The 55388-nt window shown below is 63.5% G+C and carries 58 protein-coding genes and 1 pseudogene (1 of these 59 running past the window's edge); 34 read left to right on the top strand and 25 right to left on the bottom strand.

Features of this window, described 5'->3' with window-relative positions; all coding sequences use genetic code 11:
• The 3 genes in view from OJI97_RS17140 to OJI97_RS17130 are tightly spaced (at most 56 nt apart) and all read right to left on the bottom strand, a layout consistent with a single transcriptional unit that may run on beyond the window.
• A protein-coding gene (locus tag OJI97_RS17140; protein WP_297665500.1) for a protein ImuA crosses the window boundary here: on the bottom strand, positions 1–154 show its 5' end (the start). The gene continues 623 nt to the left of window position 1, outside the view; the window shows 154 of its 777 coding nt (coding positions 1–154); its start codon is at positions 152–154; its stop codon lies beyond the left edge, outside the window.
• 56 nt (positions 155–210) lie between these two features.
• Positions 211–669 (bottom strand): DUF1810 domain-containing protein, encoded by a 459-nt coding sequence (locus tag OJI97_RS17135; protein WP_297665498.1) that lies wholly within the window; start codon positions 667–669, stop codon positions 211–213.
• Positions 669–1286 (bottom strand): SOS response-associated peptidase, encoded by a 618-nt coding sequence (locus OJI97_RS17130; RefSeq protein WP_297665496.1) that lies wholly within the window; start codon positions 1284–1286, stop codon positions 669–671. Before OJI97_RS17130 ends, OJI97_RS17135 begins: the two co-directional genes overlap by 1 nt.
• 54 nt (positions 1287–1340) lie before the next feature.
• On the opposite strand from OJI97_RS17130, the gene OJI97_RS17125 reads away from it, so the two are divergent.
• The 3 genes from OJI97_RS17125 to OJI97_RS17115 are packed head-to-tail and all read left to right on the top strand — an operon-like array spanning position 1341 to position 2921.
• Positions 1341–1868, top strand: a complete 528-nt coding sequence (locus OJI97_RS17125; protein ID WP_297665495.1) for an SOS response-associated peptidase family protein — start codon at positions 1341–1343, stop codon at positions 1866–1868.
• A gap of 49 nt (positions 1869–1917) precedes the next feature.
• Entirely contained in the window at positions 1918–2307 is a 390-nt protein-coding gene (locus tag OJI97_RS17120; RefSeq protein WP_297665493.1) for a nuclease, read from the top strand.
• Positions 2295–2921 (top strand): alpha-ketoglutarate-dependent dioxygenase AlkB, encoded by a 627-nt coding sequence (locus OJI97_RS17115; protein WP_297665492.1) that lies wholly within the window; start codon positions 2295–2297, stop codon positions 2919–2921. The genes OJI97_RS17120 and OJI97_RS17115 overlap by 13 nt, the downstream gene beginning before the upstream one ends.
• A gap of 226 nt (positions 2922–3147) precedes the next feature.
• On the opposite strand, the gene OJI97_RS17110 is transcribed toward OJI97_RS17115, so the two are convergent.
• Positions 3148–3519: a PRC-barrel domain-containing protein gene (locus OJI97_RS17110; RefSeq protein ID WP_297665491.1), complete on the bottom strand. Its 372-nt coding sequence runs from the start codon at positions 3517–3519 to the stop codon at positions 3148–3150.
• Between the two features lie 403 nt (positions 3520–3922).
• On the opposite strand from OJI97_RS17110, the pseudogene OJI97_RS17105 reads away from it, so the two are divergent.
• The 13 genes and pseudogenes from OJI97_RS17105 (at position 3923) to OJI97_RS17045 (ending at position 15967) form a co-directional block, all read left to right on the top strand.
• Positions 3923–5933, top strand: a pseudogene (locus OJI97_RS17105) (conjugal transfer protein TraG).
• 2 nt (positions 5934–5935) lie between these two features.
• Positions 5936–6361: a CopG family transcriptional regulator gene (locus tag OJI97_RS17100; RefSeq protein ID WP_297665490.1), complete on the top strand. Its 426-nt coding sequence runs from the start codon at positions 5936–5938 to the stop codon at positions 6359–6361.
• Positions 6358–7356 (top strand): P-type conjugative transfer ATPase TrbB, encoded by a 999-nt coding sequence (gene trbB / locus OJI97_RS17095; protein WP_297665489.1) that lies wholly within the window; start codon positions 6358–6360, stop codon positions 7354–7356. Before OJI97_RS17100 ends, trbB begins: the two co-directional genes overlap by 4 nt.
• A 1-nt stretch (position 7357) precedes the next feature.
• Positions 7358–7693, top strand: coding sequence for a TrbC/VirB2 family protein (locus tag OJI97_RS17090; RefSeq protein WP_297665487.1), 336 nt, complete (start codon positions 7358–7360; stop codon positions 7691–7693).
• The gene (locus tag OJI97_RS17085; protein WP_297665486.1) at positions 7690–7962 is read left to right on the top strand and encodes a VirB3 family type IV secretion system protein; all 273 of its coding nucleotides are present in this window, start codon (positions 7690–7692) and stop codon (positions 7960–7962) included. Before OJI97_RS17090 ends, OJI97_RS17085 begins: the two co-directional genes overlap by 4 nt.
• Positions 7956–10427: a conjugal transfer protein TrbE gene (trbE, locus tag OJI97_RS17080; protein WP_297665485.1), complete on the top strand. Its 2472-nt coding sequence runs from the start codon at positions 7956–7958 to the stop codon at positions 10425–10427. Before OJI97_RS17085 ends, trbE begins: the two co-directional genes overlap by 7 nt.
• A complete protein-coding gene (gene trbJ / locus OJI97_RS17075) occupies positions 10424–11161 on the top strand; it encodes a P-type conjugative transfer protein TrbJ (protein ID WP_297665484.1) in 738 nt (245 codons plus the stop codon). The genes trbE and trbJ overlap by 4 nt, the downstream gene beginning before the upstream one ends.
• A 130-nt stretch (positions 11162–11291) precedes the next feature.
• Positions 11292–12629 (top strand): P-type conjugative transfer protein TrbL, encoded by a 1338-nt coding sequence (gene trbL, locus OJI97_RS17070; protein WP_297665483.1) that lies wholly within the window; start codon positions 11292–11294, stop codon positions 12627–12629.
• 3 nt (positions 12630–12632) lie between these two features.
• Positions 12633–13475, top strand: a complete 843-nt coding sequence (gene trbF / locus OJI97_RS17065; RefSeq protein WP_297665482.1) for a conjugal transfer protein TrbF — start codon at positions 12633–12635, stop codon at positions 13473–13475.
• Positions 13472–14293 carry a P-type conjugative transfer protein TrbG gene (gene trbG, locus OJI97_RS17060; RefSeq protein WP_297665481.1) on the top strand — a complete coding sequence of 274 codons (822 nt, stop codon included), beginning with the start codon at positions 13472–13474 and terminating at the stop codon, positions 14291–14293. Before trbF ends, trbG begins: the two co-directional genes overlap by 4 nt.
• Entirely contained in the window at positions 14286–15521 is a 1236-nt protein-coding gene (locus tag OJI97_RS17055) for a TrbI/VirB10 family protein (RefSeq protein ID WP_297665480.1), read from the top strand. The genes trbG and OJI97_RS17055 overlap by 8 nt, the downstream gene beginning before the upstream one ends.
• Entirely contained in the window at positions 15514–15741 is a 228-nt protein-coding gene (locus OJI97_RS17050) for a DUF2274 domain-containing protein (RefSeq protein WP_297665479.1), read from the top strand. The genes OJI97_RS17055 and OJI97_RS17050 overlap by 8 nt, the downstream gene beginning before the upstream one ends.
• Before the next feature lie 4 nt (positions 15742–15745).
• Positions 15746–15967, top strand: a complete 222-nt coding sequence (locus OJI97_RS17045) for an AlpA family transcriptional regulator (protein ID WP_297665477.1) — start codon at positions 15746–15748, stop codon at positions 15965–15967.
• A gap of 169 nt (positions 15968–16136) precedes the next feature.
• Here OJI97_RS17045 and OJI97_RS17040 read toward each other — a convergent pair whose 3' ends face one another.
• From OJI97_RS17040 to OJI97_RS17025, 4 genes are all read right to left on the bottom strand, one after another.
• The gene (locus OJI97_RS17040; RefSeq protein ID WP_297665475.1) at positions 16137–16997 is read right to left on the bottom strand and encodes an alpha/beta hydrolase; all 861 of its coding nucleotides are present in this window, start codon (positions 16995–16997) and stop codon (positions 16137–16139) included.
• A 35-nt stretch (positions 16998–17032) separates the two neighbouring features.
• The gene (locus OJI97_RS17035) at positions 17033–17644 is read right to left on the bottom strand and encodes an isochorismatase family protein (RefSeq protein WP_297665473.1); all 612 of its coding nucleotides are present in this window, start codon (positions 17642–17644) and stop codon (positions 17033–17035) included.
• A 66-nt stretch (positions 17645–17710) separates the two neighbouring features.
• Positions 17711–18181, bottom strand: coding sequence for a cupin domain-containing protein (locus tag OJI97_RS17030; RefSeq protein ID WP_297665471.1), 471 nt, complete (start codon positions 18179–18181; stop codon positions 17711–17713).
• A gap of 29 nt (positions 18182–18210) precedes the next feature.
• Positions 18211–19134, bottom strand: a complete 924-nt coding sequence (locus OJI97_RS17025) for an alpha/beta hydrolase (RefSeq protein ID WP_297665469.1) — start codon at positions 19132–19134, stop codon at positions 18211–18213.
• A 402-nt stretch (positions 19135–19536) separates the two neighbouring features.
• Here OJI97_RS17025 and OJI97_RS17020 point away from each other — a divergent pair, with 402 nt between their 5' ends.
• On the top strand, positions 19537–22293 hold the full coding sequence (locus OJI97_RS17020) for a winged helix-turn-helix domain-containing protein (RefSeq protein ID WP_297665467.1): 2757 nt from the start codon (positions 19537–19539) through the stop codon (positions 22291–22293).
• Between the two features lie 3 nt (positions 22294–22296).
• On the opposite strand, the gene OJI97_RS17015 is transcribed toward OJI97_RS17020, so the two are convergent.
• Entirely contained in the window at positions 22297–23001 is a 705-nt protein-coding gene (locus OJI97_RS17015; protein WP_297665466.1) for a helix-turn-helix domain-containing protein, read from the bottom strand.
• Between the two features lie 88 nt (positions 23002–23089).
• Here OJI97_RS17015 and bdcA point away from each other — a divergent pair, with 88 nt between their 5' ends.
• Together bdcA and OJI97_RS17005 are read left to right on the top strand one after the other, a co-directional pair.
• A complete protein-coding gene (gene bdcA / locus OJI97_RS17010) occupies positions 23090–23803 on the top strand; it encodes an SDR family oxidoreductase (RefSeq protein WP_297665464.1) in 714 nt (237 codons plus the stop codon).
• 151 nt (positions 23804–23954) lie between these two features.
• Positions 23955–24173: a hypothetical protein gene (locus OJI97_RS17005; RefSeq protein ID WP_297665462.1), complete on the top strand. Its 219-nt coding sequence runs from the start codon at positions 23955–23957 to the stop codon at positions 24171–24173.
• Between the two features lie 123 nt (positions 24174–24296).
• On the opposite strand, the gene OJI97_RS17000 is transcribed toward OJI97_RS17005, so the two are convergent.
• From OJI97_RS17000 to OJI97_RS16945, 12 genes are all read right to left on the bottom strand, one after another.
• Positions 24297–24752, bottom strand: coding sequence for a PA2169 family four-helix-bundle protein (locus tag OJI97_RS17000; RefSeq protein ID WP_297665460.1), 456 nt, complete (start codon positions 24750–24752; stop codon positions 24297–24299).
• Positions 24753–24879: 127 nt separating this feature from the next.
• Positions 24880–25137: a hypothetical protein gene (locus tag OJI97_RS16995; RefSeq protein WP_297665458.1), complete on the bottom strand. Its 258-nt coding sequence runs from the start codon at positions 25135–25137 to the stop codon at positions 24880–24882.
• A gap of 43 nt (positions 25138–25180) precedes the next feature.
• Positions 25181–25444, bottom strand: a complete 264-nt coding sequence (locus OJI97_RS16990; RefSeq protein ID WP_297665456.1) for a DksA/TraR family C4-type zinc finger protein — start codon at positions 25442–25444, stop codon at positions 25181–25183.
• A 30-nt stretch (positions 25445–25474) separates the two neighbouring features.
• A complete protein-coding gene (locus OJI97_RS16985; protein WP_297665454.1) occupies positions 25475–25744 on the bottom strand; it encodes a hypothetical protein in 270 nt (89 codons plus the stop codon).
• Positions 25745–25746: 2 nt separating this feature from the next.
• Complete coding sequence (locus tag OJI97_RS16980) at positions 25747–25926, bottom strand: DUF3606 domain-containing protein (RefSeq protein WP_297665452.1); 180 nt, start codon at positions 25924–25926, stop codon at positions 25747–25749.
• 54 nt (positions 25927–25980) lie between these two features.
• Positions 25981–26358: a nuclear transport factor 2 family protein gene (locus OJI97_RS16975; RefSeq protein WP_297665451.1), complete on the bottom strand. Its 378-nt coding sequence runs from the start codon at positions 26356–26358 to the stop codon at positions 25981–25983.
• Between the two features lie 22 nt (positions 26359–26380).
• On the bottom strand, positions 26381–26887 hold the full coding sequence (locus OJI97_RS16970) for a hypothetical protein (RefSeq protein WP_297665449.1): 507 nt from the start codon (positions 26885–26887) through the stop codon (positions 26381–26383).
• A 276-nt stretch (positions 26888–27163) separates the two neighbouring features.
• Positions 27164–27721, bottom strand: a complete 558-nt coding sequence (locus tag OJI97_RS16965) for a type 1 glutamine amidotransferase domain-containing protein (protein WP_297665447.1) — start codon at positions 27719–27721, stop codon at positions 27164–27166.
• Between the two features lie 322 nt (positions 27722–28043).
• Positions 28044–28319, bottom strand: coding sequence for an HU family DNA-binding protein (locus tag OJI97_RS16960; protein ID WP_297665445.1), 276 nt, complete (start codon positions 28317–28319; stop codon positions 28044–28046).
• 210 nt (positions 28320–28529) lie between these two features.
• Positions 28530–29363 carry a hypothetical protein gene (locus OJI97_RS16955; protein WP_297665443.1) on the bottom strand — a complete coding sequence of 278 codons (834 nt, stop codon included), beginning with the start codon at positions 29361–29363 and terminating at the stop codon, positions 28530–28532.
• Entirely contained in the window at positions 29363–29734 is a 372-nt protein-coding gene (locus tag OJI97_RS16950) for a hypothetical protein (RefSeq protein WP_297665441.1), read from the bottom strand. The genes OJI97_RS16955 and OJI97_RS16950 overlap by 1 nt, the downstream gene beginning before the upstream one ends.
• A gap of 11 nt (positions 29735–29745) precedes the next feature.
• Entirely contained in the window at positions 29746–30246 is a 501-nt protein-coding gene (locus OJI97_RS16945; protein ID WP_297665439.1) for a hemerythrin domain-containing protein, read from the bottom strand.
• A gap of 158 nt (positions 30247–30404) precedes the next feature.
• Here OJI97_RS16945 and ligD point away from each other — a divergent pair, with 158 nt between their 5' ends.
• From ligD to OJI97_RS16930, 4 genes are all read left to right on the top strand, one after another.
• Positions 30405–32300 carry a DNA ligase D gene (gene ligD / locus OJI97_RS16940; RefSeq protein ID WP_297665438.1) on the top strand — a complete coding sequence of 632 codons (1896 nt, stop codon included), beginning with the start codon at positions 30405–30407 and terminating at the stop codon, positions 32298–32300.
• A complete protein-coding gene (gene xth, locus OJI97_RS16935; RefSeq protein WP_297665436.1) occupies positions 32297–33127 on the top strand; it encodes an exodeoxyribonuclease III in 831 nt (276 codons plus the stop codon). The genes ligD and xth overlap by 4 nt, the downstream gene beginning before the upstream one ends.
• Positions 33128–33136: 9 nt before the next feature.
• The gene (locus tag OJI97_RS19040; RefSeq protein WP_367184783.1) at positions 33137–33373 is read left to right on the top strand and encodes a GFA family protein; all 237 of its coding nucleotides are present in this window, start codon (positions 33137–33139) and stop codon (positions 33371–33373) included.
• A gap of 305 nt (positions 33374–33678) precedes the next feature.
• Positions 33679–33870 carry a hypothetical protein gene (locus OJI97_RS16930; RefSeq protein ID WP_297665434.1) on the top strand — a complete coding sequence of 64 codons (192 nt, stop codon included), beginning with the start codon at positions 33679–33681 and terminating at the stop codon, positions 33868–33870.
• Between the two features lie 25 nt (positions 33871–33895).
• Here the strand turns inward: OJI97_RS16930 and OJI97_RS16925 are convergent, their stop codons facing one another.
• On the bottom strand, positions 33896–34204 hold the full coding sequence (locus tag OJI97_RS16925; RefSeq protein ID WP_297665432.1) for a plasmid stabilization protein: 309 nt from the start codon (positions 34202–34204) through the stop codon (positions 33896–33898).
• 470 nt (positions 34205–34674) lie between these two features.
• On the opposite strand from OJI97_RS16925, the gene OJI97_RS16920 reads away from it, so the two are divergent.
• Positions 34675–35550, top strand: coding sequence for a Ku protein (locus tag OJI97_RS16920; RefSeq protein ID WP_297665430.1), 876 nt, complete (start codon positions 34675–34677; stop codon positions 35548–35550).
• Between the two features lie 31 nt (positions 35551–35581).
• On the opposite strand, the gene OJI97_RS16915 is transcribed toward OJI97_RS16920, so the two are convergent.
• The gene (locus OJI97_RS16915; protein ID WP_297665428.1) at positions 35582–35824 is read right to left on the bottom strand and encodes a KTSC domain-containing protein; all 243 of its coding nucleotides are present in this window, start codon (positions 35822–35824) and stop codon (positions 35582–35584) included.
• Positions 35825–35850: 26 nt separating this feature from the next.
• Here OJI97_RS16915 and OJI97_RS16910 point away from each other — a divergent pair, with 26 nt between their 5' ends.
• A complete protein-coding gene (locus OJI97_RS16910; RefSeq protein ID WP_297665426.1) occupies positions 35851–36795 on the top strand; it encodes a GNAT family N-acetyltransferase in 945 nt (314 codons plus the stop codon).
• Between the two features lie 313 nt (positions 36796–37108).
• Here the strand turns inward: OJI97_RS16910 and OJI97_RS16905 are convergent, their stop codons facing one another.
• On the bottom strand, positions 37109–37651 hold the full coding sequence (locus tag OJI97_RS16905; RefSeq protein ID WP_297665422.1) for a DUF488 family protein: 543 nt from the start codon (positions 37649–37651) through the stop codon (positions 37109–37111).
• A complete protein-coding gene (locus OJI97_RS16900) occupies positions 37648–38247 on the bottom strand; it encodes a uracil-DNA glycosylase family protein (RefSeq protein WP_297665420.1) in 600 nt (199 codons plus the stop codon). The genes OJI97_RS16905 and OJI97_RS16900 overlap by 4 nt, the downstream gene beginning before the upstream one ends.
• 739 nt (positions 38248–38986) lie before the next feature.
• Here OJI97_RS16900 and OJI97_RS16895 point away from each other — a divergent pair.
• The 9 genes from OJI97_RS16895 (at position 38987) to OJI97_RS16855 (ending at position 55235) form a co-directional block, all read left to right on the top strand.
• Positions 38987–39781 carry a hypothetical protein gene (locus tag OJI97_RS16895; RefSeq protein WP_297665418.1) on the top strand — a complete coding sequence of 265 codons (795 nt, stop codon included), beginning with the start codon at positions 38987–38989 and terminating at the stop codon, positions 39779–39781.
• On the top strand, positions 39778–40332 hold the full coding sequence (locus OJI97_RS16890) for a hypothetical protein (protein ID WP_297665416.1): 555 nt from the start codon (positions 39778–39780) through the stop codon (positions 40330–40332). The genes OJI97_RS16895 and OJI97_RS16890 overlap by 4 nt, the downstream gene beginning before the upstream one ends.
• Positions 40333–43695 carry an ATP-dependent helicase gene (locus OJI97_RS16885; protein ID WP_297665414.1) on the top strand — a complete coding sequence of 1121 codons (3363 nt, stop codon included), beginning with the start codon at positions 40333–40335 and terminating at the stop codon, positions 43693–43695.
• Between the two features lie 102 nt (positions 43696–43797).
• Complete coding sequence (locus tag OJI97_RS16880) at positions 43798–44481, top strand: hypothetical protein (protein WP_297665413.1); 684 nt, start codon at positions 43798–43800, stop codon at positions 44479–44481.
• A 2-nt stretch (positions 44482–44483) separates the two neighbouring features.
• The gene (locus tag OJI97_RS16875; RefSeq protein ID WP_297665411.1) at positions 44484–44903 is read left to right on the top strand and encodes a hypothetical protein; all 420 of its coding nucleotides are present in this window, start codon (positions 44484–44486) and stop codon (positions 44901–44903) included.
• A 32-nt stretch (positions 44904–44935) separates the two neighbouring features.
• The gene (locus OJI97_RS16870) at positions 44936–46333 is read left to right on the top strand and encodes a ThiF family adenylyltransferase (RefSeq protein WP_297665409.1); all 1398 of its coding nucleotides are present in this window, start codon (positions 44936–44938) and stop codon (positions 46331–46333) included.
• A gap of 365 nt (positions 46334–46698) precedes the next feature.
• Positions 46699–51453, top strand: coding sequence for a DUF3320 domain-containing protein (locus tag OJI97_RS16865; protein ID WP_297665407.1), 4755 nt, complete (start codon positions 46699–46701; stop codon positions 51451–51453).
• 24 nt (positions 51454–51477) lie between these two features.
• Complete coding sequence (locus OJI97_RS16860; RefSeq protein WP_297665405.1) at positions 51478–52596, top strand: metallophosphoesterase; 1119 nt, start codon at positions 51478–51480, stop codon at positions 52594–52596.
• Entirely contained in the window at positions 52596–55235 is a 2640-nt protein-coding gene (locus OJI97_RS16855; protein WP_297665403.1) for an AAA family ATPase, read from the top strand. The genes OJI97_RS16860 and OJI97_RS16855 overlap by 1 nt, the downstream gene beginning before the upstream one ends.
• The last annotated feature ends 153 nt before the right edge of the window (positions 55236–55388 follow it).

Genomic DNA, 55388 nt, shown 5'->3' with positions numbered 1-55388 from the left:
CATCCAGCCCATGATCGGCAAGCCGGCTATCGAGGGCATCGATACCGAAAGCAAGCGCCGGCCCGCGTTCCGCCTGCGCGGCCGCGATCTGCGTGCGAAGCACGGCAAGCTGTTCGGCGTGAGGCCGATCGGAAAGGGCGAATTCTGCGGGCATCGGTCAACAACATCGACTCATTTGTTCCTATTATGTTCCATTGAGTCTTCGCGCCGTCAAGCCGATTGACCATCCGCCGGCTGTGCCGTTTGATCGATTCCTAGAATCCGTAGCGTCATTTCGTCGCGCTTCCCGCCGAACCAGCGATCGAGAGCAGCCGCGATAAGCGAATCGGCGCGGGCCGACTCGAAGAGGGTGAGCGAGGACCGGAGCTTCATCGCATCCACCTCGCCAAACACCGTGACGGGATCGCTGATCGTCAAATCCTGCAAAGCGGCGACGCATTCCCGATAGCGCGGACCGAGCACCGGGTGATCGAGATAGGCGCGCGCCTCGTCGATCGACCGGATCGCAAAATGCCGCGCGGTCGAACTGCGGCCGAGCCCGACGATCTGCGGAAAGACGAACCAGATCCAGTGCGAACGCTTCGCGCCCCGGCGGATTTCAGCGAGCGCCGTCTGATAGGCAAGCGTCTGCGCCTCGACGAAGCGATCGAGCAAATTGTCGGTCGCCATCAGAGCAAGGCCCCCTGCGCCGGCTCGGGAGGAAACACGCGCGTCACCGGCAGGCTGCCCTTAGGCAGCACCCGCAACACGTCATGCGCGGGCACCGACGGATCGAGCCAGGCCGTCCATTGATCGCGGGGCAATGGGATGACCTGCCGCTTGTGATAAGGCGCGATGTCTTCGCCCGGCTCGGTCGTGAGCATCGTCCAGGCTTCACCGACTTCGGGATGCGCGCGCCAAATGCCGGCGATACAGAACCAGTCGTGATCCTTCAGCGTAAACAGCCATTTGGTCTTGCGCTTCTGGCCCGGAAGCGGGTCGGTGAATTCGTACAAGCCGTCCGCCAGTATGAGGCAGCGTCCCGAGGTGAACTCGCGGCCCTCAGAACGGAAATTATAGACCGGTCGACCATTCGCGCCCGGCCAGCTCCATCGCCGGTTGACCAATTCGCCGGCGCTGGTTTCTCCCTCGATCGAGCGAACGATCGGGGCCGTGTCGGTGATGTTGATGTCAGCGCGCGCCGGCACGTTCGGCGTGCTCTCGGGCATTTTGATCTTGATCTTCAAATCGTCGAAATCCTCGACGATCGAAGCAATATCGACCTCCAGGCGATAATCATTGCACACGCGCGCTCACCCCTCCTTGCGACTCACCGCCATTGTTCCTACTATGTTCCGACGATGGAAACGCCAATCCCCTTCGATTCCGACGCGCCGCTCGGCGACCGCCGCGCCATCATCCGGCGAAATCCGGAGGATGCCAGCGAAATCGAGATGGTCGAGGCGGCATGGGGTTCCAACCCGCGGTTCAGCGACGGCATCTCCTATCGCTTCGTGCGTTCCGAAGGACAGGACTTTCCCGCCAATCGCTGCCTCATTCCGGCATCGGAATTCCAGCTCAGCGTCGGCGACACGCGCTATCGCGTCACGCTGGACGGCGGCAATCATTTCTACCTCGCGGCGATCTGGGAGCCGGCGATGGGCGAATGGCCGCTGAGCTATCGTGTCATCACGGTGTCGGCCAATCCCGAGGTCGCGCAGTATCAGGAGCGCCACGGCGCGATCATCCATCGCCGGCAGGTCATGCAATGGCTCGATGCGGCCGTTCCGGTAAGCAATCTGCTCGTGACGCCGCCGGCGCGCACGTTCGTCGTCGAAGAGATTCCGTTCGGCAAGCGAGGCGCGGTGCAGCAGGCGCTTGCCATCTGACGGCTCAATCGATCTCCTCATGTCTCCGATCAAAACCTCTATCCGCACAATGTCCATAACCGTGGTCGCCTGCCTTTGGGCGACGCCGGCGCTCGCCGATCCGTGCGAAGGAGCACTGCCGGCGAAAGGCACCGACTTCAGCGGTGTCGTGCGCTATGTCGGTGACGGCGACAGTCTTTGCGTCGGCCCCGCCGGGCGGCCCGAACGCTGGGTCGAGGTCCGCCTCGGTGACTTCTATGCCAAGGAGCTTCACGAGAAAGGCGGAAAGGAAGCGAAACGCCGTCTCGAGCGCTTCGTATCTGGGCAGACACTCCACTGCCGCGCGGGCAAGCGCAGCTACGACCGCGTGATCGGTTACTGCACCTTGCGCGGCCGACCGCTCGGGCAATTGCTGCGCTGGCAGGGCGCTTCCGAAGGCGGAAGGGGATGGAAGCGGTGAACGCGATGCTCGATCTCTTCGGGGCGGTGGCGCTCCCTGGCCTGTCATCGGCGGAAGCGATCGTGACGCCCGACGAGGAAGCGGAGCTGATCGCGCGCATCGATAAGGCGAATCTGAGTCCGTTCAAATTTCAACAATGGACCGGCAAGCGGCTGACGCGCTCGTTCGGCTGGAGCTATGATTTCGAGACCGGATGCTTCGCGGTGACCGATCCGATTCCGGGCTGGCTTGAGCCGGTGAAAGATCGCGCCGCGCGTTTTGCTGGCCTCGAATCAGCCGATCTCGTGCAGGCTCTTATCATCCGCTACGATCCGGGTGCCGGCATCGGTTGGCACAAGGACAGACCCGTATTCGAGCATGTGGTCGGAATCTCGCTTGGCGCGCCCGCGACGCTGCGACTGCGCCGACGCGCCAATGGCAAATTCGAGCGGACGAGCGCGCTGCTGATGCCGCGCTCCATCTATCACCTGTCCGGCGAGGCCCGACACGAGTGGGAACACTGCATCGCGGCGATGAACGAAACGCGCTGGTCGGTGACGTTCAGGAGCCTGGCCGCGGGCGCGGGCGGCATTGCTCGGCAGAGCCGGGCGTTATATCTCCGAGAAAACCGATGATGCCAAACGGCTGGACACATGACGGTGCTGTGCAGGCGCAGCCGGCGAACCGCACGCCGACGGCGGAAAGTCGCATTTCCGCGGCGCGTCGCCAGCAGCCAAGCCATCCCGTCGCCCCGATGCCAACGGCATAGGCGGGCAAAAGGCTAGCCCGCAAGACGACGAACCCGCGGTGGGGCGGCGACCGCGGCGGGCCGCCGTCCATCGCGGGGTTACGCGCGATGAGCTAGAAGGTGTAATCAACCCCGTAATAGCCGTAGACGTTGCGGCCATAGTCGCGGTCGAACGCTGGCTCGCTATCGGCGGCATAGCGCGGCGCCTTTTCGAGCATCTGCTTGTCGAGATCGACGACATAGCCGCCCTCGTCGGTGTCGTAAGTGAGCACGTCCCACGGGAGCGGGTAATAATCGGTGCCGAGACCGAAGAGACCACCGAATTGGAGGACGGCATATTCGACGCGGCCCTCGCGCTTGGCGACCATGAAGTTGTAGATCGAGCCCAGCTTCTCGCGGTCGCGATTGTAGACGGCGGTGCCCTCGACCTTGTTCGAGGCGATCAGGCGGTTGGTTTCGTCGGTGGCGATATCAGTGTCGGCCATGATATGGCTCCTTTCTGCTTCTCCCCTCTCTCCTCCAGCTACGCACCGCAGCGGCGATCTATCCATGCACGGCCTGGACGCCCCGGCGATATTCGTTGAGGCGTCAGCGTCTCGTGACGAGCCGAGCGAAGCATCATTGGTCTGCCGCGCCGCCCGCGCATGGCGAAACTCCCGGCGCCTGATGTTGAGCACATAATTCGGAATACCGCTGGCCCCATCATCTCAGGCGCGCTGACCTCGCGGGAATCGCGACACAATCACGAACAAGTTGGGAAAATTGTCCATCGGATGGACCGAACAGGCGCGAAGCGGCCGCGGAACGGCTTAGCGACACTGTCATATCCAAGCAGATTGGTGCGACTTTCTTCGGGTCGGGACACCTTGTCCTATTCGGAGCGAATTCGTGACCCCTACCAAGCTTCTAATCGGCCAAATTCTTGTCGTTTTCACGATCGTCATTGTGGGCATCTGGGCCGCGACGCAATGGTGTGCTGCGCAGCTTGGCCATCAGCCGCAGCTTGGTCCGGCCTGGTTCATCCTGTTCGACACGCCCGTCTATCAGCCGTGGGCGGTATTTCCCTGGTGGTATCATTACGAAGCCTACGCGCCCGAGGTGTTCGACAAGGCCGGGATGATCGCGGGGGCGAGCGGCTTTCTCGGCTGCGCGTCCGCCATCGCCGGGTCGCTCTGGCGCGCGCGCCAGTCGCGCCAGGTCACCACCTACGGGTCCGCCCGCTGGGCGACGCCACGCGAGATCGACCACGTCGGACTGTTCAGCGACAGCGGCGTTTTTCTCGGCCGTAAGCGCGGGCGCTACCTTCGCCACGATGGGCCGGAGCATGTCATGGCCTTTGCGCCGACGCGAAGCGGCAAAGGCGTCGGCCTCGTCACTCCGACCCTGCTAAGCTGGACCGGCTCGGCCATCATCCACGACATCAAGGGCGAGAATTGGCAGCTGACGGCGGGCTGGCGCGCGCGGTTCAGCCATGTCCTGCTGTTCAATCCGACCGATCCGCGATCGGCAAAATATAATCCGCTGCTGGAGGTCAGGAAGGGCGCCAACGAGGTCCGCGACGTTCAGAATATCGCGGATATTCTTGTCGATCCCGAGGGCGCGCTGGAACGGCGCAACCATTGGGAGAAGACCAGCCACAGCCTGCTGGTCGGCGCGATCCTCCACATCCTTTATGCCGAGGAAGAAAAGACGCTCGCCCGCGTCGCGACTTTCCTTTCGGACCCACAGCGCCCGTTCGTCACGGCGCTGCGCCGGATGATGACGACCAATCATCTCGGCACGAAGGACGCGCCGCAGGTTCATCCCGTTGTCGCCAGCGCGGCACGCGAGGTGCTGAACAAGAGCGAGAACGAACGCAGTGGCGTCTTGTCCACGGCCATGTCGTTTCTCGGCCTCTATCGCGACCCCACCGTCGCGGCCGTTACGTCGCGCTGCGACTGGCGCATTGCCGATCTGGTCGAAGCCGACCATCCCGTATCGCTGTATCTCGTCATTCCACCGTCGGATATTTCGCGCACCAAGCCGCTCATTCGCTTGCTGCTCAATCAGATCGGCCGCCGCCTCACGGAGAAGCTCGATGCCCCGGCATAAGCTTCTAATGATGCTCGATGAGTTCGTGGCTTTGGGGCGGCTCGACTTTTTCGAGACGAGCCTTGCCTTCATGGCGGGCTACGGAATCCGGGTTTATCTGATCGCCCAAAGTCTCAATCAGGTCGATAAAGCCTACGGCGAGCATAATTCGATCCTCGATAATTGCCATGTGCGCGTTGTGTTTTCGACGAACGACGAGCGGACGGCAAAGAGGGTTTCCGATGCTCTCGGCGTCGCGACCGAACAGCGCGCGATGCGCAATTATGCCGGGCATCGCCTCGCCCCCTGGCTCGCGCACGTCATGGTCAGCCGACAGGAAACCGCCCGCCCGCTGTTGACGCAGGGCGAGGTGATGCAGCTTCCGCCCGCCGACGAGCTGGTGCTGGTATCGGGGATGGCCCCGATCCGGGCGAAGAAGCTGCAATATTACAAGGATGGCAATTTTCGCGCGCGGCTGCTGCCGCCGCCCGCGCTCGCTCTTGGCGACTATGCCGATCGCCCGAAGGGCCGTCCCGATGACTGGACTGGGCTGGTCAGCGCATCCGATAGCAGGCTCGGCAAGGTCGACGAGGGTGGCAGCGCCGACGAGGACGGCGGATTGCAGCATCAGCGACACCCCGGCCTTGGCGACGAAGCGGCCAAGAAGCCCGAACCGCCGAAGCAACTCGATCTTCTCGGGCTCGATCGCGACGACGCCGATCCAGTTGCGGACAAACATGCGATGGACCGCGCCGGGACTACCGGCGCGCTGATCCGGGCGCACAGCATCAATCAGGGTCGCGATAGCGACGCGCTGCCGAGCTTCTGACGATGACTGCGATCAAACAAAAGCGCGTTCGCTACCAGCTATTCTTGCCGGAGGATTTGAGCCACCGCTTCGAGACGCTTGCCGCCGCCCCCGGCGCATCCAAGTCGGCGATCCTGACCGACGCGCTGACCGCATGGCTGAACCGGCAGGCGGCAAGCGAACTCGAAAACCGCTTCAAGCACCGGCTCGACCGCATGTCGATGGCGCTCGGGCGCATCGAGCGCGACGGTCATATCCTGCTCGAAAGCCTCGCGCTGTTCGTCCGCTACGAACTGATGATTCAGGCGCCCTTGCCGGAGGCCGACGAGGCGGCGCGCGCAATCGGCCGCGACCGCTTCGAGGCGTTCGTCTCCCGCGTCGGTGAGGCGCTGGCGAGCGGACAGCGCACCCTTGCCGCACCCTCGCCAGACAATGGAGGCTCCCGATGAGCGAAGCGCTTTCTTCGGATCGCCGCCGCGCGATGCTCCGCACCGCAATGGGACCGGGCATCGCCGCCGCGCTGTCCGATCCCGCCGTCATCGAGATCATGGTCAATCCCGACGGCGTATTGCGGCTCGACCGGCTCGGCGAGGGGCGTATCGACACCGGCACCCGCTACGACCCCGCGCAGATCGAACGCATCATTCGCCTGGTCGCCAGCCACGCCCGCACCGAGGCCCATGCGGCGGCGCCGATCATTTCGGCCGAACTGCCGCCGCATGGCGAAGGCGCAGGCGAGAGGTTCGAGGGCGTCTTGCCGCCCGTCAGCCTCGCGCCCTGCTTCTCGATCCGAAAGCCCGCCGCGCGCATCTATACGCTGCTCGACTATGTGAAGGATGGCATCATGCCCGCCGATACGGCGCGGCTGCTGTCAATGGCGGTTGTCGAACGCCGGAATATCCTGGTTGCGGGCGGCACATCGTCGGGCAAGACGACGCTCGCCAATGCGCTGCTCGCCGAAATGGCCGGCCTCGACGAGCGCGTCATCATCATCGAGGACACGCGCGAACTGCAATGCGCCGCGCCCGATGTCGTAGCGCTTCGCACCCGTGCGATCGGCCCGACCGGAGCCGGCGCGGTCACGATGGCTGACCTCGTGCGCTCGACGCTCCGCCTGCGTCCTGACCGGATCATCGTCGGCGAGGTTCGCGGGCGCGAGGCGCTCGACATGCTCAAGGCATGGAATACCGGACACCCCGGCGGCATCGCCACCGTCCACGCGAACAGCGCGACGTCCGCGCTCTACCGGCTCGAACAGCTTGTCCAGGAGAGCGTCGTCACAGTTCCGCGACGCCTGATTGCCGAAGCCATCGACATGATCGTCTTCATATCCGGGCGCGGACTTGCGCGCCGCGTCGAGACCGTTGCGCGCGTCACCGGCCTCGACGCGCAAGGCCATTACGCCGTCCGCGACCTCACCCCCGCCACGTCCGAAGGAGAATGACATGCGCCTGTCCCGTGTTTGCGAACCTCACAAGATCATAACGGCCGCCGCCGCGGCCATGCTCGGCCTGGCTGTCGCCGCCACCGCGCAGGCCGCCGGATCGGGGATGCCGTGGGAAGAACCACTCCAACAGGTTCTGGAATCGGTCCAAGGCCCGGTCGCCAAGATCGTTGCCGTGATCATCATTATCGTCACCGGCCTGACTCTCGCCTTCGGCGAGACGGCGGGCGGCTTCCGCCGGCTCATCCAGATCATTTTCGGGTTGTCGATCGCTTTCGCCGCATCGAGCTTCTTCCTGTCCTTCTTTTCCTTCGGCGGCGGGGCGCTGATCGCATGATTGGTGTGGGGCAACATATCGACGGGTTCGAGGCGCCGATGCACCGCGCGCTGGCCGAACCCATCCTGCTCGGCGGCGCGCCGCGCGCCATCGCGATCGTCAATGGCACCATCGCGGCGGCGCTGGGACTGGGTTTGCAGCAATGGATTGCTGGCATCGTCCTATGGGCGCTCGGCCACACGGTCGCGGTATTCGCGGCAAAGCGTGACCCCGATTTCGCGCCCGTTCTCGCGCGACACCTTCGCCAGCGGGGGTATCTGACATGTTGAACCTCCGCGAATATCGCAGCCGCGCTGACCGGCTTTCCGACCATCTGCCGTGGGCGGCGCTGGTCGCGCCCGGGGTTGTGCTGAACAAGGACGGCAGTTTCCAGCGTACCTTGCGCTTTCGCGGCCCAGATCTGGAATCCGCCACAGAGGCCGAACTGGTTGCCGCCTGCGCGCGGGCGAACAATGTGTTGAAGCGTTTCGGATCGGGCTGGGTGCTCCACTTCGAGGCCGAACGCCGCGAAGCCCTGGGTTATCCCGACAGCAGCTTTGCCGATCCGGCGTCGTGGCTGGTCGACGAGGAGCGGCGCGCATCATTCGAGAACGCGGGCGCCCATTTCGAGAGCCGCTATCATGTCACGCTTACCTTCCTGCCGTCGCCCGATCAGACCGACACCGCGGGCCGCGCGCTGGTCGAACGCAGCGATAATGTGAAAGGCCGCGACTGGCGGCAGGCACTCGCCAGCTTCATCGCTGAAACCGATCGCGCGCTGGACCTGTTCTCGGGCTTCATGCCCGAGGTGCGGGCGCTGGGCGACAGCGAGACGCTGACATATCTCCACGGCACGATATCGACCCGCCGCCATGACGTCGCGGTCCCCGTCACCCCGATGTACCTCGACGGGCTGCTCGTGGACACGCCGCTGACCGGCGGTCTCGAACCGATGCTGGGTGACCAGCACCTCCGCACACTGACCATCCTCGGCTTTCCGAATGTCAGCCGACCCGCCATCCTCGACGCGCTCAACCATGAGGATTTCGGCTATCGCTGGGTGACGCGCTTCATCGCGCTCGACAAAACCGATGCGACCAAGGCGCTCACCAAGCTGCGCCGCCAATGGTTCAACAAGCGCAAGTCGGTGACTGCGATGCTGCGCGAGGTCATCTATAATCAGCCGGCGCAGCTTCTCGATTCCGATGCCGATAACAAGATGCTCGATGCCGACATGGCCTTGCAGGCACTCGGCGGCGATCATGTCGCCTTCGGCTATCTGACCACGACGATCACCGTGGCGGACGCCGATCGCGGGCGCGTCGAAGAAAAGGTCCGGGCCGTCGAGCGCATCGTCAACGGCCTCGGCTTCACCTGCATCCGCGAGAGCATAAACGCGATCGAGGCATGGCTTTCGAGCCTGCCCGGTCACGTTTACGCAAATGTCCGGCAACCGATCGTTCACACGCTGAATCTCGCTCACCTGATGCCGCTATCTTGCGTTTGGGCGGGACCGGCGCGCAACGCGCACCTCGACGGCCCGCCGCTGCTCACTGCGGAGACGAGCGGATCGACGCCGTTCCGGCTCTCGACCCATGTCGGTGATGTCGGCCACATGCTGATCGTCGGCCCGACCGGCGCCGGCAAATCGGTGCTGCTCGCTTTGCTGGCCTTGCAGTTCCGGCGCTACAGGGATTCCCAGGTCTATATTTTCGACAAGGGCTTTTCGGCGCGCGCCGCGGTGCTCGCAATGGGCGGCGCGCATCACGCGCTCGGCCTTGGCAGCAACAGCGGCCATGCTGACGACGAAGGCGCGCGCCCCATTGCGTTCCAACCCTTGCGCCACATCGACCGCGCCGACGAACGCGCATGGGCCACCGAATGGATCGGCGCGCTGCTCACCCATGAATTAATCGTGGTGACGCCGGAGATCAAGGAAGCCGTCTGGTCGGCGCTGACCAGCCTTGCGACCGCGCCGGTTGAAGAACGGACGCTGACCGGGCTGTCGCTGCTGCTGCAATCCGCCCCGCTGCGCTCCGCGCTGGCGCCCTATACGCTCGAAGGACCATTCGGCCGCCTGCTCGACGCCGCCGAAGATGATCTCGCCATCGCCGATGTGCAATGCTTCGAGACCGAGGCGCTAATGGGACGGGCGGGAATCGTCGCCCCCGTCCTGAACTACCTGTTCCATCGGCTCGAAGAGCGATTCACCGGGCGGCCGACATTGCTCATTCTCGACGAGGCCTGGGTGTTTCTCGATCACCCGCTATTCGCGGCCCGCATCCGCGAGTGGCTCAAGGTGCTCAGGAAGCGCAATGTCGCCGTGGTGTTCGCGACGCAGAGTCTCGCGGACATCGCCGATTCCAGCATCGCACCCGCGATCATCGAAAGTTGCCCGCAGCGGATATTGCTGCCGAACGACCGCGCGATCGAGCCGCAAGCCCAAGCCGCCTATGTTCGGTTCGGCCTCAATGAACGCCAAATCGAGCTGGTCAGCCGCGCCGTGCCGAAGCGGCAATATTATCTGCAATCGGCGCGCGGCAACCGGCTCTTTGAGCTGGGGCTAGGTCCGATCGCGCTCGCCCTTTGCGGTGCATCCGATCCCGAGACGCAGAAGCGCATCGACGCGATTCTTGCCGAACATGGCGGAGACGATTTCGCCGCGGATTTCCTGACCCAAGCCGGCCTCGCATGGGCGGCCGAGCTGCTTGGCCGCTTCCCCGCCGCTCGTCCCCCCGAAGGAGAAATTTCGTGAAGAAATATGTCATCACCGCCGCCTTGCTCGGAACCGGCATCGTCGGTGCGATTGGTGCTGGAATGCTGACCACCGTGCCCGCCGCTGCACAGATCAGCGTGTTCGACCCAACCAATTATCGGCAGAACCTGCTCACCGCTGCCCGGACACTCCAGCAGGTCAATCAGCAGATCCAGTCGCTTCAAAACGAAGCGCAGATGCTCGTCAATCAGGGCAAGAACCTTGCGCGTATCGACTTCCCGCAGCTCGACGAGCTTCGCCAGACCCTCGGCGAGATCGACAAGTTGATGGGGCAAGCCCAGGGCATCGACTTTCGGGTCGATGAGCTGGACGAGCAATTTCGGCGGCAGTTTCCCGACAGCTTCGACAAACTGCTCGGGCGCGACCAGCGAATTGCGACCGCCAAGCAGCGACTCGATAATGAGATGGCTGCCTTCCGGCAGACGATGACGGTCCAGAGCGGCATCGTCGAAAATGTCCGCGACGACGCGCAGGCGCTCAGCCAGATCGTCGCCAAGAGTCAGGGCGCAGAAGGGTCGCTTCAGGCGCAACAGGCGACCAACCAGCTTCTCGCACTGGCGACCAAGCAGCAGCTCCAGCTTCAGAATCTGATGGCGGCGCAGTTCCGCAGCCAATCGCTCGAAGCCGCAGCCCGCGGTCAGAGCGCGCGCGAGGCCCGCGCACGGACGACCCGATTCCTCGGCGACGGCAAGGCCTACACGCCGCGGCAGTGAGCTTGGGGCGGCGCAACGCCCCAGCTCCCCGGCGAGCGCCGTCCCGTCGCGGGGGCCGTTTGGCTTTCTTCCTCTCCCGGCCAGCGGTTCCCGCGACACCCTTTGACCTCCCATCAGGAGTTCCGCGAACATGAACGATTTGAACGTCATAGATCAGTTCATGCAGGCGTTTATCGCTTACATCGACAGCGGCTTTGGGCTGCTCGGCGGTGACGTTGGCTTTCTGACGACCATCCTGATCGGCATCGACATCACGCTCGCCGGCCTGTTCTGGGCGCTCGGCGGCGAGGATGATGTTATCGGCAAGTTCTTGAAGAAGATTCTCTATGTCGGCGCCTTCGCGCTGATATTGAACAGCTTTCCGCTCCTCACCGACATCATATTCCGCAGCTTCGCCGGGCTCGGACTGACCGCGGGCGGCAGTACGATTGGCGCACAGGATTTGCTGATGCCCGGGCGGCTCGCAGGAACCGGATTCGATGCGGCCTGGCCGCTCCTCGTTCAGGCTGCCGAACTGGTCGGCCCGATCGATTTCTTCGAAAATTTTGTCCAGATCGCCGTGCTGATGATCGCCTGGATCATCGTCATCGCCGCCTTTTTCATTCTCGCGATCCAGCTCTTCATCACCATCCTCGAGTTCAAGCTGACGAGCCTAGCGGGCTTCGTGCTGGTTCCGTTCGCACTCTGGAACCGTACATCGTTCCTCGCCGAGCGGGTGCTGGGGAACGTCGTCAGTTCCGGCATTAAAGTCATGGTGTTGGCCGTCATCGTTGGCATCGGCTCCAATTATTTCGCCGACTTCTCCAGCGCCATCACCGGCGACGAGGTGTCGATCGAACAGGCGGTGTCGTTGATGCTCGCCAGTCTCGCGCTGTTTGGACTCGCCATCTTCGGCCCCGGCATCGCGTCCGGCCTGGTCGCGGGCGCGCCGCAACTCGGCGCGGGCTCGGCGGTCGCGACGACCGCGCTCACAGCGGGCGGTCTCGCGATGGGCGGCGCGGGTGCGGTCGCCGCGGCGCGTGGCGCCGGCGGTGCCGGCCTCGGCGCAGTCCGCGCGGGCACATCAATGGGGAGCGCCGCATCGACCGCCTATAAGCTCGGGCAGGAAACGTCGGGCTCCGCGACGGTTGGCGCGGGGATTGGCGGCATGGCGAGCGCAGCGAAGGGCGCTGCCGCCAACAAGATGCAGGGCGTTTTCGGACTTCGCGCCGCTGCGGCGCGCGGACAGCAAGCGGCGTGGGCAGCGGGAGCCAGCGGAACGGCATCAGCAGGAGGCGGCGAAGCAATGGCGGGTGCCGCCAATGCTGCCATCGCCGCTGGCGCAGGAGGCGCGACACCGCCCGCATGGGCGCAGAAGCTCCATTCCACCCAGGCCAGTCGTCACCGGCGCCAGATGGCGATCCACGCCATTCGTGACGGGGACAAGGGCGGCGCGAGCATCACCCCAGACATTCAGGAAAGGGATTAAACCATGCGATTCACACGTGCTGTGCAGCGTTACGGACAAACGCCCGAGCCGGAGACGCCATATCAGCGTGCCGGACAATTATGGGACGAGCGCATCGGCGCCGGCCGCGTCCAGGCGAAGAACTGGCGATTGATGGCGTTCGGCGGCCTGTTCCTGACCACCGGCCTGTCGGCGGCGCTGATATGGCAGTCGATGCAGAGCCGTGTCGTTCCCTATGTCGTCGAGGTCGATCAACTCGGCGAGGCCCGCGCGGTGACGCCCGCCGTCACCGAATATCAAGCGACCGACCCGCAGATCGCATGGCACCTTGGCAAGTTCATTGCCAATGTCCGTTCGCGCTCGCTCGATCCGGTGTTGATGCGCGAGAACTGGCTGTCGGCCTATGACTTCGCCACCGAGCGAGCGTCCATATTTCTCGGCGAATATGCCCGTGCCGACAATCCGTTCGCGGAGGTCGGTCGCCGCACCGTGTCGGTGCAGGTCACGAGCGTCGTTCGCGCGTCGGATAGCAGCTTCCAGGTCAAATGGACCGAACAGGCATATGAGCGCGGCAGTCTCGCCGATACCTCGCGCTGGACCGCCATCCTGACCGTGAAAGTGCAGCCGCCGCGCTCGGCCGACGTGCTGCGCAAGAACCCGCTCGGGCTCTATGTCGATGCGATCGACTGGAGTCGGGAACACGAGACCGATGTTCCGAAATCCTTCGACCGCTTTCCGACGCCCGACGAACTGGTCGCGCCGACATCGGGTGATACGCAGCCCGCCGACCTGCCACTTGGATCGCCGCTCGACCCGAACCTTTCCCCGCCCGAACCTTCGCAGATCCCCGAAAGGACCGAACCATGATCCGTGCTGTCATCCTGTCGGCGAGCCTGACCGTGCTCGCCGTCCCCGCCGTGGGCCAGCCCGCCGCACGCGTCGATGCTGCCAACAAGACCGCGCTGCGCGAGCCGTCGAGTGCCGGCTTCATCCGCGCCGTGCAGGTCTATTCTTACGCCGAAGGCGCGCTCTATCGACTTTATGCCGCCCCCGAGCGCGTGACCGACATCGCGTTGCAACCGGGCGAGACGCTCATATCGGTTGCCGCCGGCGACACCGTGCGCTGGACGGTCGGCGATACGACGAGTGGGAACGGCGCGAGCCAGCGCACCCATATCTTCGTGAAGCCGTTTTCCGCCGGACTGCGCACCAATCTAGTCATCACCACCTCCCGGCACGTCTATCATCTCGCACTCGAAAGTCGATCGACCGGTGCGATGGCGGCGCTGTCGTGGCATTACCCGCAGGATGAATTGATCGCGCTTCGCCGAGAGCAAAGCGCGGCAGCGGCCGCCGCGCCGGTTGCTTCGGGTCTCGCGGTCGAACAGCTCAACTTCCGCTATGAGATCAGTGGTGACAAGCCGGCATGGCGACCTGTCCGCGCGTTCGACGACGGGCGGCAGACCTTCATCGAGTTCTCGCCGTCGATCGCGGTCGGCGAAGCGCCGCCGCTGTTCGTCATCGGTGACGACGGCAAAGCTCAGCTCGTCAACTATCGCATGGCCGGACGCTATTATGTCGTCGATCGCCTGTTCGGCACCGCCGAACTGCGTCTCGGCGGCAAGAAGCAGAAGATCGTGCGGATCGAGTCGGTGCAGCCGAAGCGGAGGCGCGGCCGTGATTGAACCCGTCCAACCGCCCGCTAAGGCTGCGCCGACCACGCCGACCACGCCGCCCAAGGCCGACCCCGAAACGCTCGTCCTGCGCGCCGCGCCGGGGCGCGTCGCTCGCTTCCGCCGCGGTGCGATCATTGCGATCGCCGCAGCGGGCTCGACCGCGATTGTTGGCGTTGCCTGGCTGGCACTGAGGCCCGCAAGCGTCGATATAGTCCGCCCGGCAGACGACAAGCCGGTCGCAGCGAAAGCGCCGCCCGATGCGCTTGCAGGCGCGCCGACCAGCTATGGCGACGTGCCGCAGCTCGGGGCACCATTGCCCGGCGACTTGGGACGCCCGATCCTCAATCACCGACGCGGATTGAACATGGCGCCGGAGGATGGCGGCGACAAAGCCGCGCGGCGCGCAGCGCAAGCGGCTGAAAACGAGCGGCAGCGGATCGCCGCCGAACAGCGCGCTGCGCGGGAATCGGGCGTGATGCTGCAACTCGCCGGCAATGCCACGCCGGCCCGCCCTGCCGCGGTCGCGGCGGAACAGTCATCCGAGTTCCGAGCGCCCACACAGACCTCGGACGATCCGAACGGACAGCAGCGCAAGAATGCGCTGGTCGGTAAAGCCAATGACAGCAGCGACGTAAACCCGCACGGGCTGACCGCGCCCGTCTCGCCCTGGACCTTGCAGGCCGGGAGCGTCATCGCGGCCAGTCTCATCACCGGGCTGAATTCCGACTTGCCCGGGCTGGTAACGGCGCAGGTGACGGAAAATGTCTATGACAGCGTGACCGGTCGATCCTTGCTCATCCCGCAAGGCTCGCGGTTGATCGGCAGTTACGATAGCGTCGTGGCCTTCGGGCAGAGCCGCGCGCTGGTCGTATGGCAGCGGATCATCCTGCCGGATGGCTCGTCTATCGGCATCGATAATGTGCCGGCGACCGACACGCAGGGTTATGCGGGCCTATCCGACCAGATCGACCGGCACACATGGCAGCTCTTGAAGGGCGTCGCGCTCTCGACTTTGCTTGGCGTTGGCACCGAACTCGGATGGGGAGAGAGCGAAAGCGATCTTGTCCGCGTCGTTCGCGAATCCGCTCAACAGAGCGGTGCGAGGGCTGGCGATCAGCTTGTAACGCGCAATCTCAATGTCCAACCGACATTGCGAGTCCGTTCCGGCTGGCCGCTCCGCGTCGTCGTTAACAAGGATATTGTCATGGATCGAGCCTGGGGAGGCTCGCTTGGCTGACCTCAAATTGCCGAAACTGCCCGACCGAACGCCAACTAAGATCACGTTCAGCGCCATGCCGGACTTGTTCGAGGCATTGAACACCTATGCCGATGCCTATGAAGCGACTTATGGTCAGCGGGAATCCGTTCCGGACCTCATCCCTTTCATGCTCGACAAGTTCCTCGCGAGCGATCGAGGATTCGCGAGAGTGCGATCGTCTCGATCCCGGCGAGAATAATATCATGCCGGAAAATTGGAATCAGCCAGAACGCTTCTTGAAGCTGCCCGAGGTTTGTCGGCGGGTAGGACTTGGAAAGACCATGATCTACGCCTTGATTCAACAAGGCCGTTTTCCCAAACCCTATAAACTGTCCCCTTTCGCCTCTCGATGGAGCGAGCGCGAAATCGTCGCTTGGATTGCGGACGTGAAGGACGGTTTCGAGGGTAAGCGCCGCAAGATCTGATCCTCAAAACCATCGGGCCGGGTTTGAAGCCGCACAGCGACCGGCCGAGTTTCCAGCACACCGCCAATTAGGCTTGGAGCAATCGGGCTTTACGGTGAAGACATCGGTCCGCGCGGTGTGGGACATTGCGAAGCCGTCTTAGCTCGCATGAGGGGCTATCCTGATGTTCTCAGTTTCGAAGCGACGCAGCGTGTTTGGCCGCGCGCTGCTCCACCCAGTTCGCGATGTCGACAATGATGCGTTCCCTCCCAAGGTCATTCAGCGGATCGTGATAATAGCTGTCGTACAGGATAATTTTTTTGTCACGGCTTCCCGCGCGAGCAAAGAATATTTCGCTTCCTTCCGGCCTCGTCGCCTTGTCCGCGGTCCCATGCAAAATCAGGAGCGGCAAAGTAATTTGTTCAAATTCTCGCGTGAGTCGCTCGCTCGCGCGCGCCAGCGCGGCGACGGTTCGCAATGGCTGAACCTCAGACTTTGTCAGTGGATCTGACTCCAGCAGTGCCACCCGCTCGGGATCGCGAGAGAAATCGGCCATCTTCAGCTTGAGGATGCGTAGGTGCGGAGCGAGGTAACTTAAGCCTTTGAGAGCGGTGAGCACGACGTTCGGCGCATAGACGCGGTAAGCGAAGCTCTCGCAGATCAGACCATCGACGCCCCCCTGATGATCGATAGCGTAGCTGACCGCCGTCACGCCGCCGGCGCTGTGACCCAACAGAAAGATCGGCAAGTCGGGATCCCTTGATTTCGCAAGGTCCACTGCAAGCGAGAGATCGGCGACATAATCCTCGATTGCTTCGACATAGAAGCGCTCTCCGTCCGATAGTCCGCGCCCCCGGAGATCTACCGCCGTCACTGCCATATCGTGACGGACGAGGTCGCTCGCAGCGCGCCGATATTGGCCGCTATGCGAGTTGAATCCGGGACAGATCACCAAGGCCGCTTTGGGCGGGTCCATGGAGCGCCAATGGCGTGTCAGAATCCGTATCCCGCCTGGCGTCGTCAACCAATGCTCTTCTTCACGCGCCTGCATTGGAATGTCCCTTGATCAAAGCCCGAGTAGCCGGGTTAGTGACCGACCTCGGCCAGAGCGATCGCCGCGAACTCCTGAGCCGTTTCGGTCCGGTTCCAGTCGCGCTGTAGTTCACATGCAAGCTGGACCCAGCTTATAGGGACGCCGCCCGCCTGGACGATGCGCTGGATGCCGGCGCGATGGGCCTCTTCGGATGTGCCCCCGACCGCGTCGATGACCGCGAATATCTCGAAGCCCTCCCGCAGCGCATCGATCGCCGGAAAGACGAGGCACACCTCGGTCCAGAGGGCGGCCATGATTAGTTTTGTCCTTCCGGTGACTTTTACCGCGGCTACGAAATCGGTGTCCTCCCATGCGTTGATCGCGGTGCGATCTATTGGGGAAACCTCGTCAAGCACGTCCGTGATCTGGTGGATTGTCGGAGAATTGAGGCCGGTTTCGACATTCACGGTCGAGAGCACCACAGGCAAAGCGTAGAGCTTAGCCAAGCGCGCGACGGCAACTATATTGTCGATCAAGAGCCGCTTGTTCATCGTTACGATCGATCCGACCTGCACCGGCTGATAATCGATGATGACCAGTGCCGCATTTTGCGGCGTAAGCATGTGATCGTTCTGCGGATCGCGGATGATCTTTGCCGAAGCCATGATTTTTCCTTTCAGATGGGAATTTAGACGGGGTCCCTCAGAGCCAGTCGTATGCGACTGACGCGGCTATGGTTCGGCCACGGCGTCGACACGCACGTCATCGGTGCTCGACGGCCCAAAGCCGGAAATATAGACGACGGCGCCTTGGTCCTTGGTCATCGCGAAGTGGGGGGTGCCCGCAGGTTCGGTGTAGAAGCTGCCGGCGGTCAGTTGTTTGAACTCCGCCTCCTCGGGGCGAACGCCGTAGCCCAGGTACCAAGTCCCGGAGACGACCACAGCCGACCGGTCATCGCGATGGCTGTGTGCCGCAATACGCGTGTGGGGAGGCACCACGACTTCGATGGTGTAGGGACCATCCCTGGCCGGGTCGCCGGACAGGATCACGCTGCGAATTCCCCGCACTCCGGAGGTTCCCGCGCCCGGCCCCTGATCTTCAAGGGCATTGATTTCTTCAGGATTGAGACGAAGCAATTTCTCCTGAGGTACGGCCGTACCGCTGTTCGCGCCCAGGAGCAGCAAGAGCGCAATGGCGGTCAAGCTCCGTGCAACCTCTCCAGCGGGGCGGCTCATTTTCCTTCATCCAGGAAAGCGGAAATCAGAGAAATCGTCTTTTCAGGCTGTTCTTCCATCAGCCAGTGCCCCGAGGCAGGGACGACCGCGCCGCTGACGTGTGATGCCGCGAATTTCATGACGCCCGCCATTTGCGGACCGAACGATTGCTCGCCCCCGATCGCGAGCAGAGGCATCGAAAGTCTGTTTCCTGCCGCCAGCCAGGATCGATTGTCGGCAGCGTCCTGATCGAATGCGGCAAATTGAGCGAAGCCCGAATGCATTGCCCCGGGACGGGCATAGAGTGCCGCATAGTGCGCGCGCGAGGCGTCGTCGAATCGACTGGGATCAGCGGAAAAATCGTTCCAGAACCGATCGAGGTAAATTCGTTCGCGACCCGCGACGAGCCGCTCCATATCCGGTCCGCCGAAGCGAAAGTGCCAGAGCAGCGGATTTTTCAGAATCTCATCCCACGGGCCCACACCCGGTATCGGCGCGTCCATGAGGACAAACCGCGTAACCCTGTCCTGCCGTTGCGCCGCGAGGGCAAAACCGACCATGTTACCGATATCGTGTGTGACCAGCGCGAATTTGTCGACACGCAAGCGGTCGAGGACTCCCGCAATGTCCGCAGCCTGGGTTTTCTTGTCGTACCCGCCAGCGGGATGGTTCGAAAGTCCCATTCCGCGAAGGTCGGGAACGATGACCGTGAAGCGATCCATGAGCGACTGCGCTAGCGGCGCCCACATGTCGCCGGTTTCTCCGAAGCCGTGCAGCAGCACAACCGCTGGCCCGTGACCGCCCACGCGGACATGGATGACCGCCCCATTGGTGCTGATCTCCTCGGCTTTGAAATTGCGCGGAAATGGCTGCACCTGGGCGATCGCCGGAGACGCCAGGAAAAGTGCCAATCCGATAAGGGCTGCTGCGGCTTTTCGCATGATATGACTCCCTGGTTGTGGGGGATTTTGCCAGAGGCGCTTCAGCCAAGGCGACTGAGCGCCGCAAAGGATCCAGCGATGGATGCAACGGCGATCTCGCGCCGGTTCATTCCTCTCTCCTCGTCAATGTTCGATGGAATGCATTTTGCCGTCCCGCGCGTATTGGACGCCTCTCTTCGATTTGCATCTGCATATCGATTTGTAGCCACGCCCGTTCATTGCAGAGCGTCGGCGGCGCCCGGACAAGCAGGTCGCGCCACACGCCAGGCAAGCCACACGGAGGTGGCGTATCGCCTCGTCGGCAGCCGACGATGCTCCAGCCCCCGCCTCACGGATAAATGTGGAGACTCGGGAGTTGCCGGGAATATAAGCGGTCGGTTCCTCGAAGGAGTTGCGCGCGCGATGCCCGAAGCCGCCATGCAGATCGGCTCGTTTTTCCTGGATCGTCGGGCGCTCGAGCTGTTTCGCGACCAGCGGCGAATCGTCCTGGGTGCCAAGGCTTGCAAAATCTTGGCCGCTTTGGCGGAGCGCTGCGGCGAAGTGGTCCCCACAGCCGACCTGATTGCCGCGGGCTGGCCCGGGCAGCTGGTTGAAGAGGTCAATCTTCGGGTCCAGATTGCGGCGATCCGAAAGGTTCTGGAAGCGCAGGATGGGGGCGTCGCGATCAAGACCGTTCCTCGCGAGGGCTATTTGCTCGTCATTCGCGACACTGTCAGCCCCGCGCCCGACGAAACCGTCGAAGAATCCACGCTCTATCGGCCGCGGCTGCTTGAGCCGTTGATCGGCCGAAAGCATGAGGTGATCGAGCTTGCGCATCTTTTGACGACCCACCGAATTGTCACGATAACGGGTGCGGCCGGTATCGGCAAAACCTCGCTCGCGCTGGCCGCGGCGGCCGAATGGGCGAAGGTCGGCCGAGACTGGGTCTTCGTTGACCTGGCCTCGACCTTTGTATCATCGCAGGTCGTGCAGAAGGTCCATGCCGCGCTTGAGCTCGCCGGTGCGCCGCAAGACCTCGCCACCGACTTGATCCGCGTCCTGCGCGACAGGACAATCCTGATCGTCCTCGACAATTGCGAGCAGGTCGTCGACGGCTCCGCCGCGATCGTAGAGGCAATCGGACACGAAACCGCCAAGGTCACCGTTCTGGCGACCAGCCGCGAAGCTCTTGACCTCCATGGTGAGCAGGTATTTGTGCTCAACCCTCTCGATTGCGGTCCGATCGGACAACGAATAGCCGCGCGCGAAGCGCTGGTATTTCCGGGGATCGAACTTTTCGCACAACGCGCGCGCGCCCAGGGCCAGGCGCTGCAGATCGACGACGGCAACGCGTCGCTGATCGCGGAAATATGTCAGCGGCTCGATGGCATTCCACTGGCAATTCAACTCGCGGCCGCGAACTGTGGAACGATGACAGTGGGAGAGCTGGCGCGGCGTTTGGACGATCGCTTCAGCCTGCTGAGCCGAGGCAAACGCACCGCGATACCCCGACACCGCACGCTCGAGGCGGCGCTCGAATGGGGATATGACCTGCTGTCGCCTCTCGAAGCGGCAGTTTTTGCTCGCATCGGCGTCTTTCGGAATTCCGCGTCGATGCGCGATTTGCGCGATGTCGCAGGCGACGACGACATGATGGGCGTTGCGCTCGAGGGGGTTGTCGACAAGCTGGTCAGCAAGTCGTTTCTCGTGGCCGACACAAGCGGCGATCCCGCGACTTTTCGATATCTGGAAAGCACGCGACTCTTCGCCCTACAGAAACTCAAAGCGACGAACGACCTAGACGGAATTTCCCGGAAGCACGCGCTGAATGTCGGAAATCGCCTTGCGGCCATCAAGGCAATGCAGGACCCGCACGAAACCCTGTCGCGATATCGAACTATAGTCGATGACTGGCGCGCGGCGCACGACTATGCGCTGGAGAACGGGGACGGAATTCTGGCGCTCGAGCTCCTACACCAATCCTTGGAAATGTGCTCGAGGCTGAATGTCACGCATGAGTTTGGCGACCGAGCCGAAGAGACATTCGCCTCGATCGCCGAGAATGAAAGCCCGGCATCGATCCGCAAGGAACTGGCAGTTCGCCACTTTTATAACCAAGTGCTCGCGGTTTATGGAGCCGAACGCTATCTGGTCGGTCTGAACAAGATGACGGCGAGTGCGAAACGAGCGCTTGAACTCGGGCGCAAATCGGGCGCGGTCTCGGCGCAAATCGAGGCTCTTTGGTCCTTGGCGCATGCTGCCTCAGGATATTCGGACACGGCGGCGATGCGCGGCTATGTCGAAGAAATGGGATTACTGGCCAAAAAGCTGGGGGACCGGGATCTGATTCAGAATTTCTACCGTCTGCAGTGTGCGGCCAGTTGCTGGTCCGGGCAGTTCGACGCTTCCATCGCTGTCGCCGAAAAGGCGATGACTGATTTCAACGAATTCCTTGACAGTTTATCCTTGCGCGGGGGCGGCCATGCGGCAGCCACACTCACAATCCTTGCTCGGGCAAAATGGGCAGTCAGCGAATTTGAAGAGGGCATGACGCTCGCCAGAAAGGCACAAAGGCTCGCTCCTGATGCGCCGACGCTGTACTACGTGTATTACACTTCGATCCTGCCCCTTGCGCTTTGGTCGGGAAATATTGCCGAGGCGCAGAAGGAAATCGACGCAGTAAGGAATCTTGCTCGCGAGCATAGCGCGCCCGGATGGCATGTGCAGATGCGGCAATGGGATGTCGCCCTAGAATTGCTCGCGCAAAGCGGCGGCTCTTACGGAAATCGAAGCGTCGATACCTCATATGGTCCCGACTGGCGGGCGGACAACGCGACGAGCCTGCACTGCGCGTTTCACCGAAGCGATGATCTGAAGAGAATGGCAGGGAGATGCGATCACTGGATGGCAGCCGAGCATCACCGCGCCGCAGGCGAACGTCTGGCGCAGGGAAAGCAGGATGAGCGTGAACAAGCAGAAGCACTCATGGTTACAGCTCTACGAGTGGCGGAGTCGCAGGGCGCTGTCGCCTGGCAAGTGCGGGCGCGTAACAGTCTGGCGCGATTACACCTTGCAAACGGCCAGGATGCACGAGCGGCGGCTATATTGGCCCCCACCCTTTCGCGCTTCCCTGACAACAGCATCAATGCAGACGTCCGACTCGCCTGGACCTTGAGGTAAGGCTTAAGCGGAAGCGGGACTGAACGTTACGGCATGCCCGTGCTGTCTGCGCCAAGCGCTGGGCGATATTCCGAAATGCCTCGAAAATGCGCGGGACAGGTGCGCCTGGTCGCAGAAGCCGCACGAAAGCGCGATCTGCGCAATCGGCTCCTGGCCCGATCGCAGATACTCCTTTGCGCGCTCGACGCGGCGCAGCATGATGAACGAGTGCGGCGCCATTCCAAACGAACCACGAAAGGCTCGAAAGAAGTAGCTTTCGCTCAAGCGTGCAGTGTCCGCCAGATGCTTGACACTCAACGCGCGGTCCAGGTCGCGTTCGACAAGATCACGCACGCGCTTGGCTTGCCAAGGCGCAAGCCCACTTGCGATCGGACCCGCCCCATGACGGTCGACGGTCGACATCGGCGTAGCCAGTCTGGCGATTAGGTCTTCGAGACGTCGGTGCGTCGCCCCCGGATCTCGAAATGCGGAGGCCGCCGCAAGCCGCAATTGGCCGAGAACCGTAGCATCGAAGCGTCGGCCGTCGTGTCCTTGAAGAAGTACCGTCACATCTTTCACTGGGGCTTCCCCCTCGACCAGTTGAATGCGTGTTGCGATCATTCGCGGGGAAATCGAGGGCTGCAAGAAAAGAGCCGTTAAAAATTGTTGCGTTTCGCTGTGCGCCCCTGCCCGCACGCAATTTTCGTCATCGAGCCGCCGGGCCGACACTCTCGCACAAAAACTCAGAGTTTTTTGCAAGGCTTCGGGCTTCGCCGATGGCAGCCTCGCGCAATCTCGTCAGAAAAGGACAAGCGTCATGTCTGCACAAGCCGCAAAATCTGCCCTGGTCGTGGGAGGCAGCCGGGGGATCGGCGCTGCGATCGTCCGCAGGCTGGTCTCCGATGGGCTTCACGTCACTTTCACCTATGCTGGGTCGGCCGAAGCCGCGACGGCGGTGGCATCGCAAACCGGGGCCTTGGCTGTGCTCTCCGATGCCTCGCAAAGAGAGAGTCTGCGGCGCCTGATTGACGCAACGCCGCCGCTCGACATACTCGTCGTCAATGCGGGGGCGCTTGTCATGGGCCATCCCCACGATCTCGATCCGGTCGCTGTCGACCACATGATCGATCTCAACGTTCGAGCCCCCTATCACGCGGCCGTCGACTCGGCACGAAAAATGCCCGACGGAGGCCGAATCATTGTCATCGGTTCGGTGAACGGCGACCGCATGCCCTTTGCCGGTGGCGCGGCCTATGCGCTGACCAAGTCGGCCTTGCAGGGCATGGTGCGCGGACTTGCACGCGATTTCGGCGAGCGCGACATCACCGTCAACGTCATCCAGCCGGGGCCGATCGACACCGATATGAACCCTGCCGACGGTCCGATGGCCGAATTGATGCACAGTTTCATGGCGATCAAGCGCCATGGAAAACCTGAAGAAATTGCTTCGCTGGTCGCCTATCTGACGGGAGAGGAGGCAGGTTTTATCACGGGCGCGCTCCTCACAATTGATGGAGGTTTTGGAGCATGACCGCCGGGATTGGCGGGCACGACGGTAATCATTACGGGATCGACCGAGGGCGCTAGGGGCGATGGAGAGCGCCCCGGCGAGCGCGGCGCCTGAGTGCACGTTGGCTGCCGCAGGCAGCGCCTCTCGACTCCTTTTCCTGAGGAGTCGAACGATGAACGAGTTTATTCAGATTGGCCCGATCAGTCCGCTACGCCAGCGCCTGATCGACGACATGTCGATCCGCAGATTCGGGCGGGAGACGCAGCGTAACAATCTTCGCGATGTCGCACGGTTTGCGACCTGGCTTCAGCGATCGCCCCATGCCACGACCGCCGAGAACACCCGGTTCCAGTTCGAGCAGCACGAAGCCGGCATACGGCGCCGAAAGTGAACAGCATCGTCGTCGCGCTGAGTTTTTTCTTCACCCACACGCTCGGCCCTCCAATGTCGCGTGTATGGTAGACGGCCCCTGTGATCCGGGGCCGTCGACAAGTGAACTAGCTGTCGTAAACGATCAGCTAGCGTCCAGCCCATGCTTTAGCGCCGACATCTGGTCGTGGCCCGCGCGAACCGAGGCGTAGCCTGTTTCTATGAACTGACGAACGGCGGGGTCGAGATCGGTGTCGCCGAGTGCGCTCTCGAATTTCGACTTGATATGATCTTCGCCGCGTTCGGCCTCCGCGATCACCGCGTCATCGTCGCGCGCGCCGGTGAGCTTGTCGCGAAGGCCGAGAAAGGCGCGATGCGCCGAGGCAAGCACCGTTCCGTCATCTTCGGGATTGCCGCCGAGCTCGCGCACCTTCGCCTGGAAGTCGGTGACGACGGTCTGCCGCTCGGTGGCACGACTCAGGAAAATCTCCCTGAACTTCGCGGCATTGGCCTCGTCGGCCGCCTTGCGATAGCCATCGACGCTGTCGAGCGTGGTCGCGATGAGGGAGTTCAGCGTTGCGATATTCTTGTTATCGAACATGAGCATTCCTTTCGGGGAGCGGGCCGGCCCCATAACCGGCGTCTCACAAAGCAACGAGCCAGCCACCCAGTAGTTGCCCCGTCCATCGCGGCAAACGCGGCTTTGCGACAAAGCGTGCCGAAGTCCGTTACAGCCCGATCTTGGCGAGTGCGACCGCGAGCTCGGCATCGGATGCCTCGCGATCGAAGAGAGCGAGCTTGTTCAGCGCGGTTTGGAGTCGCTTCTGCGCGACCTGGAGCGCCTTGTGCCGAACCTCGCGATCCCTGTTCGTTCGCCAGGCCCGGCTCCCGCCAAGCAGCGCCTCCCATTTTTCTTCCTCGGCGGAGAGGATGGCAAGCGCGAGCCGAAGCCCGTCGCGTCGCCCGCGCTTATAGTCGGTCGCCATCCTCACCCCCATCGCTAGAAAATCAGGCGGCGTCTCCGCACCGTCAGCGAAGCTGGCTGTCCTTGCTGCCGCGGCGGTTGATCCCGGCTTGCCGCCGTTGAGCGTCGCGGACCGACTGGCAGCGCACGCACGTCCGGCTTGCCGGGAGGGCCTTGCGCCGCGCTTCCGGAATGCGCTCGCCGCAGTCTTCGCAAAATTCGGTGCCGATGCCCACGGCGAGCCGAAGCCGCGCAAGCTTTACCGCGTCGGCAACCGTGTCGTCGATCTGCTCCTGTACGGCGCCGTCACGCGCCCAACCATTCGCCATCCAAACTCCTCCGTTCAGGCCGCTCGCACGTCAATCCGAAATCGTCTCTTCCTCGATCGCGGCATGGATCATACGGTCCCAAATACCGGCATCGCCGACGGCGAGCATCGCCGCGCTCGGCTCGCGGAGGGTATGAAGCACGGCGAGCGCCGCGTCGCTATACTCGCCCCAGAGCGCATCGACCGCATCGGCGGCCGACGGCATATCGCCCTCGGCATTACGACTCAGTGCATGACCCGCGAGCACGCGCGCCACGCGCTCGAGTGGCGAGGTCATCGCGCGGTCGAACTCGCTCGCCATCGTCACGTCTTTTTCAGATAGGCGCGCACTGCGTCGGCGGAATTGCCGACGGCGCCCACCGCCTCGCGCAGCTCCTGCTCGCTCACACCGAGCGAGGCGATCCAGTCGCGGACTTCATAGTCTTCGCCGAGACTGATCCGGCTGCGGTCCGCCGCGCCCACTTCATTTTTGTCGTCTGCCATGACATCACTCCTTTGCCGAACAAACGCCCCCGGGGACTTGAGGTTGCAGCCGGGTCAACCCGTGGCCGGAAGCGGCGAGCAATGCGCGAGAACGACGCGCCAGCGGCCATCGCGCTCGTGCCAGACCCGCGAATAGGCGAAGCGGCCGAAGAAGCTTTCGCGATCGAAAAAACCGGCGAGATCGACTGCCACGCAAACGGTCGCGCAATCACCCCAGCGGCGAATGTCGGTCGGACCGACAAGATCGATCGTCTTGAGCTCAAGCCGTCGCGAGCGATGCGCGGCGAGATCGTCGGCCTTCGACAGGCGATTGCCCGCCTGATCGGTGAAACAGAGGCCGTCGTCGAGCAACGCGTCGAGCGCCGTGATATCGCCCGCCAGCATAGCTGCTCGCAATGCGGACTCCGCCTCTACAATGGGTTCATCCTGCATAGTAACTCCAGACAAAAGCCTTTCAGCGGAATGGGGAATCATCCCGGCCGAGCATCGCGCTGATATCATCGGATGAAAATGCCTGCCCGCTCTCGAGGATCAGGCTGTAACGCTCGCGCTCGGCCACGGGTGCCGCCGCGAACCGCGCGAGAATCTCGCGCAGCGGGCGCGGCGCCGGGAGTTCTTCCCGAAGCGGAGGAACTTCGGAACCGTCGCTCTCGTCATGTGCGAGAGTCAGCGTTCCGCGCTGATCCCATATCTCTCCATTGCCCGCCATGTCAGCATCATGCCGCGACGCTCCTTCGCCCTCGCGGCCCCCGCGCGTGTCTTTTTCCCCGCTGATGCGCGTGCCGCTCGCGGGATTGTAATTCTCCGGAATGCCGCCGCCGCTTTGGGAATCCCGAGCGGGTAAGCGGTCGAGCGTATCGCTCGGCCGACGGGCCGAGCCTTCGGGCTGATTTTCGGTCGAGACATTGGGGTTCTTCGTGACTTCGGTCGGAACCTCGCGAACCTTTCGAAACTCGCTCATTTTGCACCTCCGCTGTGGCGTGCGCCGTCCTTATCGGCCCGCTTAGCGATATCGTCCTCGGTGGGCCGTCCGCCAGCGCGGCCGCTGCCGGGCGAGCCCGGGTCGCGGTCCTTTGTGTCCCTTTTCGGTCGTATCTGTTCTCCCGGGCCTGTTTGCGTCCCGTCATCGCGACTGCTGTGATCGCTCATCGTGCATCTCCAATTTTTGCCATGAAAGCGAGACGCTCCGCTATGGCGCGGGGTTGCGCTTGCCGAAAGCGGCGAGCGACTGGCCCGGTCAAGCCGGCGCACCGGCCTCGCTCAGCGCCGCCACGATCGCGTCGCAAAAGGCCGGGAGGTCGTCGGGGCAGCGGCTGGTGATGATATTGCCGGCGACGACCACCGCCTCGTCGACCACCTCGGCGCCGGCGTTGGCGACGTCGGTGCGGATCGACTTGTAGGTGGCGAGCCGGCGGCCCTTCGCAAGCCCCGCTTCGACGAGCAACCAAGGTGCATGGCAAATTGCCGCCACTGGCTTGCCCGCCGCGGCGAACGCCTTGATGAGCGCGATCGCGTCGGGCTCGACGCGGAGAAGATCGGGGTTGATCTGGCCGCCCGGGAGGACGAGAGCATCATAATTGTCGACATGGACATCGGCGATCTTGAGATCGACCTCGACCTCACCGCCCCAATCGTCCTTGTCCCAGCCGGTGATGTCGTCCGTGCCGATCGAGGCGATGTCGACGTCGGCGCCGGCCGCCTCGAGACGCTCGAGCGGCACTTCGAGTTCGGACTGTTCGAACCCGTCGGTTGCCATGATAAGGATGCGGCGGTCGGATAATCTGGTGTCGGCCATGCTGGAAGCTCCTTTGCTATCCAGACAATGCCCGAGCGGCCCCGATGTTGCCCCGCCCTCCCTTTCCGTCCCTTAGGTCCGCGAAGCGGGCGCGGCCCGAAGGGCCAGATGACGTGCTCTTGGCGAGCCCGCCGCGGGGCGGCGTGCGATGCGGGCCAAGGGCGGCCGCCCCGCAAGGATAGCGAGCCCAAGTTCGCTCGCGCGGCCCGAGTGAAGCGCGACCCCTGCCCGAGCCCGCGAGGCCAGAGCACGCTCATCAGCAGCCGCGCTCCGCAGCGCCGCCGCGCGGCCGTCCCGCCGGGTAGCCAGCGGGACCACCGGCTCAGCCGTTGAGGCGATCCTTGACCGCCTTGGCGGCCGAGAAACCGAGCTTCGTCTTTGCTGCGATCTGCATGGTCGCACCCGTTGCAGGGTTGCGACCCTCGCGCGCGGCCGACGTCGAAACCTTGAACTTGCCGAAGCCGCTGACCGAAACCTCTTCTCCCTTGGCGGCCGCGTCGGCGATTGCGGCGAACACCGCCTCGACGGCCTTCTTGCCCTCGGCCTTCGAGAGACCGAGCGACGTTGCGACGCTGTCCGAAAGGTCGGCGTGGTTCATAAATCATCTCCTGAGAAGCCGGTCTTTTCCGGCCGCTGGGCGCTATAATCGCCATTACCGGATTGCCAAGAGCCGATTCTGAAACCGCAGCGTGTATGACCGTGGATAGGCGCTTGTGTGCCCTGAAAAATCCGACCGCATAAAAGAACCGGACCGCATCAATGCGGCCCGGCTCGGTGAGGACCCGCAAGTCCTTTGTCGGCGTCGGTTTTAGCGGTTCTGACGCCTCTCGTCGTCGCGCCCGGCCTGATTGTCCCGGTTGCCCTGGCCATTGTCCTGACCCGGCTGGCGCCGCTGCTGGTCTTGCTGTTCCTGCTGGCCGCCCTGGCCAGGGTTCTGGCCCTGCTGGTTCTGGCGCTGACCGTCCTGCTGTTCCTGCTGGCCGGGATTCTGATTGGGCTGATTGCCGCCCTGCTGGTTATTCTGAGACATGATGCTCTCCTCTTCCAAACTGCCTGGGGGATAGGCATGAAAAGGACGCTTTCCCTGACTGAATGTTCCGCCTCCTTCAACGGCTTGGCGTAAATTTGCGCCACCTGGAGAGGCCGTTGCCGCCTCCAGCCGACCAAGGGGATCGCGAACGTCCAAGCCAAGGTTGCGAAGTGCATCTAGGGTTCTGCAAACGCCGCGATGGTGCACGAACGTCCCGCCCATTGCCTCCCAAAGATGCCGGTGCTTGAGGGTGTCGTCGACGAGAACATCGCCGCGCGCTCCGTGTCGACGCTTGTCGGCGGCCATGCACGTAATGATCCGCGTGCCGGGGAAATGTTCGGCTGCCCAGCGCACTTTCTGTGCCTCCGCCCAGCCGCCGCGCGGACAGCCGGTGAGGATGACCGGGTCAAGATGGCGAACCGCCTCGAGCAGGCGCCGCGCCCCGGGGAGCAGCGGCAGGGTCGCGTAGAAGTCGGGCGCGCGCGCGAGCTCGCGCCAGAAAGTCGGCAGGCCGCGTCTTTTCTCGAAAGCGCGCGGATGCATGCCGAGGATTTCGCCCGCGCGGCTCTCGAAGTCGGCGAGCACGCCGTCACAGTCAAGAAACAGCCGCATCAAAAGCGCGCGGGCATCAGCTCGATCGCGATCGGCGCTGCGAGCGGGCGCCAACCGCCCTCAGCGATGAGGGCATTGCTCTCGGACGCCTTGCGACCATTCTCGCGGTCGAGCGACCAGGTGATGTGAAAAATACTGCCGTCGGGCCGGTCGGCCCGGCCGTTGATGGCGACGACCAGTGCTTCGAGCCCTTCGCCGTCATCGGCATGTCCGATGACGGCGGCATCCGCCGCGGGCGGCGGTGGGTCACGGCGCGAAGCTTGCGCGTTTAGCGTCACATGATCACCCACGAGGTCCCGCCAGCGCGGCGGGAAGATGTCGACGAGGAACTCGCGGCTTGCGGGAGCGAGTTTCCATCCCGTGACCGGCACCGCACCTCTCCTCAGGCCGTGAGGGTGGCCAGCTCGGCAGGCGGCAACCCGCTACTGTCAGCCTGCGCTTTCAGCTCCTCCTTGCGCGCGAGCATCGCCTGTCCGAGCGCCTCGAGGTCGACGTCGGCAGCGCGCGCCTGCTGAAACATATTGTCCTGCTGCTTCTCTTCTTCGCGAACATGATGCTTGATTTCTTCAGACAGCACCGTGACCTTGGCATCGAAAAATTCGTCATCGGGGCTCGACGCCTCGATGTCGTTGATCAGAACCTTTGCGCCGTCATGCTCGACCCACGCTTCCTTCAGAAGATCGTCGTCGATCTTGCCCTTGAGCGCCGGATAGAAAACTTCCTCCTCGATCTGGGCGTGGATCTTGAGCTCGGTGCAAATCTGCTTGGCGAGCTTTCCCTTCTTGTCCGAACCCGAAGCCTTCTCGAATTGTTCGAACAGTCCTTCGACGGTGCGATGGTCGGCGGCAAGGATATGCGTGGCGTCCAAATCAACGGGTTTCATTGCAGTCTCCATTTTTGACCCGCCCGCAGTCGAAAAGGGAAACGATCCGTCAGTGATGAAGTTGCGCTAACCCTCGCGCTTTTCGTCATCGACTGCAGCCTGCCGCGACCCGAGCGGCCCGGCGCGGAACGAAAGCCGCGCCTGTCGGTCTAGACACCATGGCTGCAGCAACCCGCCCGTCGCCTCGCGGAGGCGCTTCCCCGAAGCCACGGCGGAGAGCTACCAAAGCCGCACCACAAGGCTTAAAGCCGCCTCCCTTCCGCGCCGTCCAGCTCGCCACGCTCGTTGACAGGGTTCCCGCCGGGAACGGGTGGTTGCACGAGATGAAATATGATGGCTACCGGCTGCTGATCGCCATCGGCGGCCGCGAGGCACGCGCCTATACGCGATCGGGCCTCGATTGGTCCGAAAAATTTGCGCCGTTGCTCGAAGCGGCTGCCGGGCTCAAGGTCAGGTCCGCGCTCATCGACGGCGAGGCCGTGGTGCTCGATGCCGACGGCCGGTCCAATTTCCAGTCGCTCCAGAATGCGCTCAAATCTTCGCCCGATGCGATCGATTATTTTGCGTTCGACCTGCTCGAACTCGACGGCGTGGACCTCGTGCAGCTGCCGCTCGTCGAGCGCAAGGCGAAGCTCGCGAGGATCCTGCCCAAGGCGGGCAAGCGCATCCGCTTTTCCGAGCATATCACGGGCAGCGGCGAAAAGCTGATCGCGAGTTTCTGCAGCGCGGGGCTCGAAGGTGTGATTTCGAAAAAGGCCGATGCGAGATATGTCGGCTCGCGCGCCGGAAGCTGGCTGAAGACCAAATGCATCAAGCGTCAGGAATTTGTCGTCGTCGGATGGACGCCATCGGACAAGTCGCGCAGCTTTCGGTCGCTGATGCTCGGCATCCACGAGAAAGGCGAGTTACGCTACGCCGGCAAAGTCGGGACGGGTTTCGATACCGCCGAACTCTTTCGCCTCCAGGAGCTGATGAAGCCGCTTGCCCGCAAGGAGCCGACGGTCGCCGCCCCGCGTCCAGAGACGCGCGGCGCGCACTGGATCGAGCCGAAACTCGTCGCCGAGATCGCCTATACCGAGATGACCCGCGAGGGCACGCTCCGGCATCCGAGCTATCTCGGGCTTCGCGAGGACAAGAAGGCCGAAGCGGTGGTACTCGAGACCGAAGCCGAGACGTCCGAGGCCAGTGCCGCGTCCCCGGTTCCGATCAGCAACCGCGACCGCGTGATCTACCCCGAGGCCAATCTAACCAAGGGCGCGCTTGCCGATTACTATGCCGCCGTCGCGCCGATCATGCTGCCTTGGGCGGGCTCGCGCCCCATCAGCCTCGTCCGCTGCCCGCAGGGGCGTGCGAAGAAATGCTTCTTCCAGAAGCATGACGCCGGCGCCTTCGGCGACGCCGTCAAGCAGGTCGCGATCGTCGAGAAGGACGGCGAGGAAGAGCCTTATCTCTATATGGATACGCCCGAGGGGTTGCTCACCTGCGTCCAGATGGGAACGATCGAGTTCCATGGCTGGGGCGCGCGGATCGAGGATGTCGAAAAGGCCGACCGTCTCGTTTTCGACCTCGATCCCGACGAGGGTCTCGATTTCGAGGCGGTGCGAAAGGCCGCCTTTCACTTTCGCGACATATTGAAATCGATCGGGCTCGAGACCTTCCCGATGCTCACCGGCGGAAAGGGCGTCCATGTCATCGCGCCGTTGGTACCGCGCGCCGAATGGGGCGAGGTGAAAGACTTCGCGCACCGGCTCGCGCAGGCGGTGGCGCAGAGCGATCCCGACAATTTCACCGCAGCGCTCCCGAAGGCGCAGCGCAAGGGCCGCATCTTCGTCGATTATCTGCGCAACCAGCGCGGGGCGACCGCTGTGATGCCTTATTCGGCGCGCGCGCGCGAAGGCGCCCCCGTCGCGGCGCCGATCTGCTGGAAGGAGATGGAGACGATCGACAAGCCGTCGCATTTCCGCATCACCGACGCGAAAGAGCTGATCAAGCAGGCATCGCTGAAGGCACTGCAAGGCTGGGGCCGCGCCGCGCAGGAGCTTCCCGACCTGTGAGGATCGCGACCTATAATGTGAACGGGATCAACGGCCGCCTTCCCATACTCCTTAAATGGCTGAAGCTCGCCGAGCCCGACATCGTCTGCCTGCAGGAACTGAAGGTTCCGCAGGAGAAATTCCCCCAGAAAGCGATCCGCGATGCGGGCTATGACGTGATCTGGCACGGGCAAAGCCGCTGGAACGGGGTCGCGATGCTGAGCCGTGTCGGCGAAATCCACGAGACGCGGCGCGGGCTTCCGGGCGACCCGGACGACGAGCAGAGCCGCTATATCGAGGCGGCGGTCGGCGGCGTCCTGATCGCCGGCTTCTACCTTCCGAACGGCAATCCCTGGCCGGGACCCAAGTTCGACTACAAGCTCCGGTGGATGGCGCGGCTGCACGCGCATCTCGGGACGCTGTACGATCTCGAAGCACCCGTCGTCGCATGCGGCGACTATAATCTGATCCCGACCGACGAGGATGTCTACAAGCCCGACAATTGGAAGAAGGACGCACTCTTTTCCCCCGAAGCACGCGCCGCCTATCAAGAGCTGCTCGGGCAAGGCTGGACCGACGCGATCCGCCACCTCCATCCTGACGAGCGCATCTACAGCTTCTGGGCCTACTGGCGGCAGTCGTTCGAGCGCAACGCCGGCATCCGCATCGACCATCTCCTCCTCAACAAGGCCGCGACGAAGCGCCTCAGGGCTGCCGGCGTCGATACGCGCCCTCGCGGCTGGGAGAAGACGAGCGATCACGCCCCGGCGTGGATCGAACTCGGCGAAGCGCGCCGCACGCGTATCGGCAAGACAGCGAAAGGAAGCGGCGATGCGTCGACAGATTAGGACCGCAAGATGCTGACCGGCGGCTGCGCATGCGGACAGATCCGCTACCGCCTTGACGCGGAGCCCTATGACGCCGGGTGGTGCCATTGCCAGCTGTGCCAGCGCCTGTCGGGGTCGGGAGGCATGGTCTTCACGACCGTCGCGCTTGCCCACTATAGGCTCACTCAAGGCGATGATCGTGTCGGCCGGTTTGCGTCGACCGACTTTGGCATGCGAACTTACCGTATCGACTGCAGCACCCGCTGACGATCCATGTCGCCCATCAACCACTCGAAATCGATATCGCGGCCGGCTCGCTCGACGACCCGGAAGCGGTACAGCCCGCCTTCCATCTTTACGCCGCATCGGCGCCCGCCTGGGCGCAGCCGATCGACGGGCTTCCGCGCTACGACGCGCTGCGACCGACGACGCGCGGCCTTCGCGCCGGCCAAACCGAGGCGTGACGGACGCAGTTATCATGGAGCCGGAACCAAAGGTCATATCGGGGATTCGAAGAGATGCGACAGATGCTGGCATTCCGCCTTCCCGCTGGTCGCGGAGGCAGGTAGGCGATGCGGGTAATCACATTGTCGTGCGTGCCGCTGGCGCTAGTGCTGGCAGGATGCAGCGAAAAGATCGAGGGGCAAGAGATCGAAAACCGCGGCGGGGTCGTGAGCGAGCGACCGGACGACGGTAGCGGCCCGGAGGATGGGGAGATAAGCGGCGACGACGTCAAGATGCAGAGTCCCGTCGGCATCGACTGATCTGCACACTAAGACTGTATCGCGTTTACCGCATCCGTTTCAGCCTTTTGAGCAGCGGCGGCGTTTCCCACCCCTTCTTCGCCGCGACCGAACGTGATGCGGCGCTCTGGCTTGTGCCGCTCTTGCGGCCTCCTTTGCGCGCCGACACGTGCGTATCCTTCTTCCCGCGGCCCGAGCCCGATTTGTTGCCGCCATCCGATTCCTTGTTCACGGTCGCCCAGGCCTGACTCTCCGCTTCCTTCTTGCCGACGCCGCGCTCTTCATAGCTTTCCTCGATTTGCGCGGCCTCGCGCTTCTGCTTGTCAGTATAGCTCGATTTGTCACCGCGCGGCATCGCCTGTCTCCTCTCTGTCCCTCGACGACGCTGGACCCGGCCTAGGGTCCAGAAGTTCCAGAAACGCGCACGGGCCTGACTCCGTTGACTCGGACTAGGGGAATCATATCATTGGATTGCTGCTGTCGATCGATCGTCCGCAAGGAGGCCTGGCAAGTCGAGCGCGGGATGGCCGTCGCCGCGCGCGGCCGAATAGAGAAGATTCCAACGGTCGCGGCAAAAACACCTAGTCAGGGCACGCGGCAGTTCTGCTGCGGGAAGCCATGCCAATGGTGCCTGGCGGGTCGCGGCGCGCACGGCGCCGCCTGATGTTTCTACGCTCATATCGGATCGGCCCACACAGAGACTTTGCTGCCGGAGTTGATCGAGATTTTACCGCCTCAGTGGGCGAACTCCGGATTCAGCAGGCCATAGCGCGGAACGTCCGCCTGCATCGCGGATTGAAGGAATCTGGTTCAAAGGAAAAAATCATGGCTGCACGACCCTATTGGAAAGGCCAGATCCGCTTGGCGCTGGTTTCGATCCCGGTCGAAATCTATTCGGCAACCAAGAGCGGCGCGACGATCGCGTTCAACCAAATTCACGAACCGTCGGGCCAGCGCATCAAATATGAAAAGGTCGTGCCGGGCATCGGCCCGGTCGACGTCGACGAGATCGTCAAAGGCTTCGAATATGCGAAGGGCGAATATGTCCTACTCGACGAGGAGGAGATCGAGGGCGTTAAGCTAGAGAGCAAGAAAACGCTCGAACTCACCCAGTTCGTCGAGGCGCAGGACATCGACGAAATCTACTTCGAAAAACCCTATTATGTCGTCCCTGCCGACGATCTCGCCGAGGAAGCCTTCATCGTGCTGCGCGAGGCGCTTCGCCGCAGCAACAAGGTCGGGCTCGGCCAGCTTGCGATGCGCGGGCGAGAATATGTCGTCAGCATCAAGGCGTGCGGGCGCGGCCTCGTGATGGAGACGCTACGTTACGCGGACGAGGTCAACAAGGCGGCGAGCTATTTCCGCGATATCGGCGACGGCGACCCGGACGAGGAACTGCTCGATCTGGCGACGACACTGATCGACAAGAAGACCGGCAAGTTCGACGCGAGCGATTTCCACGACCGTTATGTCGAGGCGCTGCGGGACCTGATCGACCGCAAGAAGAAGGGCAAGACACTCAATATCGAGAGCGCAGACGGCGACAAGGAGACACGCGGCTCCAACGTCGTAGACCTGATGGCGGCGCTCAAGAAATCGATCGGCGACGGCAGCAAGGCAAAGCCTGCCGCGAAAAAATCGCCGGCCAAGGCTGCCGCGAAGAAGGCGCCCGCGAAGGCGCCGACGCGCAAGCGCGCCTGAGCGTACGGGCGAGCCCGACATGCCGACCCAGTCAGGCGTTCGGGCCGAACCTCCGCCGCTCGGGATCGCGCCGGAAGCGATAGCGATCCTTGATACGCTCGTTGAAGAAGCTTCCCGCCGAAGCCGCGCGGCAGAATGCCTCGAACAGCGCCGCGGGCACGCCCTCATAGATATACTTACCCGTCCCGCGGAAGGATATGCACAATGTGCGGGCCTCGTCGTCGTAGATGATCCGGTCGATGATCGAGCTTTTGGGAAATTGATGTGCGCGCATGGCAACACAGCGCATTCACCGGCGCGATGTTCCCCAGCAACCCGCATGGCGAGCGCACGGCAATGAAGGAAGAGATCGGACCTGACGAACTCCGCGCAATGGCCGAGCATCGCGGGATGAAGCTCGTCCGCTCGCGCAAGCGCACGCCCGGGGTCGGCGATTACGGCAAATACGGTCTGACCAACGCGTCCGGAAAGCCATTGCTCGGGATTGGCGAGGCTGGCCTCACCGCGTCGGCTGAGGAGGTCGAGGAATATTTGCGCGGTGGCACGCTCAGCAGCTGGAAGCTTTCGGCCGAGACGACACCCGATGCCAAGACGCTCAAGAAGAAAATAGCTGTTGCTGATCGCCCTGATGACGAAGGCCCGATGCGTCGGAGAACATCGTCATCCCCACGCCGCAGCCAGGTCGAGGTGCCCAAAGCGCCGGCCCGCAGAGAACCGCTACCGGCCGACCGTCCAGCACGTGCGAAACCCGCACTGCGCATCGTCCCGAAAGAGCCTCCCCCGCCCGAGAAAAACCTCGTCGTGCGTCCGGCGAAGACCGCCGATGCCGCTCCGGTTGCGAAGCTGATGAATCAACTGGCCGGACCCAAAGCCGACAAGGCTCGCGTTACCGCGAATATGGAGTTGCTGCGCAAATCCCGGGGACAATTGCTGGTCGCCGAGCAAGGCGCGGTGATCGGTTGCTGTGCCTGGGCGGTCGTGCCGACGATCCAGCGCGGGCCAATCGGCCGCATCACGCTCCTGCTCGTCGACAAGCCCGAGCGGCGCAGCGGGGTCGGGACCGCGTTGCTGTCCGCTGCCGAAGGCGCGATCGCCAAGGCAGGATGCCGTGAGATCGAGGCGATGAGCGACATCATGGTCAACAATGCCCATAATTTCTTCCGGTCGCTGAAATTCGAGCAGAAGAGCTACCGGTTCGTTCGCATCATCGAAGGCAGGAGCAGCGATAGCGCACCAACACGATGATCATCTTTCCGCCGTCGACAGCAAGCCTCCGCACGGCACCACGACGTTGTTGCCGATCACGGGTCGGGTGCGCGCTCCCCGCTGCCGCCGTCGAACGAGCGCAATGCGGCGAGCACAACCCACCGCGGCAGTTGGCCGCTTGCGGTCGGACCGGTTTGGAGCACCGATAAAAAGGAAGCAGGCGTTGCCGCAGTTGGTCGTCCCAACAGGCACTCCCAAGATTGCAGTCGCGCAATTCAACCCCCATCGCCAAGTCACCATCGCGCCTCCGGCCCCAGGCCAGCAAGCCCGCTCTTCGTAGTACCGCGGATGATCATCGTTCCGGCGGATAAACAAGATGGCCACCTTCCGGGCGTGCAGCGGCGGTAAGCTTCGCGCGCTCGGTTCGCCCCGGCGCCATCAAATGCAGCACCTCGCGTCCGTCGCTTAGAAGATAATCCCCGATGATCCGCCGATGGCATCGCCACCAGACAGCTTCAGCGCACATGATCGCGCAGCGCTGCTTTGCGCTGAGATCGAGGAGACGCCGATAGCCGGTCCCGAAGGACTTCGAGAAGGCATAGTCGGCATAATTGCGGAAGCTCTGGTTCTGCCAGAAGGCATTAAGCGCCGGATCGACCCCGGGCTGCCGCGGGCGGCGGCCGCCGAGTTCGGCGATATGAATGTGCCCGATTTGATAGGGCGCCAAGGTCTCGGGCAGCGTGGCGAGATTATAGTCAGGATTCGTCCGCGACTTCGGAATCGAGCGCACGTCCGCCAGCATCGTCACTCCGGCATCGCGCAGCATAGCAATGAAGGTTTCGATCGGCCGTGTCGAATGGCCGATCGTGAAGATTGGTAACATCGCGCGGCTCACTCGCCGTCCGTCGGCAGGGCCGCGGTGACGCACCGCCGCAGTTCCGGGAGAAGCTCGATCTCGAACCATGGATTTTGCCGCATCCAGACCTGCGACCGCCACGAGGGGTGCGGAAGCGGAAAATAGTGAGGCAGGAAGTCGCGATAACGGCGGACGCGGTCGCCGACCGTTCCGAGGCCGAGCACGGCGTTCTGTGCATAGCTGCCCACCAGGAGCGTCAGGCGAACGGCCGAAAGCGCGCTCAGAAGGCGGTCACGCCATAGCGGCGCGCATTCCGGCCGCGGCGGCGCGTCGCCAGCCTGGCCCCGTCCTGGGTAACAAAACCCCATCGGCACAATCGCTACCAGAGCCGGATCGTAAAATTTGTCCGATGAGAGTCCGGTCCATTCGCGCAGCCGGTCACCCGACCGGTCGGAAAAGGGAATGCCTGACTTATGGACTTTTGAACCCGGTGCCTGGCTCGCAATCAGCAGGCGTGCGGTCGCCGACGCTTGGAGAACCGGCCGGACGCCGTGAGAAAGCTGCGCCGAACATGCGTCGCATCTTGCGATTTCATCGAGCAGACGATCGATCGGTTTCGCCGAGGCATGTTGCATGTCCATAAGAATTCAACGCCAGCAGCAGCGCCAGGTTGCCCATACCGCTTTAGAAACCGCATCCCTCAAGTCCGGTTCGCCCGATATCCGATACCAACATGGGTTGATGGAAGCGGTGGAATATGTCGGTTAGGATCGTCGGTCCGACGATCGCCCTACGACCGGAGTATCGAACGATGTTTCCTTTTGAGCGCGTTAGGCGCGCAGGGAGGCGGGGGCGCAGGCCCTCAGTAGCCACGTCCGTAGCGGACGTATGAGCGGGGGGCGCAGGTGATCGAGAATCGTCCGACACTTGATCTGGCCGATCTGCGCGAGGGTCGTAGCGCCTAGCGGGACGCTGGACCGTTGACACGGATCGGGCTCGTCAAGAACGCAATATTGCCGGAAGCGCGGCCACTAATGTTGCGCATACCGCGATGCCTCTTCGCGTGGAACCACTCCAGACCGTGACCCGTCGCTGGAAACGCGTACGACTGGCCGATTGCAGACCGGCAGGTTTTGGAGCGGCGGAACGCTATAGCTGCCCTTGGCGCTGCATAATCTCCTGTTAGGAGCCGCCAGAAAAATTCGCGACTGATTCAAGTCGAGAGGCGACCTATCGCTACCTCTCATGTCCTTTGAATTTGTAACGGACCTTTTTCTGCTGGTCAGTCGCCGCGGTGGATGCAAAATATGCATTCGAATGGGGCGAGTGGAACAAAAATGAAACATTCATTTCCGGGTTGGGGAAATTCCTCCGATGGCGATCCTACCGATGCACGGCCCGTCTGAAGCTGGCGGAGCCGCATCGCTCGTTCGCCCGCTTACCAGGCGGCGCAAAAAGAATGGAGCGCTGTATGTCCGACCCGCAGAAATCGAGACTGGAATTGCCGCAGCCTATATGCGGCCGCTCGCAAATCTCGCTCAAGATAATGCCATCGCGAGCGAATGCCTTTTGCACTTCGCCCGTCATTTTCGGCCGAACGGGCCGAGCTCAAGCTATGAGGCCATCGTGACTGCCCTGCTGGAACGGGTCGATCGGCAGGTGCGAGGACGGATAGGCGGTATCCCCGAACACCGCAGGCGCGACGTTCGCGAGCGCGTCCGCGACGAATTGCTGGTCCGTCTTGTTGGCGGGACCGACGTTCTCGATATCTTCGAATGCCGTTTTGCCATGGCAATTCGCACGCTGACTATCGACGCCATTCGTCATTTCAAACGCATCGATGGTTCGGAAGTCTCGGCCGAAGCGCTTGTGCCGGCCGAGAGCGATGACAGCGCCGAGGATGTGATGGGCGCGATCCTTTTCCGGCGAGACGGCAGCCGTATGTCCGAGGCCGAGATAAAGGTGGAGTTGACCCGGTTGCGGCCTCTGCTGACTGAAAAGCAGTTCACCGCCATGGTCGCGGTGCATTATCTGGGACTCAAGGAGGAATCGATCGATCCGGATGAAGTGACGGCGGAAAAGCTCATGAAGATTACCGGGCGAATGGTACGCATTCATCTGAAGGCCGCGACCGAAGCGATCACCAAACATATGGAGTCGGGACAATGACCGACCGTTCTGAGGAATTGACGAACATCCTGCTGGAGCTGGGTGTCGACGGCGACGTATCGCCGGAAGCGGTGCGTCTCGCGATGGCCGCGCATCCGGAGTATGCCATGGAAATCGCGGCCTTCGCTCTGGAATGGCATATCGATGAGGAGTCCGAGGCGCAGGTCGATGTCCCGCTACCTGCTGCTGATCTGTCGCGCCTTTGGCAGGGGGCTGCTATTTGCGATCCCTTCCAAGGCAAGTCCCCGCAGGAATTGAAGAGTCTTGCCCAGCAACTCGATCTTCCGATCGCGATTCTGCGACAAATCTGCCGCCGGATGATCGATGCAGCCACGATCCCGCTCATCCTCATCGGCGATCTTGCGCACTATCTGCGGGTCGAGACCGGGACCCTGTTCGGATTCTTGGATCTCGAGCCATCCTTGGCGAATACGGAGTATCGATCGAGCCAGACCCCTCAGGCTCTTGCCAAGATATCCTTCGCAAACGCAGTACGAATGACGCCGATGAGCGCAGAGTTGCGCGAGAAGTGGCTGACGTTGGCAGAATAGGTGGAAAATTTCGACGCCATCAGGCGAGCGGCGGCCGAACTTCGCCTCAAAGTCGACCCGGGCTTCACCGAACTGCACGCTGCTGAGGTGGTCAAGCGCGCAATCGAACAATGTGAATTGACGGTCGAAGAGCTCGATCCGGACGATCCGGGACTGGCCGGATCGATCGGCGTTCTCGATCGAACATTCGGCCTCGTTCTGGTGAGCAATGCACTCGAACCCGCGGCGCGGGAAGAAGTGATCGCGCATGAAGTCGGCCACTTCACAGTCCATGAGGCGCCGCGCCCGACTGTGACCGACGGCTACAACGCACCGGGCGCGGGTGACCCGGCCCAGAGAGTTGAAGCCTATGGCATCAAGGAACGCCGCGAAGCGCAGGCCAATGTCTTCGCACGGGAGCTCCTGTTGCCCAGGGCGCTTGCCCGACAATTGTTCATGGCCGGCGAGCGCGCGGCGGCCATAGCGGACCGGCTTGGCATTCGCCGCGAAACTGTCTTCCAGCAGCTCACCGATGCGTTGCTGCTTCCGGACATGAATGCGGCTCTGGGCAACGCCTCCCGCCCTTCATCTCCTCCGGATCAATTTCAGGAGGAGGCGATCGTTCACCGCGGCGAGGCGTTCCTGCTTGAGGCGGGTCCCGGCACCGGCAAGACGAAAACGCTGGTGGAGCGGATATCTCGACTTCTCAAGAACAAGGAGGCGCAGGCCGACGAGATACTGGCTCTGACCTTTTCCAACAAGGCTGCGGGAGAGATCGCCGATCGTGTCGAAAAGGCGGCGGGTGCCGCAGCGGCGAATATCTGGACAGGGACCTTTCATGCCTTCGGTCTCGAGCTGCTTCGCAAATATCACGAGACTTTCGGCAAGGGGCAGGACCCGAGGCTGATCGACGGCAGCGAAGCCATCCATTTGCTGGAAGACAGCCTGCCGACGCTTCCCATCGTCCATCTGCAGAACCTGTTCGAGCCGGCGCTTGCGCTGCGCGACATCTTTCGCGCCATCTCCCGCGCCAAGGACGAACTCGCCAGCCCGGCAGACTATGCTGAGAAGGCCGAGGCAATGGCGAAGAAGGCGGCGGAGGAAGGCGACGCCGACGCCGCGCTCGACGCGGCGAAGGCCGTGGAAGTCGCGCTGGTCTATAAACATTATCAGGCCAAGCTCGATCAGCTTCACGCTGTCGATTACGGCGACCTTGTCATGCTGCCGGCTCTGAAACTTCGCGATGATGCTGAGTTTGCCAAGATCCTTCGAGCGCGTTTCAAATGGATCCACGTCGACGAATATCAGGATATCAATCGCGCCAGCGCCGTCCTGATCAAGGGTCTCGCCGGCGAAGGAAACAACCTGTGGGTCGTGGGGGATGCGAGGCAATCCATCTATCGCTTTCGCGGCGCATCGACCGCGAACATGGCGCAGTTCAAAAAGCACTATCCGGTTTCGCTCCGGCGCAGACTGGGCCGAAACTATCGCTCGACCAAGCCGATCGTCAGCCGCTTCATAGAATTCGGCAACGACATGCAAGTGTCGGATTATGCGCTTCCGCTCGAGCTTGAAACGAACCGAGACGAGTCGGGCACGCCTCCAAGCATTTCCGCGGCGGCAGACACCGATGCGGAAATGGACGAGCTCGCCGGCGCAATCCGCGCGCTGGAGAAGTGCGGAACTGCGCTGAGAGACCAAGCCATATTGGCCAGAAGCAACGGCATTCTCGGGCGCGTCGGCGAGGAACTGGAAGCGCGCGGGATTCCAGTCCTCTATCTTGGCCCGCTCTTCGACCGACCTGAAATACGCGATCTTCTTTCGCTGCTCGCGATCGTGGGCGGGGCCGACGCCCCGCTCCTGCGCGTTGCCGGCTTTCCCGAATATGGCGTTCCGCTCGACGACGTCGTCAAGCTTCTGGGGATCGCGCGTGAGACGAAGCGACCGGTCACCGAACTCATTGTCGATGCGGAGACCTTGGCGGTGTTATCGGTGCCCGCACGTATGGGCCTCGAGCGCCTCGGAAATCACCTGCAGGGATTTCATGCGGGGCACACTCCGTGGTTCGTCCTCATGGAGTATCTGTTCGAGCGAAGCGACTATGTCGTCCGCCTGATGGCCGGTCAGACACCGCGTGACGAGATGCGGCGCGTGGCAGTCCGCCAGCTTGTCGAAGCGATGCGGTCAATGCCGCTTCGCGGCAGCAGGTCCCCCATCAAGCGCGGCTTGGACCGCGTCCGGCATATGGTTTTGCTTGCCGATGACAGGGAGTTGAGACGTCTCCCCGACGAGCTTTCCAGCCTCGACGGCGTTCAGCTGCTTACGATACATGGAAGCAAGGGGCTTGAGTTCGAGGCGGTCCATTTGCCCTGCCTCTACGCTGGCACGATCCCGGCTGCCGACCGGCGACCCCGTTGCCCTCCGCCCGCAGGCCTGATCGACGACAGCGCCGAAACCGACAGTCACATTGCCGAAGAGGAATGCCTCTTTTTCGTAGCCATGTCGCGCGCGCGGACGCATCTGCGACTTTATCGCGCGGCTAGGCGCGCGGGCAAGAATTCGAACCCGTCGGCATTCCTCGAGCGGCCGGGACTTGCACTGCCGGCCTCGGCCGATTGTCAGAGGATTGCCAGAATCTACCCGGTTGTCGCTCCGTCCCCGCTGCCGGTGCCGCCGCCGCCCGCAAAGCTGAGGCACCGCGACATCGAGCGCTACGACGATTGCCCGCGTCGCTTCTATTATGAGCGCGTTGTCGCCCTCCGCGGTGATGCACCCGAAAGTGCCTATCTCGAGGCTCATCGCTGCCTGCTGGCGGTCCTCGATGCGGCTCGTGAAAGCGACGTTGCGCTTGACGCGGCGCAGGTCTCGGCCATCTTCGAGGAGGCGTGGTCCACGAGCCCATTGGTGGGACACGTCTTCGAAGCCTCTTACCGCAACCTGACGGAAGCCATGCTGGCCGGGCTTCTGCCTGTCCTCGCTGCGGGGAGCATGGAAGGCGATGCGAAATTATCCGTCGAGATCGGCGGACGAACGGTCGAGCTGCATGTCGATCAGATAATCGGCGACGGGCCGGGGACAATTTATCGTACAATTCGGGCTGGCAAGCAGAGTAAGGGCGAAGCGGACAAGATCGGAAACAGCCTGCTGCTGGAAGCCGTCAATCGGGGCGCCGGAATGTCTGGCCGCGTCGAAACCTTTCATCTGGCGGACGCCGCGACAACGCCCATAGAACAGACCGACCGGAAGAAAGGCGCCAGGCTCGAAACCAGCCGGACCATCGTCGCAGCAATCGACAAAGGGGAGTTTCCCCCCAAGCCGAGCGACTGGTCCTGCCCGCGATGCCGCTACTTCTTCCTTTGCCCGGCGCCGGTGCCTGCCGCCTGAATTTTTTTCAAAGACCGACTTCCGGGTTCGCCGACCCCGGCGATCAACCTCCTGTCGGCCACGGCATTCCGTCGCGGCCCGAACGGCATGAGGTAATTTAACATGAATACTGAAGAGAAAAACAACGAAGCGAGCCGTGCGGGCCGTTTCAGCTTCCTCGTCAACAGCGAAACCTATCGCACCGACGATCGTCGCATCGATGGCGAAGATGTGCTGCAGATTTCGGATCACGATCCGGCCGACCAGCACATCCTGATCGAACTGAAGGATCGCGGCACCACCTCGGTGGGCCTCGACGAGAAGATCGATTTCGGCGATGGCGACAAGGCGTTTCGTGCGTTCCGCGGCGATCGCATCTTTCGCCTCACCGTCGAGGGCCGCGGCTACGAATGGGGGCAGCGCAGCTTTGCCGAAAGCGAACTCCGCCGCATCCACCGTATCGCGGCCGACGAAGTGTTCAGCATGTCGCTGCCGGGCGAGGATCTCATCATCGACGACGAGGGCGAGGTCGATCTTGAAGCGGCGGGGGCCGAGCGCCTCGACGTTGTGAAGCGCCCCGAGGTGCGGATCAAGGTCAACACCAAGCCGGTGAAGATCTCTCGCGGCTGGCACGATGGTCTCGCTATCAAGACGGCCGCGATCGCCCAGGGCGTTGCGATCCAGCTCGACTTCATCCTCGATCTCGAGGGCGAAGGCGTCCCGGCGCGCGTCATCGGCGATACCGATCGTGTGTTCATCCGCGGCGGCGAAAAGTTCGGCGCCGTCGACAATCACGAAGACAGCTAAGGATGAGCGAGATGCGCGCCGGCGTCACGGCTGCCATCGCGGAGCTGCGCGAGCAATTCGCGCAGCTCCCGCTCCACATTTATCCGTCTCCCTGCGGCGGTGCGCATGTGCTGATCGAGGATATTCCCCTCGACGCGCCGTTCGCACAGGAAACCACCTGGGTCGGCTTCTTCCTGTCCAACGCATGTCCGGAAGACGACACCTATCCCTTCTGGGTCCGCCCCGACCTGAGCTTTGCCGATGGCCGGGCTCTCTCGCCGCCGATCCACGGTGGCAATCACTTTCCGGCAGCCGACACGCCCGGCCTTCCCCAGCGGCCAGCCGTGATGATCTCCCGCCGACAGCGGAACCAGTCGGTCTGGATCCAGGAATCTCCGCTGCTGAAACTCCTCTCCGTCATGAAGTGGATGACCGAACGATGAAAACACGCTGCGAACTGCGGATGCCGCGATCGATGTATGAAGAACTCGCCGCCCACCTTTTTCCCGGTGACGGGGACGAGCATGGTGCGGTCATCCAGGCCGGGCTGCTGCAGACCCGGTCCGGGCCGGTGCTCACCGCGCGGTCGCTCGTTCTCGCCGAAGAAGGCAAGGACTGGGTGCCTGGAAACCGCGGGTACCGAATGTTGCTTGCGCCCTTCATCGCGAAGCAGGCGCGCCTCTGCCGCGACGAGAAGCTCGTCTATCTCGCCGTGCACAACCACGGCGGCAACGACAGCGTCGCCTTTTCGAGCGTGGACATCGAATCCCACGAACGCGGCTTTCCGGCGCTGCTGGATCTCGTCGAAGGCATGCCCGTCGGTTCGCTTGTCTTCGCGCCCAATGCAGTCGCAGGCGATATCTGGTTTCCCGGCGGAGAGCGGTTGACCCTCGATCGCCTTGTTGTGGTCGGCGCAAAGCGAAAGATCCTGCGACCCCGACCGGAGCGCATGGCTGTGGGGGATGCCGGCCGTTTCGACCGGCAGGTCCGGTTGTTCGGCGTCGAAGGGCAGGCGATACTGGCAGGCAGCCGTGTGGCGATCATCGGACTGGGCGGCGTTGGCTCGCTACTTGTCGAACTGCTCGCACGGCTCGGTGTCGGACAGTTCGTCCTCGTCGACCCCGACCGCGTCGATCCCACAAACGTGCCGCGCCTCGTCGATGCGACATCATGGGATGCGATGGCCTGGCTGGTCGACAAACGTCGTCCGGAATGGCTTCGCAAGCTCGGCAGGCGCCTCGCCACCAAGAAGGTCGATCTTTCGCGGCGCGTGATCCGCCGCGCCAACCGCAAGGCGTGTGTCGAGCGTCACTTCTCGGTCATGGAGAAGCCTGAAGTCGCCGAGGCGATCAAGGACTGTGACTACATCTTCCTCGCTGCCGATGGGCACAGGGCGCGCCGGTTGTTTAATGCGCTGGTTCATCAGTATCTGATCCCGGGCGTTCAGATGGGGACGCGCATCCAGGTCGATCCCGAGACCGGTGCCGTGATCGATGTCCACACGACGACGAGGCCGGTCACCCCCGCCAAGGGTTGCATGCTGTGCAACCAGGCCGTCAGCCAGGCGCGCCTTCGCGATGAGAGCATTTCGCAGGAAATGCGCGCGGGCCAGCGCTACGTCGATGAGGATGACTCGCCCGCTCCGAGCGTCATTACCCTAAATGCTCTGAGCGCCTCGCAAGCCGCTGATGACTTCCTGTTCTACATTACCGGGCTGGTGAACGACGATGCATTCGGTGGAACGATCCAGGGCCGACCGCTTAAGCGGACCCTACGTTTCGTTGATCCTCGGCGTGGCAAGGGATGTCCTGACTGTGGCTCCGGCGGACGACTTGCTCGTGGCGACAATGCGCGACTGCCGTTGATCGAATGAAAGTCATTCCCGCTTGGACCGTGATTTCCTTGTTGCGGGGAATCTCGCTGAGCTCGATGCTATGCAGAAGCGGCGACGGCGGGCTGCGACAGTAGTCGAGCCGGGTACAGTTCGGAGGCGTAGTCATAACTCTCCTTTCTGCCCCAGCCCTTCGTCGCTCATCTCGGTATCGTTACCGCTGTCACCACGCTGGCGAGGCCGTTGCGCAAACTCTAGAACGAAAAAATGATCCGATGTGGCTGATAGCTCAGGCAGAATCTAAGAAAATGTCTGATTTACTTGTCTAACCGAGACAAAGTTTGACTTTCGGCGCTTGGCGTGACCGTCGCTGACGGTGTAGCCCTTGTATAGGGGGAAGAGAATCAATGGCCGATATGGAACCGCTCGCGTCGATCCGCGACCGCCTGCTCAAGGAGCGTCACGCGCTTCTCGATCTGTCGACGCGCAATCGTCTGCTTAACACTCCGCTTCGAACGCGAAACAATCGCGCGATTGAAATCGTCGACGAGAAATCGACCGAGGTGTTCAGGCTCCTCGATGACGGCAAGGCCTTGAGCTTTCTCCCCGGCGTCAAGCTCAGTGAGGAAGAGCGCGCCGAACTCGATCCCGACGACGATGTCACCGGCGGCATCCCGCAGCCCGACGAGGATGTCGTCGATGCGCGCGGCGTCGCGGGGCGGCACAGGGATCTCCGCCTCCAGACGCGCCTCACCTCCGAAGGGCTGCAGAAGCGGCTCTTCGACATCTGGTACGACGCCCAGACTCTCGAACAGGAGCAGGGAGTCAATATACTCTACCTCGCGATCGGGTTGCTGCGCTGGTACGACAGCGACACCTCGGACATCGCGCGCCACGCCCCGCTCGTGCTGCTGCCCGTCCGCCTCGATCGCAGCAGCGCGGCCGACCGGTTCAAGCTCAAGGGGCGCGACGAACCCCCGTCGCCGAACCTCACGCTGCAGGCGAAGATGAGGGTCGAGTTCGGGCTCGTCATCGAGGATTTCAAGGACGAGGACGAAGTCGATCTCGCCGCCTATTGCGCGCGGGTCGCTGCTACAGTGTCGAGCCAGGCGCGCTGGGAAGTGCTGCCCGACGCCATGGTCCTCGGCTTCTTTTCCTTCTCCAAATTCCTGATGTACCGCGATCTCGATCCCGACAATTGGCCGGCGGACGGCGCAATCGACGCGAAGGCGACCATCGCCGCACTGCTGCGCGACGGCTTTCCCGCGACCGAGCCGATCGTCGCCGACGACGTCCGGATCGACGACGCCATTCGTCCGATCGAACTTCATCATGTCGTCGATGCCGACAGCTCGCAGACCGTGGTCATCGCCGAGGCCGCCGGCGGGCGGTCGCTCGTCGTCAAGGGGCCGCCCGGAACCGGCAAGTCGCAGACGATCACCAACATCATCGCCGCCGCCGTCGCGCGCGGCAAGAAAGTGCTGTTCGTCGCCGAGAAGATGGCGGCGCTCGAAGTCGTCCACCGCCGGCTCCAGCAGGTCGGGCTCGGGCCGCCGACGCTCGAGCTTCACTCCAACAAGGCGAACAAGCGCTCGCTCCTCGAAGAGCTCAAGCGCACCCGCGATGCCCAGCATCGCGGCGCGCGCGGCGACCTCACCGTTGTCGACAAGCTCGGGGCGACGGGCGACGATCTCAATCGCTTCGCCGCCCGTCTCCACACGCCGCTCGCACCCTCCGAGCTCTCGCCTCACGCGATCCTAGGACGTCTCGCGTCCGTGGGGGACCGTGTGGGCATGGCAGCCTATCCGCTGGATAAGGCCGAAAGCTGGTCGCGGCAGCGCGCCGCCGAGGTTCAGGCGCTTGCGGCGGAAGTCGCCGAGCGCGCGAAGGCGCTGGGCGAGCCGGCCGCGGATCCCTGGATCGGCGTTCACTGCGGGCCGCTCGATCCCGTCGAACGCGAAGCGCTCGGCGCGCGGATCCGGATCGCCGCGGAGGCGCTCGCGCGCGTGCGATCGGTCGCGGGCGTCGCGGCGCGCGAACTTGGCACCGACGAGGCTTTGCTCTTCTCGGATCTCACCGTCGCACTCGGCGAGCTGTCCGTGACCCCGATCCCCGCGGGCACCGATCTTGCGGCGATGAGCGATCCGCTCTGGTCGTCCGATGCGGAGCGCGCCGCCGAGTTGATCGCGGCGGGCCGGCGGCTCGCCGCGCTCTGGGGCGACGCCGAAGCCAAGGTCAATGCCGCGGGTCTTGGCGCGGACTGGTCGGCGATCCGCCTCGCGGTCGTGACCAAGGGCGCCAGTCTCTTCCGCATCCTGGACAGCAATTACCGGGCGCAGCTCGCGCTGCTCCGCTCCTATCTGAAGACCGAACTGCCCGGCTCGCAGGACGAGCGGATCGCGCTCATCGACGAAGCGGTCGAGGCGCAGGCGGCGCGAACCGCGTTCGAGAAGGCGAGCGCTACGGGCGCGATGTTCGGCAGCGCGTGGAAAGGCGAGCGGTCCGACTGGGACCGGCTCGAGGCGGTCCACGCCTGGCGCGTTCGCCACGAGGGACAGCCGGGCAGTGTCTGGTCACGCCTCGCCGCGGGCGCCGACATCGACGCGATCGAACATGCGCGTACCGACCTCGCGGTCCAGCTTCCCAATCTCGATGCATCGCTGCGCGATCTGTTCGGGCATCTCCATCTGGATCTGAAGCGCTCGCTCGGGGCGGAGGCATTGTCGGGAACCGGGCTTGATCGCCTCGCCGCGCGGCTCGAAGGCTGGTCCGTCAATCTTGAGGGGCTGAGCCGCTGGACCGCCTTCCATGCGCGGGCCCGCGCGCTTGCCGATGCGGGCGGCGCGAGCCTCGTCGCGGCGCTCCTCGATGGAGCGGTTGCGCCTGGCGAGCTGCCCGGCGCCTATGCGCACGCCTATGCCGAAGTGCTGCGGGTGGCCCTGTTCGAGGCCTGGCCCGAGCTTCGCGGGTTCGACGGCGATCATCATAATGCCATGGTCGGCGACTTCCGCCAGCTCGACCGGGCGCGGATCGCGCTCGCGCAGGAACAAATCGTCGCGGCGCATGCCGCCGGCCGCCCGTCGGGCGCCGCGGGCATCGGCCCGCTCGGTATCCTCAACGCCGAGATCGCGAAGAAGCGCCGCCACGCGCCCATCCGCATCCTGCTCGACAAGGCGGGTCCGGCGATCCAGCAGCTCAAGCCCGTCTTCATGATGAGCCCGCTCTCGGTCGCGCAGTTCCTCAAGCCCGGCGCGATAGAGTTCGATATTCTGGTCATGGACGAAGCGAGCCAAATCGAGCCCGTCGATGCGCTCGGTGCCATCGCGCGCGCCGGCCAGCTCGTCGTCGTCGGCGATGAAAAGCAGCTGCCGCCGACCGCCTTCTTCAAGAAGCTCACCGGCGAGGACGATGGCGAGGAGATCGACGAGGGGATCCCGATCGAGGCCAAGGACGCCGAGAGCATCCTCGAGCTCTGCCTCGCCAAGGGCGTGCCCTCGCGCATGCTGAGCTGGCATTATCGCTCGAAGCACCAGTCGCTGATCGCGGTGTCGAACCGCGAATTCTACGAGAACAAGCTCTTCATCGTGCCGAGCCCCTACGACGCGGTCGCCGGCATGGGGCTGAAGTTCAATCTCCTCAAAGATGCGCACTACGACCGCGGTGGCACGCGGACCAACATCCGCGAGGCGCGACACGTCGCCGAGGCGGTGATCCGCCACGCGCGCGAACATCCCGGGCAGTCGCTCGGGGTCGCGACCTTCTCGGTCGCGCAGCGTCAGGCGATCCTGAAAGAGCTCGAACTGCTGCGCCGCGAGAATCCGGACGTCGAGGAGTTTTTCCTGGGCGGCGGCGCCGAGCCCTTCTTCGTCAAGAATCTGGAGAATATCCAGGGCGACGAGCGTGACATCATCTTCATTTCGGTCGGTTACGGCAAATCCGAGCAGGGCTATCTCGCTCACGCCTTCGGTCCGCTGAGCGGCGAGGGCGGCGAGCGCCGTCTCAATGTGCTCATCTCGCGCGCCAAGCTGCGCTGCGAGATTTTCTGCAACTTCACAGGCGCCGATATCGATCTCGAGCGGACGAAAGCGCGCGGCGTCGCGGCGCTCAAGCTCTTCCTGACCTTCGCCGAGACCGGTCATTTCGGGATGGGCGAAGTGTCGGGCGAGGATTTCGACAGCGAGTTCGAAATCCAGGTCTGCGAGCGGTTGCAGGCCCTCGGCTATGACGTGAAGCGCCAGATCGGGGCGTCGGGCTTCCGGGTCGATCTCGCGATATCGGATCCCGAAAAACCCGGACGCTTCCTTCTCGGGATCGAATGCGACGGCGCCCAATATCATTCCTCACGTTCGGCGCGCGACCGCGACCGGCTGCGCCAGCAGGTGCTCGAGGCGCATAACTGGATCATCCACCGCGTCTGGAGTGCCGATTGGTATCTGCGGCCGCAAGCCGAACTCGCGAAGATCGAGGCGGCGGTCGCCGGCGCGAAGGCGGAATGGGCGGCGCGCGACGAGGAAGGCTATCGCGCACCGCCAGCCGTGCCCGTCAGCTTCGAGACCGAGACGGTCGGCGACACCGATATCGTGACCGCGATCGTCGGTGACAGGCCGCGGCACGAGGTGCGACCTTCGGCCTATGTCGAGGCCGACTTCCCCGTCATGCGCGCCTCCGAGCCGCATGAGACCTCGCTCGCGCTGATGGCCGATTATGTCGCGAAGATCGTCGAGATCGAGTCGCCGATCCATGGCGACGAAGTCGCCGCGCGCATCCGGATGCTCTGGGGCCTCGCGCGCGCCGGAAGCCGTATCCGCGGCCATGTCGACCGGGCGCTCGGCGTCGCGGTTCGCAAGGGGATGATCGAGGGCGGGCCCTTTTACGTCTGGCCGGGCAAGCCGCTCGTCGTGCGCGATCGCTCGGGCGTGACCTCACCGACGCTGCGCAAACCCGAAATGCTGCCGCCCGCCGAAATCCGGCAGGCGGTCCTCGATATCGTCAACGCCAACTATGGCGCTGGTCGCCACGATCTCGTGCTCGCGGTATCGCGAAGCTTCGGCTTCCTCTCTACGAGCGCGCAGCTTCGGGCGGTCATCGAAGCTGTGATCGACCGCACGCTCGAGTCAGGCGATCTGGAAGATCGCGGGGACTTGCTGGTGCTCGTCAAATGAAGCCCGTCCGAATCGGAGAAACCAATGCGTTTCATTCACACGTCTGACTGGCAGCTCGGCAAGCCGTTCGGACGCGCATCGGAACAAGCGCGCGCTGCTCTGCTCGAAGCGCGGCTGGACGCGATCGATGCGCTGGCGGCCGCGGCGCGACGCGAAGGTGCCGGCCTCGTGCTGGTGGCCGGTGACGTATTCGACAGCCCTGAGCCCGGCGACCGGATCTATCGCCAAGCGCTGACGCGCATGAAGGCTGCCGCCGACATCCGCTGGGTTTTATTGCCCGGGAACCATGATCCGGCGCGCGCGGACGGTCTGTGGAGCCGTCTGGCCGGCGAGGCGCCGGAAACGGTGGTCGTCTGTTTCGAACCGCAGCCGATCGAACTCGCCGAAGGATATTGGCTGCTGCCCGCGCCGCTCCAGTATAAGCGGACGCAGGATGATCCGACGGCCTGGTTTGACCATGCCGAAACGCCGGATGGCGCCAAACGGATCGGCCTCGCCCACGGCCCGATCCGCGATTTCGGGTCGAGCACGCCCGCGGCGAACCTGATAGCACCCGACCGCGCCCGCCGCGCCGGCCTTGCCTATTTAGCGCTCGGCGACTGGCATGGCCGCCGCGAGATTGATCCCCTGACCCACTATTCCGGAACACCCGAACCCGACGATTTCGATCGCGAGGTGAGCGGCGTGGCGCTCCGCGTCGATCTGGCCGGCGAAGCGCCGGACGTCGCGCAGGTGGAAATCGGCCGCTATCATTGGATGTCAGAAAACTGGTCGCTTGGCAGCGCGGCTGAGCTCGACAGACTCCTCGTCAATCTCGCGCCCGGCATTGAGCGACAGCATCTCGTGCTCCGGCTCCGGCTGTCCGGCCTGCTCACGCTCGCCGAGCGCGTCGCGCTTCGTGATCGTCTCGAAAGCGAGTTGGCCCACGAGGTCCGCTGGCTCGATCTCAATCTCGACGATCTCTACGCTCGTCCGACCGACGCCGATCTTGCCGACATCGACGCCAACGGCGTGCTGCGCGTCGCCGCCGAGCGGCTGCAAGCGCTGTCGGCAACCGACGATGCCGCCGGTAAGCGCGCGGCGGCGGCGCTCGAACGCCTCTATGTCGAGCAGCGCCGCGCCGACCGGCTGGAGGCGCGTTGATGAGGATCCGCGAGCTTCGCATCGAGAATTTCCGCAAATTCCGCCAGCCGCTGCTTCTGACCGGGTTCGAGGACGGGCTGAACCTCGTATGCGAGCAGAATGAGGCCGGAAAATCGACCGTCCTCGAGGCCCTGCGCGCCGTGCTGTTCGAGCGGCACGGCTCCCGGAGCGATCGCATCCGCTCGTTTCGGCCGCATGGCGATGAGGTCGCGCCGACCATCGAGCTCGGTTTCGATCTCGGCGACGCGAGATGGAAACTGCGCAAGCGCTTCCTCCAGAACCCCTTGGTCGAACTCGAAGGTCCGACCGGGCGAGCCACCGGCGATGAGGCGGAGGAACGCTTGCAGACTTTGCTTGGCTTTGCACGGGCTGGAAATCGCGGCGCCGACGACGACAGCCGTGGCGCCTTGGGCCTGCTCTGGGTCGAGCAGGGTCAATCCTTCGTGCTCGGAACGCCAGGCCAAGGCGCCCGCCGGACGCTCGAAGAAGTCCTCGCTGGCGAAGTCGGCGCCGTGACCGGCGGCCAGCGCACCACTACCGTTCTGCAGGCCATCGAACGCAGCCTCGCCGAATATCAAACTCCGACTGGCCGGCCTGCCCGCCGCCTTCTCGATGCGCAGGAGGCCGCCGCATCGGCCGCCGAGGACGCCCGCGCCGCACAAGCCGAGTTGGAGCAATTCGACAGCGTGCTTGAGCGCCTAGAGGCGAAACGCAATGAACTACGGCGGCTCGTTGCCGAACTCGACGATCCGGAGCAGCACCAGAAACTAGCCCAGCTTGAGGCCGACCTCGATCGCGCCAGAACCGCAGGCCAGGCGCTGCGCACCGCTGAAGCCTTGCTCCGCGAAGCAGCTGGCGAACGCGCGCGTCTAGAAGCGCGCGAAACCGCCCGCCGCGATCTGCGCGCGCAGGTTGAGCAGGCCGAGCAGGCTGCGACGACGGCACGCGCCGCCGCCAATGATCACGAGCCAATCCTGGAAACCGCACGCCAGAGTGAAAAAGATGCAAATGCCGCGCTCGAAACGGCACGCACCGCCCTCCGGACGGCCGAAGAACGACTGTTGGAGGTGCAGCGTAGCCAAGCCGCTCAGGCACGGCAGCGCGCGCTGGCGACCGCCTTTCTCCGGCTCGATGCGGCCGAGGACATCGCGGTCCAATTGCAGACACGCCGCGAGGCACTGGATGCCAACTGGATGACGCCGGACGCGCAGAGCGAATTGCTAAACCTCGAACAAACGGTCGCCGAGGCCCACGCCGCCGCTTTCGCCGGCGCAGCGGTCCTCTTGGTCGAGCTGCTACCCTCCGCGCCGGCTGTGAAGCTCAACGGCGCGCTGATCGAAGGCAGTCTGCGCGTTCCTATCAGTGAACCGCAGAGTCTCGAGTTGGACGGAATTGGCTCCGTGTCGGTCATGCCGCCGGCTTCGGGCGAACCGGCGCAGGCCAGGCTGCGCGCAGCCGAACAGGATCTCGCCGCCTTTCTCGCCAACGTCGGCTGCGCCACGCCGCTCGCGGCCAAGGAAGCGGCCCAGGCGCATCGCGACGACACGCAGGCCGTCGTGATGCTCGCGGCCCAGCTTGAAGCCGCCTGTCCCGAAGATGCGACGCTCGACATAGGCGCCGGCTTGGAAATCCTGCGCGGAGCCCTCGCGTCGGAAACGCGGCCGGGCGCGAGCGCGTCGCCCGGCATAGGCGCTGCTGGGGCCGAGGATGTCGATGGCGCGTGGCAGACAGCGCGCACGGCCGAACGCGAGGCCGAAGGTCGTCGCCAGGCCGCGCTCGATACCTTGCAGGAAGCCCAGATCGCCAGCGTCAAGCTAACCGGCCAGGTCGAACGCACGGCGGGCGACGTGTCGCGGCTCGGCGAGCAACTGACCGCCGATCTCGATGCGATGGACGACGCCGCGCTCACCGCCGCGCTCGACGCAGCGAAAACGGAGGAATCCCGCGCGATCCTGGCCCGCGACGAGTCGCAGCGCGCCGTTGAAGGGCTGGACGAGACCGCCTTGCTCCAGCGCCGGGACACCCTTCGCAAACGACGGGAGCGGCTGGTCAACGACCGGCTCGGGCTCGTCGGTGAGATCGCCCAGCTTGAGGAACGCGCCAAGACGCTCGGCGGCGCCGGCCCCGCCACCCGGGCCGCTGCGTTCGCCGAGCTCGCGGAGGCTGCGGCCGCAGCCCATGACCGGCTCAAGGAAGAGGCAGAGATGCTCACGCTCCTTGCCGAGACAATCCGGGATGCCCAGCGCGAGACTGCCCGACGATTCCTCGCTCCGATCACCCAGCGCGTGGCCCCCTTCATCGAGCGCTTGCTGCCCAATGCCGGCATCGTCTTCGGAGAGGACTTGCGGCCCACCCTGCTCACGCGGCGCGGCCGGGAAGAAGCCACCGACGATCTCAGCAAGGGAACCCAGGAACAACTCGCTGTCCTGACGCGCATAGCTTTCGCCGACCTGCTGATCGAGAAGGGTAAGCCCGCATCGCTCATGCTCGACGACGCGCTGGTCTTTGCGGACGACGACCGCTTCGAGGTTATGCTCGAGATTCTGGCCGAAGCCGCCCAGCGGATGCAGGTTATCGTTCTGAGTTGCCGCACTAGCGCCTATCGCGGTCTCGATGCCAATCGGATTCTGCTCGCGTGAAGAACTGAGCCCGGGCATCGGCAGCTTTCGACGTTGAGTGAAGGGCTAAGATTAGCTGTGTAGCGGCTCGCGATCGCCTACGAATCTACCGTCTGCTTTCGTTGAGAGTTTCGGACGCCGGCAGGCGTCGGAAAGTCTTCGATGCCCGAACCG

Origin of the sequence: Sphingopyxis sp. (assembly GCF_025869345.1) — a bacterium.
GTDB lineage: Bacteria > Pseudomonadota > Alphaproteobacteria > Sphingomonadales > Sphingomonadaceae > Sphingopyxis.
This window is presented reverse-complemented; position numbering and strand designations above follow the sequence as displayed.

What these genes read in the sequence shown, in the direction of transcription:
- OJI97_RS17020 (WP_297665467.1), top strand. Translation starts at nt 19,537, where the DNA reads ATGCCCGAAGCCGCCATGCAGATCGGCTCGTTTTTCCTGGATCGTCGG.
- OJI97_RS16920 (WP_297665430.1), top strand. Translation starts at nt 34,675, where the DNA reads ATGGCTGCACGACCCTATTGGAAAGGCCAGATCCGCTTGGCGCTGGTT.
- trbE (WP_297665485.1), top strand. Translation starts at nt 7,956, where the DNA reads ATGTTGAACCTCCGCGAATATCGCAGCCGCGCTGACCGGCTTTCCGAC.
- OJI97_RS16865 (WP_297665407.1), top strand. Translation starts at nt 46,699, where the DNA reads ATGGCCGATATGGAACCGCTCGCGTCGATCCGCGACCGCCTGCTCAAG.
- OJI97_RS16980 (WP_297665452.1), bottom strand. Translation starts at nt 25,926, where the DNA reads ATGGCAGACGACAAAAATGAAGTGGGCGCGGCGGACCGCAGCCGGATC.
- OJI97_RS16985 (WP_297665454.1), bottom strand. Translation starts at nt 25,744, where the DNA reads ATGGCGAGCGAGTTCGACCGCGCGATGACCTCGCCACTCGAGCGCGTG.
- trbG (WP_297665481.1), top strand. Translation starts at nt 13,472, where the DNA reads ATGATCCGTGCTGTCATCCTGTCGGCGAGCCTGACCGTGCTCGCCGTC.
- OJI97_RS16890 (WP_297665416.1), top strand. Translation starts at nt 39,778, where the DNA reads ATGACCGACCGTTCTGAGGAATTGACGAACATCCTGCTGGAGCTGGGT.
- trbL (WP_297665483.1), top strand. Translation starts at nt 11,292, where the DNA reads ATGAACGATTTGAACGTCATAGATCAGTTCATGCAGGCGTTTATCGCT.
- OJI97_RS16970 (WP_297665449.1), bottom strand. Translation starts at nt 26,887, where the DNA reads ATGAGCGAGTTTCGAAAGGTTCGCGAGGTTCCGACCGAAGTCACGAAG.
- OJI97_RS17000 (WP_297665460.1), bottom strand. Translation starts at nt 24,752, where the DNA reads ATGTTCGATAACAAGAATATCGCAACGCTGAACTCCCTCATCGCGACC.
- OJI97_RS16910 (WP_297665426.1), top strand. Translation starts at nt 35,851, where the DNA reads ATGTTCCCCAGCAACCCGCATGGCGAGCGCACGGCAATGAAGGAAGAG.
- OJI97_RS16880 (WP_297665413.1), top strand. Translation starts at nt 43,798, where the DNA reads ATGAATACTGAAGAGAAAAACAACGAAGCGAGCCGTGCGGGCCGTTTC.
- OJI97_RS16915 (WP_297665428.1), bottom strand. Translation starts at nt 35,824, where the DNA reads ATGCGCGCACATCAATTTCCCAAAAGCTCGATCATCGACCGGATCATC.
- trbB (WP_297665489.1), top strand. Translation starts at nt 6,358, where the DNA reads ATGAGCGAAGCGCTTTCTTCGGATCGCCGCCGCGCGATGCTCCGCACC.
- OJI97_RS16965 (WP_297665447.1), bottom strand. Translation starts at nt 27,721, where the DNA reads ATGGCCGACACCAGATTATCCGACCGCCGCATCCTTATCATGGCAACC.
- OJI97_RS17045 (WP_297665477.1), top strand. Translation starts at nt 15,746, where the DNA reads ATGCCGGAAAATTGGAATCAGCCAGAACGCTTCTTGAAGCTGCCCGAG.
- OJI97_RS16860 (WP_297665405.1), top strand. Translation starts at nt 51,478, where the DNA reads ATGCGTTTCATTCACACGTCTGACTGGCAGCTCGGCAAGCCGTTCGGA.
- OJI97_RS17125 (WP_297665495.1), top strand. Translation starts at nt 1,341, where the DNA reads ATGGAAACGCCAATCCCCTTCGATTCCGACGCGCCGCTCGGCGACCGC.
- OJI97_RS17035 (WP_297665473.1), bottom strand. Translation starts at nt 17,644, where the DNA reads ATGGCTTCGGCAAAGATCATCCGCGATCCGCAGAACGATCACATGCTT.
- OJI97_RS17120 (WP_297665493.1), top strand. Translation starts at nt 1,918, where the DNA reads ATGTCCATAACCGTGGTCGCCTGCCTTTGGGCGACGCCGGCGCTCGCC.
- OJI97_RS16960 (WP_297665445.1), bottom strand. Translation starts at nt 28,319, where the DNA reads ATGAACCACGCCGACCTTTCGGACAGCGTCGCAACGTCGCTCGGTCTC.
- OJI97_RS16925 (WP_297665432.1), bottom strand. Translation starts at nt 34,204, where the DNA reads ATGCCGCGCGGTGACAAATCGAGCTATACTGACAAGCAGAAGCGCGAG.
- bdcA (WP_297665464.1), top strand. Translation starts at nt 23,090, where the DNA reads ATGTCTGCACAAGCCGCAAAATCTGCCCTGGTCGTGGGAGGCAGCCGG.
- trbF (WP_297665482.1), top strand. Translation starts at nt 12,633, where the DNA reads ATGCGATTCACACGTGCTGTGCAGCGTTACGGACAAACGCCCGAGCCG.
- OJI97_RS16990 (WP_297665456.1), bottom strand. Translation starts at nt 25,444, where the DNA reads ATGGCGAATGGTTGGGCGCGTGACGGCGCCGTACAGGAGCAGATCGAC.
- ligD (WP_297665438.1), top strand. Translation starts at nt 30,405, where the DNA reads ATGGCTGCAGCAACCCGCCCGTCGCCTCGCGGAGGCGCTTCCCCGAAG.
- OJI97_RS16895 (WP_297665418.1), top strand. Translation starts at nt 38,987, where the DNA reads ATGGCGATCCTACCGATGCACGGCCCGTCTGAAGCTGGCGGAGCCGCA.
- OJI97_RS16955 (WP_297665443.1), bottom strand. Translation starts at nt 29,363, where the DNA reads ATGCGGCTGTTTCTTGACTGTGACGGCGTGCTCGCCGACTTCGAGAGC.
- OJI97_RS16995 (WP_297665458.1), bottom strand. Translation starts at nt 25,137, where the DNA reads ATGGCGACCGACTATAAGCGCGGGCGACGCGACGGGCTTCGGCTCGCG.
- OJI97_RS17090 (WP_297665487.1), top strand. Translation starts at nt 7,358, where the DNA reads ATGCGCCTGTCCCGTGTTTGCGAACCTCACAAGATCATAACGGCCGCC.
- OJI97_RS16870 (WP_297665409.1), top strand. Translation starts at nt 44,936, where the DNA reads ATGTATGAAGAACTCGCCGCCCACCTTTTTCCCGGTGACGGGGACGAG.
- OJI97_RS17040 (WP_297665475.1), bottom strand. Translation starts at nt 16,997, where the DNA reads ATGCAGGCGCGTGAAGAAGAGCATTGGTTGACGACGCCAGGCGGGATA.
- OJI97_RS16855 (WP_297665403.1), top strand. Translation starts at nt 52,596, where the DNA reads ATGAGGATCCGCGAGCTTCGCATCGAGAATTTCCGCAAATTCCGCCAG.
- OJI97_RS17110 (WP_297665491.1), bottom strand. Translation starts at nt 3,519, where the DNA reads ATGGCCGACACTGATATCGCCACCGACGAAACCAACCGCCTGATCGCC.
- OJI97_RS16875 (WP_297665411.1), top strand. Translation starts at nt 44,484, where the DNA reads ATGAGCGAGATGCGCGCCGGCGTCACGGCTGCCATCGCGGAGCTGCGC.
- OJI97_RS19040 (WP_367184783.1), top strand. Translation starts at nt 33,137, where the DNA reads ATGCTGACCGGCGGCTGCGCATGCGGACAGATCCGCTACCGCCTTGAC.
- OJI97_RS17005 (WP_297665462.1), top strand. Translation starts at nt 23,955, where the DNA reads ATGAACGAGTTTATTCAGATTGGCCCGATCAGTCCGCTACGCCAGCGC.
- OJI97_RS16975 (WP_297665451.1), bottom strand. Translation starts at nt 26,358, where the DNA reads ATGCAGGATGAACCCATTGTAGAGGCGGAGTCCGCATTGCGAGCAGCT.
- OJI97_RS17135 (WP_297665498.1), bottom strand. Translation starts at nt 669, where the DNA reads ATGGCGACCGACAATTTGCTCGATCGCTTCGTCGAGGCGCAGACGCTT.
- OJI97_RS17100 (WP_297665490.1), top strand. Translation starts at nt 5,936, where the DNA reads ATGACTGCGATCAAACAAAAGCGCGTTCGCTACCAGCTATTCTTGCCG.
- OJI97_RS17025 (WP_297665469.1), bottom strand. Translation starts at nt 19,134, where the DNA reads ATGCGAAAAGCCGCAGCAGCCCTTATCGGATTGGCACTTTTCCTGGCG.
- OJI97_RS16930 (WP_297665434.1), top strand. Translation starts at nt 33,679, where the DNA reads ATGCGGGTAATCACATTGTCGTGCGTGCCGCTGGCGCTAGTGCTGGCA.
- OJI97_RS17085 (WP_297665486.1), top strand. Translation starts at nt 7,690, where the DNA reads ATGATTGGTGTGGGGCAACATATCGACGGGTTCGAGGCGCCGATGCAC.
- OJI97_RS16945 (WP_297665439.1), bottom strand. Translation starts at nt 30,246, where the DNA reads ATGAAACCCGTTGATTTGGACGCCACGCATATCCTTGCCGCCGACCAT.
- OJI97_RS17115 (WP_297665492.1), top strand. Translation starts at nt 2,295, where the DNA reads ATGGAAGCGGTGAACGCGATGCTCGATCTCTTCGGGGCGGTGGCGCTC.
- OJI97_RS16900 (WP_297665420.1), bottom strand. Translation starts at nt 38,247, where the DNA reads ATGCAACATGCCTCGGCGAAACCGATCGATCGTCTGCTCGATGAAATC.